This is a genomic window from Citrobacter sp. wls619 (genome assembly GCF_005281345.1).
Taxonomy (GTDB): domain Bacteria; phylum Pseudomonadota; class Gammaproteobacteria; order Enterobacterales; family Enterobacteriaceae; genus Citrobacter.
This window is the reverse complement of record NZ_SZXJ01000026.1, coordinates 57,672-115,342: the sequence shown is the minus strand read 5'-3', so window position 1 is coordinate 115,342 and position 57,671 is coordinate 57,672. Positions and strand designations below refer to the sequence as shown.

Sequence of the window (57,671 nt, the reverse complement as noted above, 5' to 3'; positions counted from 1 at the left end):
TACGGCTCGTACGCTCCAGCAGCATAACGCCCAGCTCATCTTCCAGTTTGCGGATTTGCCCGCTAAGCGTTGGCTGGCTGACATGGCAGGAGTCCGCCGCTCGCCGGAAGTGACGATGCTCGGCTAGCGCCACCAGGTATTCAAGATCACGAATATTCATTATTCATCCTCCATCGCCACGATAGTTCATGGCGATAGGTAGCATAGCAACGAACGATTATCCCTATCAAGCTTTCTGTTTAATAATGCACCACAGAAACGGAACGGTACCCTTTAACCCTTGAAGCGCCTGTCCGTTCTCATACTCGAAATAACTAAAGCCAACGTGAACTTTTGCGGACCTCTGGTCCGCATTTTTTTTGCATAAAAAAGCCCGGCGTCGCAAAGCTCGGCCGGGTTATGGTTTGGTAGGCCTGATAAGCGTAGCGCCATCAGGCAGAACGACACACAGTGCCGGATGGCGGCTTCGCCTTATCCGGCCTACAGACGCGCCTTCGCATCGTCGATTGCCTGCGCAACCTGCTGCGGCGATACGCCGCCTTTCGCCGCACGTTTATCCAGACAGGATTGCAGGGAGAGTATCGGATAGACGTCATCGCCAATGACGCTGCTGAACTTTTGCAAGTCGGCCAGCGACAATGCTTCCAGCGGTTTACCCTGACGAATCGCCTCAACCACCGTCTCACCTACAATATGGTGTGCTTCGCGGAACGGAACACCTTTGGCAACCAGATAATCCGCCAATTCAGTGGCGTTGGCATAACCCTGCTGCGCCGCTTCCTGACAACGCGGGCGTTTCACCTGAATGCCGTCCAGCACCAGCGCGGCCATGTGCAAACAGTCCAGCCAGGTATCGAGTGCATCGAACAGGCCTTCTTTGTCTTCCTGCATGTCTTTGTTGTACGCCAGCGGCAGACCTTTCAGTGTCATCATCATACCGGTCAGCGCACCTTGTACGCGGCCACATTTGCCACGGATCAGCTCTAATGCATCCGGGTTTTTCTTCTGTGGCATCAGGGATGAACCTGAGGTTACACGATCGGATAATTCAACAAAGCCTGCTTCGCCGGTGTTAAAGAAAATCAGATCTTCAGCAAAGCGCGACAGATGCACCATGCCGATAGAGGCATCAGAGAGCAACTCCAGGACATGGTCACGATCGGAAACGCTGTCCAGGCTGTTGCGGGTTGCCGAGGCAAAGCCCAACCAGCCAGCCAGCTGCTCGCGATCGATTTCGTAGGCAGTACCCGCCAGTGCGCCACAGCCTAACGGGCTAACGTCCAGACGCTTAAGCGCATCCTGCAGACGGCTCTCATCACGCGCCAGCATTTCGACATAAGCCAGACACCAGTGCGCAAACGTCACCGGCTGTGCACGCTGCAAGTGCGTATAACCCGGCATAACCGCGTCCTGATTATTTTGCGCGGTGTCGACTAACGCGCTTTGCAACTGACGATTGGCTGACAGTAATTCGATAACCGTGTCTTTGCACCACAGTTTAAGGTCAGTTGCGACCTGGTCATTACGGCTACGCCCGGTGTGCAGTTTTTTACCTAACTGCCCGACTTTATCAATCAGCTTGCCTTCCACCCAGCTGTGAATATCTTCGGCATCGCTTTGCAGGATCTGCTGCGGGTCCAGGCGTACCTCTTCCAGCAGATTATTCAGCGCTTCTTCCAGCTGTAGTTGTTCATCAGCAGTCAATACACCGACGGTTACCAGCGCTTTGGACCAGGCCACAGAGCCGACAATATCCTGCTCTGCCAGGCGGTAATCAAAACGCAACGAGTCGTTGAACTGTTTGAACCGCTGATCTGCTGCCTGTGTAAAACGCCCACCCCAAAGTGCCATAACGAATTTCCTTAATATGATATTTTTGCCCGATGGCGCTGCGCTTACCGGGCCTACAAAACCCATGTCGGCCGGATAAGGCGAAGCCGCCATCCGGCACATTAATAGTTAAGCCAGAATACGCGTACCAATCGGCGTGCCGTTAAACAGCGCCGGGAGTTGCTCAGCATGACGCCAGGAAGCGATATCTACCGGGCGGCCCAGCGTACGCGCAGCATCCAGCGCCGCATTGACCTTCACGATCATGCCATCGGTAATAATGCCCTGCTCAATCAACTGTTCCGCTTTCGTCGCGGTCATTTCGGCAATACGCTGGCCTTTACCATCCAGAATACCGCTCACATCGGAGAGCAGGATCAGATCCGCACCCAGCGTTGCCGCCAGCGCCGTCGCCGCCTGATCGGCATTGACGTTCATCAACAGCCCATCTTCAGTAACGCCAATGGAACTCACTACCGGCAGAAATCCCCCTTCCAGCAGCGTGTTAATCAGCTTAGGCGAACCCGGCTGCGCCAGTCCAACGTGACCTAACTCTTTATCGAGCGGCGTCACTTTTACACTGTCGCCATCGCCAAGATACAGACCCACAGAGGCAATTTGATGTTTCTTCGCCCAGGCCAGTAAGGTTTTATTCGCGGTTCCCGCCAGCGCCCCAGTGATGATGTCGATTTGATCGGCTGGCGTAACACGCAGACCATTTTTCTTTTTCACCGGCAGATTAAGTTGTTTCATCAGTTCGTCGACCACGCAGCCACCACCGTGCACAATGACCAGCGGACGCTGATGCGACTCGCGATAATTTACCAGCGCGGTAAACAGACGCTCCAGCGCCTCTTCGCTATCCAGTAAAACGCCGCCCAGCTTGATAATTAATGGATTCATCATTGCACCCTTAAATAAGAGACTGCGTCTCAGCAAAGCCGAAACGGATATTTGCGCACTGCATAGCCTGTGCCGCCGCGCCCTTCAATAAGTTATCTTCCGTCGCTACCACAATCAGATGTTCGCCCTGCACAGCAAATCCGATATCACAGAACGGTAAGCCAACCACGTTTTTCAGTGCCGGAACGCCTTTTTCATACAGACGCACCAGCGGTTTATCGCTGTATGCCTGTTGCAGTGTCTGCGCGACCTGAGTCTGAGTGACACCCGCATTCAGACGGCAGGTAATGGTTTCCAGTATCCCACGCGGGAAATTGCCCAGATGTGGAGTGAAGATCACCTCCGTACCCAGGTGAGTAGCGATTTCCGGCTGATGGCGATGAGTAAACACGCCATACGGTTGCAGGCTCACCTCACAGAAGCTGTTCGAAATAGCGGCTTTACGGCCCGCACCACTCACCCCGCTGGTGGCGTTAATCACCGGCCACTGAGTCAGGTCCAGCAGCCCGGCATCAATCAGTGGTTTCAGCGACAATTGTGCCGCCGTCGGGTAACAACCCGGAACCGCAATCAAATTCGCATCTTTCAGTCTGTCTGCACTCCACTCAGCCAGACCGTATACCGCCTGTTCCAGCAGTTCAGGATGCTGATGGGTAAAGCCATAGTATTGCTCATAGAATGCGCCGTCGTTTACGCGGAACGCGCCCGAGAGGTCAAACACCACACACCCGGCGCGCAGAAACTGCGGAGCCAGATCATGACTGACCTCATGAGCCGTCGCGAGAAACACAACGTCCACCCCTGCGCTAAACTCGCTGATATCGGACATTGGCTGTAACGGCAAATCGACAATGCCTTTTAGCTGCGGATGTAAATCGGAGATTAATTTTCCTGCATCATTGCTTTGCGCTGAGACGGTCAAAGCGGTTATGGTCATATCAGGATGGCGATTTACATAGGTCACAAGCTCTGCGCCAGCGTAGCCACTCGCGCCCACAATCAGCGTATTCAACATCGGAGCTGTTCACCTTCTTAGATTCGGTTGCCAGGTATAAGCCTTTATCACCTCACCTTACACTTGGTGGGTTTTATTACGCTCAATGTTACTGTATTTTTATTCACAAATACTGCATGAATATTGATACTATCATGACCCGAGGTGTGTCAACAATGAAAAACAATTTACCGCCATTTATCGAGATTTACCGCGCTCTGATTGCCACACCGTCGATTAGCGCAACCGAAGAAGCGCTCGATCAAAGCAATGCAGGTTTAATCACTCTGCTGGCGGACTGGTTCAAAGATTTAGGTTTCAATGTTGAGGTTCAGCCTGTTCCTGGTACGCGCAATAAATTCAACATGCTGGCGAGTGTCGGGCACGGTGCCGGCGGTCTGTTGTTGGCAGGCCATACCGATACCGTACCTTTTGACGATGGGCGTTGGACGCGCGATCCCTTCACCCTCACCGAGCACGACAATAAGCTCTACGGCCTGGGCACCGCGGATATGAAAGGCTTTTTCGCCTTTATTCTCGATGCACTGCGCGGTGTGGATGTCACGAAACTGAAAAAGCCACTCTACATTCTGGCCACCGCCGATGAAGAGACCAGCATGGCCGGTGCACGTTACTTTTCTGAAACGACTTCGCTCCGCCCGGACTGCGCAATCATTGGCGAACCAACATCTCTGCAGCCCGTTCGCGCGCACAAAGGCCATATCTCTAACGCCATTCGAATTTTGGGTCAGTCGGGTCACTCAAGCGATCCGGCACGCGGCGTGAATGCGATTGAACTGATGCATGATGCTATCGGCCATATCATGAAGCTGCGCGATGACCTGAAAGAACGCTATCACCATGACGCCTTTACCGTGCCGTACCCCACGTTAAATCTGGGTCATATTCATGGCGGTGATGCTGCTAACCGTATCTGCGCCTGCTGCGAACTGCATATGGATATTCGTCCGCTGCCCGGCATGACGCTTAACGATCTGAATGGGCTACTCAACGATGCGTTGGCCCCGGTTAGTGAACGTTGGCCGGGTCGCCTGACGGTATCGGAACTGCATCCGCCCATTCCTGGCTATGAGTGTCCGCCGGACCATCAGCTGGTCGAGGTGGTTGAGAAACTGCTGGGCGCACAGACTGAAGTGGTGAACTACTGCACCGAAGCGCCTTTTATCCAGACGCTGTGTCCGACGCTGGTATTGGGTCCCGGTTCTATTAATCAGGCACATCAGCCAGATGAATATCTGGAAACACGCTTTATTAAGCCAACCCGCGAATTGATCACCCAGGTTGTGCACCATTTCTGCTGGCATTAGCGGCTTGTCGCCCTGATAACCCTTTAGGGGTGTTCGGGGCGATTTCTTAACATTTCCATAAGCAACGCTTATTTGATTCGATGTGAATTAAATAACGTAAATTCCCGGCATTTATTCGTTTGCTGAACCGATTTCGCAGCAATTGACGTAAGGGTTTTTACGTGGCTTTATAAAAGACGGCGAAAAAATTAAGTCCTAAAGATTTCGTGTCACAGCAAGGCGGCAAGCGAGCCTGTCCCAGGGAACTTACATAGGTAAGTGACCTGGGTACGCCGCTGTGGCGCGAAGGATACAGGACACATAAATTAAAGATGGGGTGTCTGGGTTAATATGAACGAACAATATTCCGCGTTGCGTAGTAATGTCAGTATGCTCGGCAAAGTGCTGGGAGAGACCATCAAGGATGCGCTGGGAGAGAACATTCTTGATCGCGTAGAAACAATCCGTAAGCTGTCTAAATCATCCCGCGCTGGCAATGAAGTTAATCGCCAGGAGCTGCTCACCACACTGCAAAATCTGTCTAACGACGAGCTACTGCCCGTTGCCCGCGCATTTAGCCAGTTCCTGAATCTGGCCAATACCGCCGAGCAGTACCACAGTATTTCGCCAAAAGGCGAAGCTGCCAGCAACCCGGAAGTGATTGCTCGTACTTTGCGTAAACTGAAAGACCAGCCCAACCTCGATGAAGCCACCATCAAGAAAGCCGTGGAATCGCTGTCTCTGGAGCTGGTACTGACCGCGCACCCAACCGAAATCACCCGCCGCACCTTGATTCATAAAATGGGTGAAGTAAACGCATGCCTCAAACAGCTTGATAACAAAGATATCGTTGATTACGAACGCAATCAGCTGATGCGTCGTCTGCGCCAGTTGATTGCTCAGTCCTGGCATACGGATGAAATCCGTAAACTACGACCAAGCCCGGTTGATGAAGCCAAATGGGGCTTCGCAGTGGTTGAAAACAGCCTGTGGGAAGGCGTACCTAACTACCTGCGCGAGCTAAATGAACAGTTGGAAGAACATCTGGGCTATAAGCTACCTGTTGATTTTGTTCCGGTACGTTTTACCTCCTGGATGGGCGGCGACCGTGATGGTAACCCGAATGTAACGGCGGATATCACCCGTCACGTGCTGCTGCTCAGCCGCTGGAAAGCCACCGACCTGTTCCTGAAAGACATCCAGTTTCTGATTTCTGAGCTGTCGATGGTTGAAGCCACACCAGAACTGATGGCGCTGGTCGGGGAAGAAGGTGCGGCAGAACCTTACCGCTATCTGATGAAAATGCTGCGTTCGCGTCTGATGGCAACTCAGGCCTGGCTGGAAGCACGTCTGAAAGGCGAAAAACTGCCAAAACCTGCTGGCCTGCTAACCCAAAACGAACAGCTTTGGGAGCCGCTGTACGCGTGTTACCAGTCTCTGCAGGCCTGTGGTATGGGTATCATCGCCAATGGCGAGTTGCTCGACACCCTTAGGCGCGTGAAATGTTTTGGCGTACCGCTGGTACGTATTGATATTCGTCAGGAAAGCACCCGTCACACTGAAGCCCTTGGCGAACTGACCCGTTATCTGGGCATTGGCGACTACGAAAACTGGTCGGAAGCGGATAAACAGGCTTTCCTGATCCGCGAGCTGAACTCCAAGCGTCCGCTGCTCCCGCGTAACTGGGAACCGAGCAACGACACCCGCGAAGTGCTCGACACCTGTCAGGTCATTGCCGAAGCCCCGTATGGCTCCATTGCCGCCTATGTTATCTCCATGGCGAAAACGCCATCGGATGTGCTGGCCGTGCACCTGCTGCTGAAAGAAGCCGGTATCGGTTTTGCTATGCCGGTTGCCCCGCTGTTTGAAACGCTGGACGACCTCAACAACGCCGATGATGTCATGAGCCAGCTACTGAATATCGACTGGTATCGCGGCTTTATTCAGGGCAAACAGATGGTCATGATTGGCTATTCTGACTCAGCAAAAGACGCCGGCGTGATGGCCGCTTCCTGGGCGCAATATCAGGCACAGGACGCGCTGATCAAAACCTGCGAAAAAGCCGGTATTGAACTGACACTGTTCCACGGTCGCGGCGGCTCTATTGGTCGTGGTGGCGCGCCTGCCCATGCGGCACTGCTCTCTCAACCACCCGGTAGCCTTAAAGGCGGCCTGCGCGTGACAGAACAAGGCGAGATGATCCGCTTCAAATACGGCCTGCCGGAAGTCACCATCAGCAGCCTGTCGCTGTACACTGCCGCAATTCTGGAAGCTAACCTGTTACCGCCGCCGGAGCCAAAAGATGGCTGGCGTCATATCATGGATGAGCTTTCAGATATCTCCTGCGATCTCTATCGCGGGTATGTTCGTGAAAACAAAGACTTTGTACCTTACTTCCGTTCCGCGACACCGGAGCAGGAACTGGGCAAGTTACCGCTCGGCTCACGTCCGGCAAAACGTCGCCCAACCGGTGGCGTAGAGTCTCTGCGTGCTATCCCGTGGATCTTCGCCTGGACGCAGAACCGCCTGATGCTTCCGGCCTGGCTGGGTGCGGGTACGGCACTGCAAAAAGTGGTTGAAGACGGCAAGCAAAGCGAGCTTGAAGCAATGTGCCGTGACTGGCCATTCTTCTCCACGCGTCTTGGCATGCTGGAGATGGTGTTCTCAAAAGCTGACCTGTGGCTGGCGGAGTACTACGATCAGCGTCTGGTCAAAAAAGAGCTTTGGCCATTGGGTGAAGAACTGCGTCAGCGTCTGGAAGCCGATATCAATGTGGTGTTGGCAATCGCCAATGACTCGCATTTGATGGCCGATCTACCGTGGATTGCCGAGTCTATTCAGTTAAGGAATATTTATACTGACCCACTGAACGTCTTACAGGCCGAATTATTATATCGTTCGCGCCTGGCAGAAGAGCAAGGTCATGCACCAGACCCACGCGTCGAACAGGCGCTAATGGTGACTATTGCTGGCGTTGCTGCCGGTATGCGTAACACCGGCTAATTTTTATGCCTGTCACCCTCGTGCTATTGCGCGAGGGTGATATAAAATACTGCTGTCATAACCACCTCATTTTTAATATATTCCTGTCTGCATTTTATACATCCAATGGATATTTGTTAGCAGAACGCGATTTTCGACTCGCATTGCTTCAGATCCTCTTAAGGTTTAGCCGCTAACGTTGGCGCTACGATTAAAGACAGGCTCACACTATGCAATCCTTACAACTCCAGTCTAAACCCAAATTTAGCTGGAAAGCCCTGGGTTGGGCACTCCTCTATTTTTGGTTCTTCTCTACCTTACTCCAGGCCATTATTTATTTTAGTGGCTATAGCGGAACTAACGGATTACGCGACTCAATACTGTTCAGCTCATTGTGGTTGATTCCGGTATTCTTATTCCCGAACCGTATTCGCATTATCGCCGCCGTTATTGGTGTGGCACTCTGGGCGGCTTCATTGGCCGCGCTGAGTTATTACGTTATTTACGGACAAGAATTCTCACAAAGCGTTCTGTTCGTTATGTTTGAAACCAACGCCAACGAAGCCCGCGAATATCTGAGCCAATATTTCAGTCTCAAGATCGTACTTATCGCACTGGCCTATACAGCAACCGCAATCCTGCTGTGGACGCGTTTACGCCCGGTCCATATTCCGTCGCCATGGCGTTATCTGGTGTCATTTGCGCTGTTGTACGGTTTAATTCTGCACCCAATGACCGTCAATACGTTTATCAAGCATAAGCCGTTTGAGAAAACGCTGGGCGGCCTTGCATCGCGCATGGAGCCTGCCGCGCCATGGCAGTTCATCTCTGGTTATTATCAATACCGTCAACAATTGACCGCATTAAATAGCCTGCTGAATGAGAACAACGCATTGCCACCGCTGGCTAACTTTAAAGACACTTCTGGTGATGCGCCGCGTACGCTGGTGCTGGTGATTGGCGAGTCAACTCAACGTGGCCGCATGAGCCTGTACGGCTACCCACGTGAAACCACGCCGGAACTGGATGCGCTGCATAAATCCGATCCAAACTTCACCGTGTTCAATAATGTCGTGACCTCACGTCCGTACACGATTGAAATCCTGCAACAGGCGCTGACCTTCGCAAACGAGAAGAATCCGGATTTATATCTGACACAGCCGTCGTTGATGAATATGATGAAACAGGCGGGTTATAAAACGTTCTGGATAACCAACCAGCAAACAATGACCGCCCGTAACACCATGCTGACCGTATTTTCCCGGCAGACAGACAAGCAGTTCTATATGAACCAGCAGCGTACCCAAAGTGCGCGTGAATACGACAGCAACGTACTGGCACCGTTTAAAGAAGTCATGGCCGACCCGGCACCGAAAAAGTTCATCATCGTTCACTTGCTGGGTACGCACATTAAATACAAATTCCGCTATCCGGAAGGCCAGGGTAAGTTTGACGGTAATACCGAGAACGTACCTGCAGGTCTGAGCAGTGATGAACTGGAGTCATATAACGATTATGACAATGCCAACGTCTATAACGACCATATCATTGCCAGCCTGATCAAAGACTACAAAGCAACTGATCCGAACGGCTTCCTGCTCTACTTCTCTGACCATGGTGAAGAAGTGTATGACACGCCGCCACATAAAACACAGGGCCGTAATGAAGATAGCCCAACGCGCCATATGTATACGGTACCGTTCCTGCTGTGGACGTCTGAAAAATGGCAGGCTGCGCACCCACGCGACTTCTCACAGGACGTCAATCGTAAGTACAGCAGCTCTGAACTTATCCATACCTGGTCAGATTTGGCCGGCTTTACGTACGACGGTTTCGATCCGACCCGTTCTATTACCAGCCCGGAGTTCAAAGAGACGACCCGCTGGATTGGTAATCCGTACAAGAAAAACGCCCTGATCGATTACGACTCCCTGCCTTACGGCGATCAAATCGGGAATCAGTAACGCCCTCTCAGGCCACTCTTTAAGAGTGGCCTTTTTTTATGATGACGGTTACTGTTTCCCTGTCCACGATCGGTTAGGGATTCACATGTATCACAACATCAGCCACCTACTTTCCCGCCTGATTAACGGTCCCTTACCGCTGCACCAGGTTTACTTCGCCAGCAGCAATGCCGCAACGCCAGAACTGGCGTATAAGGTCGATTTTCCACGACTGGAAATCGTGCTGGAGGGGCAACTTTCGGATACGGGTATCGGGAACATGCTTCTTCCCGGAGACGTTCTGTACGTCCCGGCAGGAGGCTGGAATCTTCCGCAATGGCAAACGCCCGTCACTATGCTGACGATTCTGTTCGCTAAGCAGCAGTTAATCTTTAGCGTTATGCAATGGGATGGCCGCCAGTTCCAACATCTCGCCAATCAACATGTGGCACGCCGCGGGCCGCGTATCGGCTCCTTCCTGCTACAGGCACTCAATGAAATACAAATGCAGCCCCAGGAGCAGCAAACCGCGAAATTAATTATTGCCAGCCTGTTCAGCCATTGCCGTGACCTGCTCGGTAGTCAAATCCAGACGGCATCGCGTAGCCAGGCGCTTTTCGGCGCCATTCGCGACTACATTGACGAACGCTACGCTTCTCCGTTGACCCGCGAATCCGTCGCCCAGGCCTTTTACATCTCACCGAATTATCTTTCGCATCTGTTTCAGAAAACCGGAGCCATTGGTTTTAACGAATATCTTAACCACACCCGACTTGAACAAGCGAAAACGCTATTGAAGGGCTACGATCTGAAAATTAAAGAAGTTGCACACGCCTGCGGGTTCGTCGACAGCAACTACTTCTGTCGCCTGTTTCGCAAAAATACCGAACGTTCACCGTCTGAGTATCGTCGGCAATATCACAGCCAGTTAACGGAAAAAGAGACGTCCCCACATTAAGGTGATGTCGCGACAAAACCCACAGAGGACAAAAAACATATTTACTGGATTTTTGTAATATCAAAAAGAAACATGTATCCCCGGTTATCAGCATAGACTGGCCAACCAATAACATGTGAAGTATCTCCCACTTTCACCGACACATTACATTTGTCCAGCTTTTGACAGATTTGTCAGATAGCGCAGTATGCCGAAACACTCTTATCCTGAGCACAGCAAAGTATCCCGGTAACGGGCTGCTAACGAGAAATTAAGAGGGTGTTTTATATGGAACTGTACCTGGATACCGCCAACGTCGCGGAAGTTGAACGTCTGGCTCGCATTTTCCCCATAACCGGGGTCACAACCAACCCCAGTATTGTCGCGGCCAGCAAAGAATCCATCTGGGATGTACTGCCACGTCTGCAAAACGCCATCGGCGAAGAGGGCATTTTGTTTGCCCAAACCATGAGCCGCGACGCGCAGGGCATGGTGGAAGAAGCCAGACGCCTGAGCAACGCCGTGCCCGGTCTGGTAGTGAAAATCCCGGTGACATCCGAAGGTCTGGCTGCCATCAAAATGCTAAAAACAGAGGGGATCACCACGCTAGGCACCGCGGTATACAGTGCCTCTCAGGGTCTGCTGGCCGCACTGGCAGGGGCAAAATATATCGCACCATACGTTAACCGCATTGATGCTCAGGGTGGTGACGGTATCCGCACGGTGCAAGAGCTGCAAACGCTTCTGGAGATGCATGCGCCAAACAGCATGGTGTTGGCAGCCAGTTTTAAGACACCGCGCCAGGCGCTGGATTGCTTACTGGCAGGATGTGCCGCAATCACCCTGCCATTAGACGTAGCGCAACAAATGCTCAATACCCCTGCGGTAGAGTCAGCGATAGAGAAGTTTGAGCAGGACTGGAACAACGCATTTGGTCACATCAACCTGTGAGGGAAATAAAGTATGGATCACATTATTCAATCTCCTGGTAAGTACATCCAGGGCGCTGATGTTATTACCCGTCTTGGCAGCTATCTCAAACCACTGGCAGAACGCTGGCTGGTCGTTGGGGACAAGTTTGTCTTAGGATTTGCCCAGGGCGCACTGGAAAAAAGCTTCCACGACGCCGGTCTGGCACTCGAGATCGTGCCGTTTGGTGGTGAATGTTCACAAAACGAAATCGACCGCCTGCGTGGCGTGGCAGAAAAAGCGCAATGCGGTGCCGTGCTCGGTATCGGCGGAGGTAAAACGCTGGATACCGCCAAAGCGCTGGCGCACTTTATGGGTGTACCGGTTGCCATTGCGCCAACCATCGCCTCTACCGATGCGCCATGTAGCGCGCTGTCCGTCATTTACACCGATGCCGGTGAATTCGATCGCTATTTGCTGCTGCCAAACAACCCGGACAGGGTCATTGTTGATACCAAAATTGTCGCGGGTGCGCCTGCACGGCTGCTGGCAGCGGGTATCGGCGATGCGCTGGCAACCTGGTTTGAAGCACGAGCCTGCTCACGCAGCGGCGCAACCACCATGGCGGGTGGTCAATGCACTCAGGCCGCACTGGCACTGGCGGAGCTGTGCTTCAATACGCTGATTGAAGAAGGCGAAAAAGCGATGCTGGCCGCCGAGCAACATGTGGTAACGCCGGCGCTGGAGCGCGTCATTGAAGCCAATACCTATCTGAGCGGCGTGGGTTTTGAAAGCGGTGGCCTGGCCGCTGCACACGCGATCCATAACGGTCTGACGGCGATCCCGGATGCACATCACTACTACCACGGTGAGAAGGTGGCTTTCGGTACATTGACGCAACTGGTGCTGGAAAACGCGCCGGTAGACGAAATCGAAACCGTGGCTGCACTGTGCCATTCCGTTGGCCTGCCGATTACGCTGGCGCAACTGGACATCAAACAGGATGTTCCCGCGAAGATGCGCATTGTGGCAGAAGCGGCTTGTGCCGAAGGCGAAACTATCCACAACATGCCGGGCGGCGCCACGCCGGATCAGGTTTACGCTGCCCTGCTGGTGGCTGACCAGTACGGTCAACGTTACCTGCAAGAGTGGGAATAACCTGCAAATAGAAAATCCCCGCAATCACGGGGATTTTTTTTATTCTTACAATGCCGGAGCCGCGCAAGCGACATCCGGCATTTTCGATTACAGCAGATCGAAACGGTCCAGGTTCATCACTTTCACCCATGCTGCGACAAAGTCCTTCACGAACTTCTCGTGGGCATCGCTGCAGGCATAAACTTCTGCCAGCGCACGCAGTACCGAGTTAGAGCCAAACACCAGGTCGGCGCGGGTTGCGGTGTATTTCACTTCACCGTTCAGACGGTCACGACCTTCAAAGACCTCTTTCGATTCGTCAGTCGCTTTCCATTCGTTACGCATATCCAGCAGGTTGACGAAGAAGTCATTGCTGAGCACGCCAGGACGATCGGTAAAGACGCCATGCTGACTACCATCGAAGTTGGCACCCAGGACGCGCATCCCGCCTACCAGCACGGTCATTTCCGGTGCGGTCAGCGTCAGCTGCTGCGCTTTATCGATCAGTAACGACTCGGTGGTCGACACGTCAGGGCGGGCACGATAGTTACGGAAACCATCTGCAATTGGCTCCAGCAGCTCAAACATCTCGATATCGGTTTGGTCCTGACGCGCATCTACGCGGCCCGGAACAAAAGGTACAGTGATGTTAACACCCGCCGCGCTTGCCGCTTTCTCAACACCTACCACACCGGCCAGCACGATAATGTCGGCCAACGAGGCGGTATGAGCAGATTTATAAATGCCCTCCAGCACTGGCAGAACACGTGCCGCAGTCGCATTAACATCCCAGCCGCGTTGTGGTGCCAACGCCAGGCGAGCACCGTTAGCGCCACCACGTTTGTCACCGCCACGGAAAGTCGATGCGGAAGCCCACGCCACCGATACCAGCTCACTGACAGAAAGCCCGGAAGCTGCAATGGTCGCCTTCAGGTTAAGAATGTCTTCTTCGCTTGGGTTGAAGAACGCATGCGGCAGTGGATCCTGCCAAATCAGATCTTCTTGCGGTACTTCCGGTCCGATGTAACGCGATTTCGGCCCCATATCACGGTGCGTCAGTTTAAACCACGCACGGGCAAAGGCTTCGTTGAACGCCTGCGGATCGTTAAGGAAACGACGAGAGATCTTCTCGAACTCAGGATCAAAGCGCAGGGTCAGGTCGGTGACCAGCATTGTTGGCTTGCGCTTTTTCGACGGATCGAACGGATCGGGGATAATCTCCGGTGCGTCAACCGCTTCAAACTGAATAGCGCCTGCCGGGCTGCGCGTTTGCACCCACTCATATTTGAACAGGTTCTCGAAGAAATAGTTGCTCCACTGGGTCGGCGTCTGCGTCCAGACGACTTCCAGACCAGAGGTGATAGCATCTGCACCCGAGCCGCTGCCGTAGCTGCTGGCCCAGCCCAGGCCCTGCGCTTCAATTGGTGCGGATTCCGGATCAGGACCAACATGGGATGCTGGTGCTGCACCGTGGGTTTTGCCCAACGTATGACCACCACCAATCAACGCGACGGTTTCTTCGTCATTCATCCCCATATTACCGAAGGTCGCACGAATTGCCGCTGCCGCAGAAAGCGGTTCACCGCTATGGTCCGGCCCTTCCGGGTTCACATAGATAAGACCCATCTCGGTTGCGCCAAGCGGGGCTTTTGCCAGCTCTTCCGGGTGGCGGTGAGTCAGCCAGGCTTTCTCATCACCCCAGTTCACGTCGAGATCCGGTTCCCAGACATCTTCACGCCCTGCGCCAAAACCGAAGGTACGGAAGCCTGAGTTTTCCAACGCCACGTTACCCGCGAGGATAAACAGGTCGGCCCAGGAAATTTTCTGCCCATATTTTTGCTTGATTGGCCACAACAGACGACGCGCCTTATCAAGGCTAACGTTGTCCGGCCAGGAATTCAGTGGTGCAAAACGCTGCTGTCCGCGACCCGCGCCACCGCGTCCATCGATGGAGCGATAAGTCCCTGCACCGTGCCATGCCATACGAATGAATAAACCGGCATAAGATCCCCAGTCGGCAGGCCACCACGGTTGAGATTCGGACAGAAGGGCTCTGAGATCCCCTTTCAGGGCAGAATAGTCGAGTTTGCTAAATTCTTTGCGGTAGTTGAAGTCCTCGCCCAGCGGGTTCGAACGGTTGGAATGTTGGTTCAGCAAATCTACACGGAGTTGATTAGGCCACCAGTCGCGGTTGTTCGTTCCTGCTCCCGCGCTCTGATCATGACCGCCCTGATGAAAAGGACACTTACCGGTAGTTGATGCGTTATGGCTATCGTCGGACATGCTCATCTATATGCTCCCTTTACAGTGTTCTGACTACGATATACACCACCAGAGATAAGATATAGTCGAAATAACCCACAGATTCGATAGCTAATTCCTTTTATATTTTAAGTTACAGAGATGTAGATCAAAATGATCAATAAAAAGCCCTCCGTAGAGGGCTGGGGCATCTGTTTAATTCGGTCTTACACCCAGTGTGTGACAAATAGCGTAGCTCATCTCAGCGCGGTTGAGCGTATAGAAGTGAAAATCTTTCACCCCTTCGCGACTGAGGATCTTCACCATGTCCATGGCGATATTCGCCCCTACCAGCTTGCGGGTTTCGGCATCCTCATCCAGGCCATCAAACATTGTCGACATCCAGGAAGGGATACGAACATTGGTCATATCGGCGAATTTCTTCGCCTGCTTAAAGTTAGAGACCGGCAGGATACCCGGAATAATTTCCACATCGATGCCTGCTGATACGCAACGGTCGCGAAAACGCAGGTAGCTTTCCACATCAAAGAAGAACTGGGTGATCGCCCGGTTTGCGCCGGCATCAACCTTACGTTTCAGGTTAAGCAGGTCTGCCTGGGCACTCTTCGCTTCCGGATGAACTTCCGGATAAGCGGCAACAGAGATATCAAAATCTGCGACGTCTTTTAGCAGGCTCACCAGATCGGCAGCATACATATCTGGTTTACCGCCACCCGGAGGCAGGTCGCCACGCAGGGCAACAATATGACGAATACCGTTATTCCAGTAATCCTGAGCAATGGTGCGCAGTTCATCGCGAGTGGCATCAATACAGGTCAGGTGCGGAGCCGCTTCGAGGCCCGTGCGATCCTTAATCCCTTTAATAATGCTGTGCGTACGGTCGCGCTCGCCCGAATTTGCCCCGTAAGTCACGGATACAAACTTCGGCTTCAGGCTGCTCAGGCGATCGATGGAGTTCCACAGGGTTTGCTCCATTTCACTGGTGCGCGGCGGGAAAAACTCAAACGAAACGTTAATCTGACCCTGCACTTCCGCCAGGCTCTGATTCAGGGCTTCCCGCTGGTTGGCGTGAAAAAAGCTCATACCTTACCTCATCAATCTTTTGTCGTTATATGTTGTGTTGTGAACTGCTATACGTTTAGACGTCTAGATGTAAAAATGACGGAAAAGCACGCTGGCGTCAACACAAAAATCATCGATAAAGGTGAGGAATACTCAGTCAACGTGAAATAAATTCACATCAGTTTGAAATGGTGAGGGATTGCATCATGAGTTCTTGCACCCACTGCAACCGGCTCTCATTTTCAGGCAACATCACTAATCCGGCACGGATAGACAGCTCAGCATCGCTCAGTGGATGGAATACCACGCCATGGCGCTGGATAGCGGCAAACGAAGCCGGGAGCAAACTTAAACCATCGCCCTGGGCAATCCGCGCAAGCAGAACATCATGCTCCAGCGGTTCTTCAAGACAGGAAGGAGAGTAACCAGCACGGTGGAAAATCTGCCGGGTGTAGTCAAAGAAAGCCGGGTTACGTTCCCGCTGGAACCAGAACAACGGTCGGTGGTTGAGTGCCGATAAGGAAAGAGAGGCCGTACAAGCCTCTGACCAAAAGGAGGGTAATGCAGCAATTATCGGCTCTTGCCAGGCTAAAGGGGTGACAGTAAGCCCAGATGCCTCAATAGGCAAAGCCACCAGCGCCGCATCCAGTTTGCCTCGCCTTACCTGACGAACAAGTTCAGGTGAGCCGTGACGCATGACACGCAGCATTTTTACACGAGCATTTAGCGTTGATTCAAGCGCCACAAAAACACCCTGTTCAAACGCCGTGCTTAATCCTAAACGCAGAGGTTGCACCTCCATCTGCGCTAGCTGGCTCAATGCAAGATAGGTCTTGTCCTGTAGTGCCAACAGTGGGCGCACCATTTCTAATACGTGCTGACCCTCCTCCGTCAACGTCAACCCACGGGTATGACGGACAAAAAGCGTCACTCCCAGGCGTTCTTCAAGCTGGCGAATATGACGGCTTAGCGGCGGCTGCGACATAAAAAGACGTTGCGCCGCCCGGCTCATATTGTTCTCTTCCGCTACTACGGAAAAGTAACGCAGCAGACGGATATCCAGAGAGTGCAAAGACGATGTTGTCATACCGAAAAGGTATCACGGAAACGGTATTATCCCAATCATTCTGCGCGCTCTATCCTCACGCCACAGACCACACGAAAGAGGAAGAAATGATGCCTTCAGAACGCTTTATTACCGGTCAGGAGATGTTGCAAAAAGTGGATGGTAAAGGGGGCGATGCGGTCATCGAAAGTCTGCAGGATATTGCGCCAGACTTCGCCCGATACCTGATTGAATTTCCTTTTGGCGACATCTATTCAAGGCCGGGGCTGGATTTACGCAGTCGGGAAATCGCTACCGTCGCGGCATTAACGGCGCTGGGTAACGCCACACCGCAACTGAAAGTGCATATTGGCGCGGCATTACACGTGGGTTTAACGCAGGATGAGATCGTTGAAGTGATAATGCAGATGGCCGTGTATGCTGGCTTCCCCGCGGCACTCAACGGTTTGTTCGCCGCAAAAGAGGTGTTTGCCTCCCACAGAGGTTAAAACAACAGGCCAGCGGAATATCTGCTGGCCTGAGCTCACTATGGTTTCACATCTTCCACACGCATACCTTTGAGTTGCTCATCCGTCAGCGGATTTCCCGCTTTGAAATAATCAACAACCGCATTAGAGATGTAGTAGCCTCCGGATGTGTTACGCGCTTTACCTTCGGTAAATGCGGCAAAACCATCACCACCGTCCGCCAGGAAGCTATTGGTGGCAATGTGATAGGTGGTGGCGTCCTCAATGGGTTTGCCGTTTAACGTCAATACGGTGACCCGCTGACCAACCGGTTTACTGCTGTCATACTTCATCTCCAGGCCTTTGGATACCTGCAAAACACCGTTACTTAAACTCGCGCCGTGCTCCATCAAACTACGCAACTGCTTACCGGTGAGATCCATGGTTGCCAGCTCATTCGGGAACGGGAAGGTGCTAATGACCGCCCCCATGGTGATGGCACCTGCCGGGACTTCATTACGGATGCCGCCTGAGTTAGTGAGCGCTAACTGGGTATCTTTCCCCGCCGCCGCCAGCAACGCATCCGCCGCCAGGTTCCCCAGCGAAGAAGATTCACCGTAAGCACGCGTCAGCTCAACCGGCGAGTTGGCAACCGTCTGCTGCACCACCTTATCGAGCTTCTTATTCCAGCCATCAATAACCTGTTTCGTCTGCGGATCGGGTTTCCACTCATCGGCGTAGATGGTCTTCAGCTCGAAATTCTTCACGGTAAATTGATGCGGTTTCTGCTGGTAATCCAGCACCAGTTTACCCACATCAATCCCCCCGCTGTCGGTGGAAAGGATCAGGGTATTACCGACTTTAATCGGCTCTGGCGTGCCCACATGCGCATGACCGGTGATCAGGATATCCAGCCCCTTCACCTGGCCTGCGGTCTGGATGTCTTTATCCAACGCACGGCGCACATCGGTGCCTCCCAGGCTGGACTGACGCGCTGGCGTGCCTTCATGGATCAGCGCCACGGTGAGATCGACTTTGCCTTTAAGCTCATCGATATAGCGTTGCAACCACTTCACTTCATCACGTGCTTCGATACCAACACGTGTCGCCGCAGAAACCGTATCATCAAAAGCAAACACACCGTGCAGACCAATTACGCCAATTTTCACGCCATCTTTCTCAATGATGGTGTACGGCTTATCCCAGAACATTTTATTGCTGTTCTGATAAAAGATATTTCCCTGCACAATCGGGAATTTCGCCTGGCTCAGCTGTAGCAGCGTGTTATCCCAGCCATGATCGAACTCATGATTGCCCATGGTGACAGCGTCAAAATTCATGGTGTTCATGATATCGATAATCGCCTTGCCCTTGGTCAGGCTGCTGATATACGGCCCGGTAAAATAGTCCCCGGCATCAAAGAACCAGGTGGCGCTATTTTTCGTTTTTTCCTGCTTCACCATCGTCGCGATATTAGCCCAGCCGCCAATATCACGCGTGCCATCCGCAATCCACGGCACTTTATAAGGTTCAACGTGGGCATGGAGATCGTTGGTATAAATAATGGTGACATCTTTAGCGGATGCCCAAAGCGGCAGTGACACCAGAATACCAACAGCCAACATTTTTAACTTCATAATCAATCCCTTTCAGTCATATAAAGAATCGCTACGTTACGTTCTGAAAGGTTTTTTTATGTGAGAAAAATCACATCTATCGGTGATAGTCACAGGGCAAAATCAACGACCATTAAAAATCGTTGGTAATACGATGGCGTCTCCGTTCACTATCAATTGCTGTAAGTCCTTTGGCTGCCAAAATCTGGGATTGGCGAGTTCAGCAGATTACAGCTGGCCAGAGTATCGGCTGGGTTATGCCGCGCTGCACTGCCGGGCATGCGGGAGTTATCCGCCGCTGTTTAACGAGGAACAGTTCCGACTCTGGCTGTCGGCTTATTTAGCGGATTCTGCAGCTAATAGCGGTCATTTTTGCCCAAGTTGTTACCAACGGGACCCAATCCGCTATGGCCGAAATCCCCAGGGCAGTCAGCGCGTTCAGTGTCGGGCGTGTAAAAAGGTCTGGACGCCCAAACGACAGCCGCTCACACTTTTTGAACCGCCAGAACAAATCGCGACGGTTCCGTTGATCGTGCCTTTTCAAGGCGCCAGCGCAGACCAGAAACTTTATGTGTTGCTCAGCTTTGATGCTATTCGTGGCAATATTCTGCATATTTCCAGCAATTTCACACCTCATCCTGCCGGGGCTTCATTGCGTTACCGCTGGCGCGGCAACACTGAGCCAGTAGTGAGTCATGATGATATTGTGGAACGAGTCAGTCAGCGCGAAACACAGTTTTTACGCCGCAGCCAGTTTGACGAAATTCAGTACGGCAGCGCGATGCTTAAACGTAACGCCAGCGGCGCAATTTTACGCCCGGTCATTACCGCGCATGGGCATTTCCGCGTCCTGAGCCATCTCTGGCCTGCAGTTAAAACGCACATCATCGCTCATGAGTGCTTTCTGCGCGGCGCAGTGATTACCGCATGGGCGGAACAGTTTCGCGAACATCACGCCTCGCTGTGGTTTGTGGATGAAGAAATCAGTGACGATCAACACACCAGGCCCTGGCAGTTACTGGGCAAAAGTTATCAGGGATGGTGGCAAAACCAGTGGCAAATTTGGCAACAAGGTGACACGCGTAAAATGGTGTGTTTGTTAACGGAGGGTCAGGTTGAAAAAGGCGCATCAATAACCCTGGCGGCAAGTCATCATTTTCTCGCCTGGTTGCAGCAACAGACGGAATTTCGGAATAGCGCCCGTTACTCGGCCCATTCGGTGTTGCAGACGATAAGGACGCTGGCGGAGAAATACAACATCCTGGATTTGCCCGGTGGCGCTGCCGCTTACCGGGCCTACGGTTCGCCGGATAAGCGTAAGCGCCATCCGGCAACGCAAACTACAGCAGCTGCGCCAGACGATTAATATCCGACTGAATCGCACCGGCGGTCACATCACGACCTGCGCCCGGCCCGCGGATCACCAACGGATTATCGCGATACCAACGGCTTTCAATGGCGAATACGTTATCGCACGGCAACAGCGCGGCCAGCGGGTGTTCAGCACGGACCGCTTCAACACCCACACGCGCTTTACCATTGGCGTCAAAACGCGCCACGTAGCGCAATACCAGCCCCATTTCACGCGCAGCTTCCAGACGTTGCACCATCTGTTCGTTCAACTCATCGCCATTTTCAAAGAAATGGTCAATAGAGCCTTCTTCACAGTGCGCAGGCACCAGCGACTCAACGCGAACCTGGTCCGGCTCAATATCGTAGCCCGCTTCACGCGCCAGGATCACCAGCTTACGCATCACATCTTTGCCAGAAAGATCGACGCGCGGGTCCGGTTCAGTTAACCCTTGCTGCCAGGCCTGATCAACCAGATCGGTGAACGGGACCGTGCCATCAAATTGCAGAAACAGCCAGGATAACGTGCCGGAGAAGATCCCGCTGATCGACAAAATCGTATCACCGCTATCAATCAGATCGCGCACAGTATGGTTGATCGGCAAACCTGCGCCCACGGTGGCGTTATACAGCCAGTGGCGGCCGGTTTTTTCGAACGCATCATGAATTTGGCGATACTTATCACTGGTACTCGCCCCCGCCAGTTTATTGGCGCTAATGACATGGAAACCATGGCTGGCGAAGTCCAGATACTGATCGGCCAATTGTTCACTGGCCGTCACATCCAGCACCACTAAATCATCATACGGGTGGGCGCGCATCCACAGGAATAGCGCCTCTTCATCCTGCTCTACCGCTTCGTCGTCGAAGAAGGCCAGAGCACGGCTGGCATCCAACCCTTCATAGTTCAGCAGGCTGCGGCGGCTATCCACCACGCCGGCCAGCACGAATTCAAATCCGGTACGCGCGGAAAGCGTTGTTTGTTCGCGGGCAAACAGTTCCAGCCAGCGCGAGCCAATGTTGCCTTTGCCGAACAGCACCAGACCGATACGTTTTTCTGCACGGAAAATAGACTGATGCAAACCCTGAATCAGGCTTTCGGTCGGGCCGGTACGCAGTACCGCAACCAGACTGATCCCCTCTTCCGACTGCCAGGTAAACTCGACTGGCTGGCCTTTTAACTGCTGCCAGAAACGGTGGCAATGCAGCGGATTGCGCGTTACGCCTGCCCCAACCATCGCCACCAGCGCCAACCCCTGGCGCAGACGCAGCTCGCCCGGCAGGCCAGCTTCATCCAGAATTTTCAGTGCGCCGTCAGCGACTTCTGAGGTATAGCAAAATTGCAGCAACTGACGGTCCGGATGCACGCCAACCGCCAGCGGACGCACCTGCGTGCGTTTTAAAATCTGATCGATATCTTTGTAAGCCAGCTTAAAGTCCTGGCCAGTGGGAACCTGAAACTCAATCAGACAGACGTCGTCATGGCTGGTCACAATGCGCGCCCCAGTACCAGAAGCCAGTACACGCTCAATCCGCGTTGACCCCTGATCCGGCGTGTAGCTGCAGCGCAGCTGGAGGTCGATATCACTACCCGAAACCGGCTGTAGGGTGCGGGCATGCAGAACCGGCGCCGCCAGACGCGCCAGCTCGCTGGCTTCATCCAGACGCAGCAGCGGCAGCAGACAGGCATCTTTGACTTTACGCGGGTCCGCACTATAAACCCCAGCGACATCGCTCCAGATAGTCACACGGGAAACGCCCGCCAGCGCCCCCACCTGCGTAGCTGAATAGTCAGAGCCGTTACGCCCCAGCAGCACCGTTTCACCGGCATTGCTACGGCTGATAAACCCGGTAACCACCAGGCGCTTGCCAGGATGTTGAGCCAGCAGTTGTTGCAGCAACGGATATGACAGACCTTCATCCACCTGCGGCTGGGCACCGCGTTCAGCACGTAAAAACTCACGCGCATCCAGCCAGGCAGACTCCAGTCCCTGCTGGTTAAGGACAGCAGACATCAAACGCGCCGACCACACTTCACCATGCCCCACCACTTCGGCGTAGACGGCTTCATTCACACCGCTGTCAAGCAATCCGGCCAGACGCTCCAGATCGTGAATAAACGCACCGATCAGCCCATCAGCCACGTCTGGTGGTAACAGGCCGCTAATCAGCTCACTTTGATAACGGCGTAACGCCTGCTGAACCTGATGCGCAGAAAGACGATCGGTCTGGCTTAGCTTAAGCCAGCTAATCAACTGGTTAGTGGTACTGCCCGCGGCGGAAACAACCATCATATCGTCAGGCTGCGAGTACTCCGCCATAATACCTGCGACACGCAAATAACATTTCACGTCTGCCAGACTACTACCACCAAATTTGTGCAGTTGACGACCCTTCGCCCCTGCCTGCGCAATCACACTCATGTTTACCCCTTGTTTGCAGCCCGGAAGCCATTTTCCAGGTCGGCAATTAAATCTTCGCCATCTTCAATACCGGTGGAGATACGCAGCAGCGTTTCAGAAATTCCGGCAGCAGCACGCGCTTCTGGTGCCATACCCGCGTGTGTCATGGTCGCGGCGTGGGAGATCAGACTTTCAACGCCCCCTAATGATTCCGCCAGCGTAAACAATGACAACCCGCTCAGGAAGCGACGCAATGTTTGCTCGTCGCCATCCAGTTCAAAACTCAACATCGCGCCGAACCCTTTTTGCTGACGCGCGGCAATCTCATGCCCCTGATTATCCGGCAGTGACGGATGATACAGTTTTTTCACCAACGGCTGGGTTTGCAGGTAGTCCACAATAGCCTGAGCGTTACGTTGTGCCACTTCCATACGCGGCGACAGAGTACGCAGGCCACGCAACAGCAGATAGCTATCAAATGCGCCGCCGGTTACACCAATATTATTCGCCCACCATGCCAGCTCAGTGACCGTCTCCGGATCTTTCGCTATCACCACGCCAGCCACCACATCCGAGTGACCGTTTAAATATTTCGTGCATGAATGCAACACCAGATCGGCGCCCAATGCCAGTGGATTTTGCAGTGCAGGGCTTAAAAAAGTGTTGTCGACAACGCTCACCGCACCAGCCTCACGCGCCAGTTGGCAGATTTTTGCAATATCCACCACACGCAGCAGCGGATTGCTTGGACTTTCGATCAGTACCAGCTTTGGTTTTTCCGCCAACGCCGCTTTCAGCGCCTGCTCATCACCCTGATCGACAAACAGCACGCGATAGCAGCCACGTTTTGCCAGACTGTCAAACAGGCGGTAGCTACCACCGTAACAGTCGTGCGGTGCGACCAGCAGATCGCCAGGCTTCAGGAACACCGTCGTCACCAGATGAATCGCCGACATGCCGGTATTGGTCAGCACTGCGCCAGCGCCACCTTCCAGCTCCGCCAGCGCCCGCTGAACCACATCACGCGTCGGGTTGCCACGGCGTGAATAGTCATGAGCGCGCGGCTCATTAAAACCAGTGAAATTATAGGTACTGGAGAGGTGAATCGGTGGGACAACGCAACCGTACTGCTCGTCGTCATTTAATCCGCTACGCACTGCAATGGTGGCCTGTTTACGCGTCATATTGAGGAGATCCTGGCTGTGTCGGTGAAAAGTCAGACACCAGAGTAATCATTGTTACAATAGCCGTCAATACATCTGGACATCTAAACTTCTTTGCGTATAGATTGAGCAAACAGGAAATAGCCGTTAAAATTATATGCATTAGCGTACATTTGCGTCGGCTAACTTCGTGTCAGGGCCGCGCCACTACGATAAACTACGCGCAATTATGGTCCGGGCTCAGGTTCTGGCCTCAATATTAATGACGAAGAGGATTAAGTATCTCATGGCTGAATGGAGCGGCGAATATATCAGCCCATACGCTGAGCACGGTAAGAAGAGTGAGCAAGTCAAAAAAATTACGGTTTCCATTCCTCTGAAGGTGTTAAAAATCCTTACCGATGAACGCACGCGTCGTCAGGTGAATAACCTGCGCCACGCCACCAACAGCGAACTGCTGTGTGAAGCGTTTCTGCACGCCTTTACCGGGCAACCGTTGCCAAACGACGAGGATCTGCGCAAAGAACGCAGTGATGAGATCCCGGAAGAGGCGAAGATCATCATGCGTGAACTGGGGATCGACCCGGATACGTGGGAGTACTGATCGGCTAACGGTTAGAAAAATGAGAAAAGGCGGGATAACCCCGCCGTTTCTCACAACGTTACTTGCTAATACCATTGATTTTATTCAATGTTTCTTCCATTTTAAGCGTTTCTTTGCGGTTCAATGGATAGAGATAAATCAGTATGACCGCCGCCAAAAACAGACATAAGGCCGGCAAGAGATTTGCCATCGTATAAATATTTTCCTGCACGATGCTGGTTTGCACAGCGCCGCCCGTTGACGAAGATTGATAACCAATGATGGCCAGCATAAAGCCACCAATCGCCCCTGCACACGCCTGACCTACCTTGCGGGCAAAGAAGTTTACGCCGTAAACCGTACCATCCTCACGATCGCCGGTGACATACTGATGATAATCACACACATCGGTCATAAACGCCCAAATCATCAGGTTGAATAACCCTGCCCCCAATGTCGCCAGGAACAGGAAAACCAAATAGACTTTCGCGTCCGTAATATGGATGAAGTACATCAGCAGATACATCGCCACCGCAAAGAGCAATGCGCCGACGCTGGCCTCTTTTTTACCAAACCGCTTCGTCAGCCAGGATGCCGAGGGTGCCAGCAAAACCAGCGAGCCAAAGGTAAACAGCAACGCAACGGACATGGCCTCTTTGTTGTGGAAGTAGTCATTAAACAGGTAAGTCATATTGGTACCGGACAACCCTTGGTTAATCACAATCAGCAGATCCACCACAACTAAAACGATCAGTGCTTTATTGCGTAACAATCCCTTCAACAGCACCGACACGGGCATGCTCTCTTTTCGCTCCACGCGCACGCGTTCTGTTGTTAACTGACAGGTCAACGTTAAAAAGATAAAGCCCAGTACGGCACAACCAATAGCAATCCAGAAGAAGTGCTGCCCGGAAATCACCTGGCTGCCGTCCACCAGGGTGGTGTACATCAGAATCGGGATGAAAAAGCCGGTTGCCCCGCCGCCGATGGCGGAACCCACGCTGCGCCAGGTTGACAGTGACACCCGGTGTTCCGGATTCGAGCTAATCGCCGCAGACATGGCACCATACGGAATGCTGACTGTCGATAACAGTGAACCGTAAACAAAATAGGAGCAGCAGATATAGATAATTTTCGCCGTATAAGAAAAATCATTCACCAACGGCAGAAACAGGACCACCGCGATGATACAGAACGGATACTTCATGCGGCGCACCCAGGGGTTAAATCGCCCATGTATCGTCAGTTTAGAGGTATCACATAAGCGCCCTACACCAACATCGACAAACGCATCAAAGAGTTTAGTCACAAAATAGAGCGAGCCGACAATAACGCCTGAAATGCCGAGGACGTTAGTGTAATAAATCATTAAAAAACTATTTACTAACCCAAGAATAAAACAGGTTCCCAGGTCACCACACAAATAACCAATTTTATCTCTGAATCCGAAAGGTCTGACGACAATATCTTGATTGCTTCCACTCACTGTTCCATCATTAGACATGATGTCAACTCCTTAGACATGTTATTCACGCAAGCTATGCGTATATCCTGGTGTTCAACGTAATAAACCAATACGCTGAGTATTAACAATCAGAAGTTATAACCGAGGCCGACACGATAGCGCGTCTGGCGATCGTCAGTCGTGGTGGTGTCATAACCCGAAGAAACATTACCAATCTCAATAAATGGAACCCAGGAATCTATTTTATAAGCAACACGGAAGTTATATTCATAATCATCTTTTCTGTTGTTATATAAATCTTCGCTGTCAGCAATTTTATAAATGCCGTTTAGCTCAAACATCCAGTTATTGAGGTTATAGCCAAGCCATGCTTCCGGACGGTAAACCATACGGTCATCTTTACCATCGGCGTTTCTGCGCATATACTCCTGGCGATAGCGGAATGCCGTCCACCAGCTGTCATTGAGATTATATTGCACACGAATATAAGGCTTATAGATCGTGATGTTGTCACCCGTTTCAACCGCGATACCCGGCTGCCAGATGAGATCCCGCCAGGTAAACTGGTAACTTGCCGTATACTCGTTACCGTTACTTTCCATATTATTCCACGCATCATTCGATTGCGTATCTTCAGAACGTGAAATGGCCTCTACCGCTACACCAAAACCTGTAGCAAAACGATGCGACATATAAACACGATCGTAATTTCGCCCGTCATCATAATATTCATGACGGTAATCAACATAACCCGCCTGCGCGGCTGCAGATAATAATTGGATAAGTAATAAGGTAGATTTAAATTTCATGACAATCCCTTTTCATACTAAATAAATAAAATTCACCATCACATCCCGTGACTATAAACAGGAAGGTAATAGTGTCGTAAGAATAATTTTATATTTCCGCGAAAGTGTATTTTAGAAAGAGGGGATAAACCTTTGAGATTTTGCCAGGAATTGGCATGAGTGGCAAAGAACAGAAGATAAAAATGACGAAGATCACTAGTGCGAATATTTTATCTTAAAAAATAAAAACGCCGTTTCATTTATTAAAAATGAAACATCATTCAACACATCAATGTATATTTTATTATCAAGTACAGATACAAAAAAAGCGCCATAAGGCGCTTTTTTCTGACAGCAGGAACTTATTTGCTGCCCGGGATGTTGAAACGCTTGTTGAAGCGATCAACACGGCCACCGGTAGCAACATCACGCTGCTTGCCAGTATAGAACGGGTGGCACTGACCGCACACGTCCAGGTTCAGATCGTGACCGACGGTAGAGCGGATTTTCATGACGTTACCGCAAGAGCAGTTTGCAGTAATTTCTTCGTATTTCGGGTGAATATCTTTTTTCATGGGAAAACCTCGGTTTAAGGCCGCGTCGCTCTTCCAGCCCTAACGCCAGACACCACGCGATGTTAATAGTATAGGTCAGTGATACAAATTCGTATCAAAGGCGGCGAATCATACAGAAATTAACCTGCTCATGCAAACTGATCCGCATTCTACCCTTCACTAATGTGTATACTAACCCGCCAGATTTCAAGTCAGGATGATTCAATGCCCGTTGCGCATGTTGCCTTACCCGTTCCGCTACCTCGTACCTTTGACTATCTCCTGCCGGAAGGTATGAGCGCCAAAGCCGGGTGTCGCGTACGCGTGCCCTTTGGTAAGCAACAGGAGCGCGTCGGTATAGTCCTGTCAGTCAGCGAGCAAAGCGAGCTGCCGCTCCACGAATTGAAAGCCGTTCGCGAGGTGTTGGACAACGAACCCGTCTATTCGACCTCCGTCTGGCGTTTACTGCTGTGGGCCGCTGATTACTACCATCATCCCATTGGCGACGTGCTGTTTCACGCCCTGCCGATCCTGTTGCGCCAGGGCAGGCCCGCCACCAACACGCCCATGTGGTACTGGTTCGCCACTGAAGAAGGCCAGGTCATTGACCTCAACAGTCTGAAGCGCTCTCCCAAGCAGCAACAGGCGCTGGCTGCGCTACGCCAGGGAAAAATCTGGCGCGATCGGGTGGCTGAACTGGAATTTAACGATGCTGCATTACAGGCGCTACGGAAAAAAGGCCTGTGCTCCCTGGCGAGTGAAACGCCAGGCTTTAGCGACTGGCGTACCCACTACGCCGTCTCAGGTGAACGACTGCGACTGAACACGGAACAGGCTACCGCCGTTGGGGCCATTCATAGCGCGTCGGACAGTTTTAGCGCCTGGTTGCTCGCCGGTGTAACGGGTTCCGGCAAAACAGAAGTCTATTTAAGCGTGCTGGAAAATGTTCTCGCCCAGGGCAAACAGGCACTGGTAATGGTGCCGGAGATTGGCCTGACGCCACAAACCATTGCCCGCTTTCGCGAACGCTTCAATGCCCCGGTCGAAGTCCTGCACTCGGGTTTAAATGACAGCGAACGTCTTTCGGCCTGGCTGAAAGCAAAAAATGGCGAAGCGGCAATAGTCATCGGCACACGCTCATCGCTGTTTACCCCATTTAAAAATCTCGGCGTCATTGTCATCGATGAAGAGCATGACAGTTCCTACAAGCAGCAGGAAGGCTGGCGCTACCATGCCCGCGATCTGGCGGTTTACCGCGCCCACAGCGAACAGATCCCGATTATTCTCGGTTCAGCCACCCCCGCGCTGGAAACGTTGTGCAACGTGCGGCAGAACAAATACCGCATGCTGCGCCTGACGCGTCGCGCCGGAAACGCACGCCCTGCCACTCAGCACGTGCTGGATTTAAAGGGTCAGCAGGTGCAGGCCGGACTGGCTCCGGCGCTGATCACCCGCATGCGTCAGCACCTGCAAGCCGATAATCAGGTAATTTTGTTTCTTAATCGTCGGGGTTTTGCGCCTGCGCTGCTGTGTCACGACTGTGGCTGGATTGCCGAATGCCCACGCTGCGATCACTACTACACGCTGCATCAGGCGCAGCATCACCTGCGCTGCCACCACTGCGACAGCCAGCGCCCGATACCGCGCCAGTGCCCCTCCTGCGGCTCAACGCATATGGTCCCGGTAGGACTCGGCACCGAGCAACTGGAACAAGCTCTGGCGCCCTTTTTCCCTGGCGTGCCAATCTCACGCATCGATCGCGACACCACCAGCCGTAAGGGATCGCTGGAGCAGCACCTGGCAGAAGTGCATCGCGGCGGCGCTCGCATTCTGATCGGCACGCAAATGCTGGCGAAAGGCCACCACTTTCCGGACGTCACGCTGGTTGCACTGCTGGATGTTGACGGGGCGCTGTTCTCTGCCGATTTCCGTTCGGCTGAACGTTTCGCCCAACTTTATACCCAGGTTTCCGGACGAGCTGGCCGCGCCGGGAAACAAGGCGAAGTGGTGCTGCAAACGCACCATCCTGAACATCCGCTACTGCAAACCTTGCTGTATAAAGGTTATGACGCATTTGCCGAACAGGCGCTGGCCGAACGGCAAACGTTACAGTTACCGCCGTGGACCAGCCACGTGATCGTGCGGGCAGAAGATCATAACAATCAGCATGCGCCGATGTTCTTACAACAGTTGCGAAACCTGATTCAGGCCAGCCCGTTAGCTGATGACAAACTCTGGGTATTAGGCCCGGTTCCGGCGCTGGCCCCCAAACGTGGCGGTCGCTATCGCTGGCAAATTTTGTTGCAACATCCGTCACGCATTCGCCTGCAGCATATCGTCAGCGGAACGTTGGCGTTGATAAATACGCTACCCGATGCACGTAAGGTGAAATGGGTGCTGGATGTCGATCCCATCGAGGGATAACCCCTCATGATGCGAGGCGGATCGTAAAATTAAAGATCCATCACACTTTTTATGAAAATTCTGTAACTGCTTCTATTCACTATCTGATAAAAATGTTTCAGATGAAGGTTATCCAGGGACGAGTCTGTGCCAGCCGCCCTGGCGAGGAGAAAGAGTGAAACCGAATAAGCAGGTTGCCGCCGCTACGATGAAAGATGTTGCTCTGAAGGCGAAAGTCTCAACGGCAACCGTATCCCGCGCATTAATGAACCCGGACAAAGTCTCTCAGTCCACCCGCAACCGGGTCGAACAGGCGGCACTGGAAGTGGGATATTTACCCCAATCAATGGGACGCAACGTTAAACGTAATGAATCACGTACCATTCTGGTGATTGTGCCGGATATCTGCGATCCCTTTTTTAGCGAAGTGATTCGTGGCATAGAAGTCACTGCCGCAGAACAAGGTTATCTGGTACTTATCGGCGATTGCGCGCACCAGAATCAGCAGGAAAAGACTTTTCTTAACCTCATTATTACCAAGCAGATCGATGGCATGGTCCTGCTCAGCTCACGCCTGCCGTTTGATGCCAGCGTGGAAGAACAGCGCAATTTGCCGCCAATGGTCATGTCCAACGAATTTGCGCCAGAGCTGGAACTGCCTACCGTTCACATTGATAACCTCACTGCAGCCTTTAACGCGATGAATTATCTGCTGGAGCTGGGGCATAAGCGCATTGGTTGTATTGCCGGGCCAGAGGATATGCCGCTGTGCCACTACCGCCTGCAAGGCTATGTTCAGGCACTACGCCGCAGTGGAATTACCGTTGATCCACACTTCATCGCGCGCGGTGATTTCACCTATGAAGCGGGCGCTAACGCGTTAAAACAGCTGCTTGAGTTACCGCAACCTCCGACCGCGGTCTTTTGTCACAGCGATGTGATGGCGCTTGGCGCGCTCTCTTACGCCAAACGCCAGGGCTTAAAAGTACCGGATGATTTATCTATCATTGGCTTCGATAATATTTCACTGACGGAATTTTGTGATCCACCCCTGACAACCGTCGCACAGCCGCGTTTCGATATCGGACGTGAAGCTATGCTGTTACTGCTCGATCAGCTTCAAGGACAGAACGTCAGCAGTGGTTCACGTTTACTGGACTGTGAGCTCATAATTCGGGGCACTACCCGGGCACTGACGTAAAGTAAAGTGCTTTCGGACTCCCCTGTCTGGTCAAAGGCCCGTCGCTTAAGTAACATGGCGGGCTGACGAACGAATAAATACAGCGAAACGATAGTGGCACAACGAGATTATGTACGTCGCGGCCAACCGGCACCTTCGCGGCGCAAAAAGAGCACATCACGGAAAAAGCAACGCAGTACGCCAGCGGTATCCCCCGCGATGGTCGCTATTGCTGCAGCCGTACTCGTGACCTTTATCGGTGGTCTGTACTTCATTACGCATCACAAGAAAGAAGAGTCCGAGACGCTGCAAAGCCAGAAAGTCACCGGTAATGGCATCCCGCCTAAACCGGAAGAACGCTGGCGCTATATCAAAGAGCTGGAAAGCCGTCAGCCTGGCGTACGTGCGCCTACCGAACCCTCTGCAGGCGGCGAAGTGCTTAACGCCGATCAGCTGACCAATGAGCAGCGCCAGTTGCTGGCGCAAATGCAGGCGGATATGCGTCAACAGCCGACACAGCTCAACGAAGTACCGTGGAACGAACAAACACCTGAACAGCGCCAGCAAACGCTGCAGCGTCAGCGTCAGGTACAACAGCAACAGTGGAACAACGCGCAGCAGCAGGCGCAGCAACCGCGCCCACGGGCGACGGAACAGCCGTACCAGCAACCGCAAACGCGTACGGCACAAACCGCACCGGTACAACAGCCGAAAGCGCAGCCAAAACCGGCGGCCCAGCAGCCGTACCAGGATCTGTTGCAGACGCCAGCGCACACCACTGCCGCACAGCCTAAAACGCAACCGGCCGCGCCAATAACGAATGAGACTCAGCCGCCAAAACAGACGGCAGAGAAAAAAGATGAACGCCGCTGGATGGTTCAGTGCGGATCATTCAAAGGGGCTGAGCAGGCGGAAACCGTGCGTGCACAATTGGCCTTTGAGGGCTTCAATTCCCGCATTACCACCAACAACGGCTGGAATCGCGTGGTGATTGGCCCGGTGAAAGGCAAGGAAAATGCCGACAACACCATCAGCCGCCTGAAAGTTGCCGGCCACACAAACTGCATTCGACTCGCCACTGGGGGTTGAAACCCCCAAAATCTCCCCCATCTATACTTGCATTACGCCCCGCACACCTGTGCGGGGCCTGTATTCTGCATTTGTAACCAAGGGGTCTGCTCGTGACAACAATAGTAAGCGTACGCCGTAACGGCCATGTGGTAATCGCCGGTGATGGTCAGGCCACACTGGGTAACACCGTAATGAAAGGCAACGTGAAAAAAGTCCGCCGTCTGTACAACGACAAAGTCATTGCGGGCTTTGCGGGCGGTACTGCGGATGCATTCACGCTGTTTGAACTGTTTGAACGTAAACTGGAAATGCACCAGGGTCACCTGGTTAAGGCCGCCGTTGAGCTGGCTAAAGACTGGCGTACCGACCGTATGCTGCGCAAACTCGAAGCGCTGCTGGCCGTCGCAGATGAAACGGCATCACTCATCATCACCGGTAACGGCGACGTCATCCAGCCAGAAAACGATCTGATTGCCATCGGCTCCGGCGGCCCTTACGCCCAGGCTGCGGCACGCGCGCTGCTGGAAAACACTGAGCTTGGCGCACGCGAAATTGCTGAGAAAGCGTTGGATATTGCAGGGGATATCTGCATTTATACCAACCACTTCCATACCATCGAAGAATTGAACTCCAAAGCGTAAGGATCCCCCATGTCTGAAATGACCCCACGCGAAATTGTCAGCGAACTGAACAAGCACATCATCGGCCAGGATAACGCGAAGCGTTCCGTGGCGATTGCACTGCGTAACCGCTGGCGCCGCATGCAGCTCAACGAAGAGCTGCGCCATGAAGTCACACCGAAAAACATTCTGATGATTGGCCCAACCGGTGTCGGTAAAACCGAGATCGCACGCCGTCTGGCAAAACTGGCCAATGCGCCATTCATCAAAGTGGAAGCAACGAAATTCACCGAAGTCGGCTATGTGGGTAAAGAAGTTGACTCCATCATCCGCGATCTGACCGATGCCGCCATCAAAATGGTTCGCGTTCAGGCAATTGAGAAAAACCGCTTCCGCGCAGAAGAAATGGCCGAAGAGCGTATTCTCGATGTACTGATCCCGCCAGCCAAAAATAACTGGGGACAGTCAGAGCAGCCTCAGGAACCTTCTGCTGCGCGTCAGGCATTTCGTAAAAAACTGCGTGAAGGCCAGCTGGATGATAAAGAGATTGAAATCGATCTCGCTGCCGCACCGATGGGCGTAGAAATTATGGCGCCTCCGGGAATGGAAGAGATGACCAGCCAGCTGCAGTCCATGTTCCAGAACCTGGGCGGTCAGAAACAAAAGCCGCGTAAGCTGAAAATCAAAGATGCGATGAAGCTGCTGATTGAAGAAGAAGCGGCCAAACTGGTCAATCCGGAAGAGCTGAAACAAGAAGCTATCGACGCCGTTGAGCAGCACGGGATCGTGTTTATCGACGAAATCGACAAAATCTGTAAGCGTGGCGAATCCTCCGGCCCGGATGTTTCCCGTGAGGGCGTACAGCGCGACCTGCTGCCGCTGGTTGAAGGCTGCACCGTCTCGACCAAGCACGGTATGGTGAAAACCGATCACATTCTGTTTATCGCTTCTGGCGCATTCCAGGTCGCGAAACCGTCTGACCTGATCCCGGAACTGCAGGGTCGTCTGCCGATTCGCGTCGAGCTGCAGGCACTGACCACCAGCGATTTCGAGCGCATTCTGACCGAACCGAATGCCTCTATCACTGTGCAGTACAAAGCGCTGATGGCAACCGAAGGTGTGGACATCAACTTTACCGAATCGGGCATTAAGCGCATTGCCGAAGCGGCCTGGCAGGTTAACGAAACCACCGAAAACATCGGTGCGCGTCGTCTGCATACCGTGCTCGAGCGTCTGATGGAAGATATTTCCTATGATGCGAGCGATTTGAACGGTCAAAGCATCACAATTGATGCCGAATATGTGAGCAAACATCTGGATGCGCTGGTCGCAGATGAAGATCTGAGCCGTTTTATCCTATAATCGCGTTCAATGCATTTTCATCACTGTTGATGGGGCTGATAAAGCCCCATTTTTATTGGCGCTAAATATGACTGAACAACAACAAATTAGCCGCTCACAAGCCTGGCTGGAAAGTTTACGACCTAAGACCTTACCGCTCGCCTTCGCGGCGATCATCGTCGGTACGGCATTAGCATGGTGGCAAGGATATTTCGATCCGCTAGTAGCTCTGCTGGCATTAATTACGGCAGGGCTACTGCAAATCCTGTCCAATCTCGCTAACGACTATGGCGATGCCGTCAAAGGCAGCGATAAACCCGACCGCATCGGACCGCTGCGTGGCATGCAAAAAGGCGTTATTACCCAGCAGGAGATGAAGCGTGCGCTGATTGTCACCGTGGTCTTAATCTGCCTGTCCGGCCTGGCGCTGGTAGCGGTGGCATGTCACACACTGGCGGATTTTGTCGGCTTCCTGATTCTCGGCGGCCTGTCGATTATCGCCGCTATCACCTATACCGTCGGTAATCGTCCGTACGGGTATATCGGTCTGGGTGATATTTCCGTGCTGGTCTTCTTCGGCTGGCTCAGCGTGATGGGGAGCTGGTACCTGCAGGCGCATACGCTGATTCCGGCGTTAATCCTGCCGGCAACCGCCTGTGGCCTGCTGGCAACTGCCGTACTCAACGTTAACAATCTGCGCGATATCAACAGCGACAGAGAGAATGGCAAAAACACGCTGGTGGTGCGCTTAGGCGCGGTTAATGCCCGCCGCTACCATGCCTGCCTGCTGATGGGCACGCTGGTCTGTCTGGCGCTGTTTAACCTGTTCTCGCTGCAAAGTTTATGGGGATGGTTGTTTATCCTCGCCGCACCGCTGCTGATTAAACAGGCACGCTACGTGATGCGCGAGATGGACCCGGCAGCAATGCGCCCAATGCTGGAACGCACCGTAAAAGCGGCACTATTGACTAACCTACTGTTTGTTGTTGGAATTTTCTTAAGCCAGTGGTCTCTTTAACTGACAAATATCAATTAATAATTTCAATTTTTAGAACCGCATAACGCCTCGCAACCCTTACAATAGAGGGTCGCGAGGTTTTTTCATGTTTTTATATTTTTCGGGGATACCTCGGGGATACCAACGAACGGTAAACACCGTGGCCTATAAGTACTAAAATCAGCGTTTCCCAGCTTACTTAACCGATCACGGGGTCTGAAGCCCAACCGTACGATCTCGTACGGTTGCTCCCTAAACCAGGGGGCTTAACGGTAGAAGCGGCGTAGTCGCAGTTTGTGACAATGTCGGATATTTCCCGCATTTTTTAACAGGAAAAAATTTACTTTAAGGCGTATTAAGGTATTTTTACCAATGGATGATGTCTCCAATGATAAGGGAAATGAACGATATTGACCGGGGCGGGTTACGGCTGTTAACGCTTGGTGAGATTAACTTAGCCCGTACCCTCTACGCTTTCACCATCCGCTATAACGAAGTCTGGATCCACCGCAGCAGCTATCTACCTTTCAACCTCCAAAAGAACAACTACGCCATGACGCCCAACGGCGAATTGTACTTTCAGGAAGGTACTTATGAGCCTGACTTTTCACAGCCGCATGTTAATAACGATCGCGTTGGTGGGCAGCATCTTTTTTTACATGAAATGATGCACGTCTGGCAGCATCTGCACGGGATGATGGTAAGGATGCGGGGCTTGTTCTCTTGGGCAGTTGATTACTATTACACCTTGGATAAGGCCATACTCTTGGATTACGGCTTAGAGCAGCAGGCTGCAATGGTGGCTGATTATTGGCTGCTTAAAACGTATGGATTCGGCAGCCGCTCTGATTTGTATCGCCTCAAGGATTACGATCCATCTGAACCCGTCCTTAGCCTCATATCCCGCTATGAGAAAGTGTTAGGGAGGTTCCCGCATTGAAACGTTACTTTCTCATTCCTGCCTTTTTTGCGCTGGCTGGGTGTGGCGCTGGCGATAGCGTTCCCCCATGGCGTAGTTTCCCTATTATAAATAATTCGCTTTGCTTCTCTGTTAATAAATCGGACGTTCTGAGCCGATACGGCGTTTATTCTGAGCAGGGAAATGAATACAAGACATTGGCGGAAAATTCGCATGTAGCTCTCTCTTACCCTGAAACGTGCTTAAAAATACCGATAACGCCGGGCTATATCTATGCGGCTTCATACACATTGAACGGAAAGAATTACCGTTACAACTTTTTCATCGATAGAAATGGGAAAATATTAAGCACAAAATAAGGAGATCTATAAATGTCATTACCAGCTTATATGTATATTTATGATGAAAATGGACAACTGATCAAAGGCAGTTGCATGGCGCTGGGCCGTGAGGGTGCAATTGAAATCATGAACAGCAGTTACGGTGTGTACCAAAACACATGCCGCAACACTGGTAAGCTGATGGGTTCGCGCGAACACAACGCTTTTACCCTGCACAAAGAGATTGATAAGACCTCGCCATATTTTGCAGTTGCAGTCTGCCAAAGTAAGCGACTGCAAAAGGCAGTAATCCACTATTACGACATCAACGAGGCGGGTGTCGAATACGAGATTTACCGAATTACGCTTAACAACATCGTAATCATGTCCGTCAATGCTGCTCATGCTTATATGCCGGGTTCCCACACTCCGGGCATGATGGAAAATATCGCCATCACCTACTCAGGCATTGAGTGGTTTTATATCGAAGGGAATATCAAATACGACGATGACTGGAGCCGCCCGGTTGGTTACAACCAGCAGCAGAGGTAAATCGAATTGGCAGGCAGATCTGTTGAAAATAAAGACCACTTAGCAGACTGCCTGCAATACTCGTCGCTATTCCCAAACACGCTTACTTGCAATACGAGCGTACCAGGTCATCAAATCAACGTAAATCAAACCAATAATTCAACAATTTTATAGAGTTAAATCATAAGTTTACTTTCTTAGCGTACATTTCCGTACGGTTGGGCTTCCCCCCATCAACACATCAGTTTTATAGCCTGCTATAGCCCATTGTCTTACGGTATCAAGGACCTTGAGCCAGTTGCCTAAATCATTATTTCTGATTTTAGTTGTTCTCCGTGTATTTCCATTCCAAAGCATTTTTGTACTTAAAATGGTTGTGGGCGGATCCAGTAACAATCTCCCACCATCTTTATCACGGTAGCTATCATATGCATAGCGATAGACAGCACGCAGAACACGTGCCCATAAATCTGGGCTTTACTGCCTTTTTCTTCACGCCTGAACGGGCCACCAAACCATATGCCCGCTCTCTGGCCTGCTCAATAGTCATATCCGGGAACTTGCCCAACGTCACACGGTAAAATTTTCCGTCACGCTTTGGGACACACAAAAACTTTTGCTGCCACTAGACGTAACGCGCAGCCGCAACCCATTAACGACACTATCAGCATATTCAAGGCGTTTGCCGGCATCAGGAACGGGGAGTTCCATCTGCACGGCTTGGTGAATCTGATCGTTCTCATAGGGCTTTCTTTTATGCTCCAGCAATCTTCCGGGGATACCTTACAGAGGGAAATACGGGTAATCACAGGTCATTATCGGCTGTTTTAAAAATCAGTAATTATCTGTTTTTCGATGAAAAATATGAATGGTTGTTGATCTGGACACTAATTAACAATTGATGATTTTGCCAACAGTACACATAGCGCGATATACTAAAAATTCTCGCAGCAACTGAACGTTAAGCCTATGAAATACGATACATCCGAGCTTTGTGACATCTATCAGGAAGATGTCAACGTCGTGGAACCGCTGTTCTCTAACTTTGGGGGACGGGCGTCGTTTGGCGGACAAATCATCACGGTAAAATGTTTCGAGGACAACGGGTTGCTGTACGATCTGCTCGAACAAAACGGCCGTGGTCGTGTTCTGCTGGTCGATGGCGGCGGTTCTGTCCGTCGTGCGCTGGTCGATGCCGAACTGGCAAGACTGGCCGTACAGAATGAATGGGAAGGTCTGGTCATCTACGGCTCAGTACGCCAGGTAGACGATCTGGAAGAACTGGATATTGGCATTCAGGCGATTGCCGCAATTCCGGTAGGCGCTTCAGGTGAAGGCATTGGGGAAAGCGATGTGCGCGTCAACTTTGGCGGCGTGACGTTCTTCTCCGGCGACCACCTGTACGCCGACAACACCGGGATAATCCTCTCCGAAGACCCGCTCGATATCGAGTGATCAAAAAGGCACCGCAAGGTGCCTTTTTTATACGTTGTCGCTGATTGCCGGATGTCGGCTTACGCCTTATCCGGCCTACAAAGAGGAGCGATTACGCGAAAGATTTCGTGTTGTAGCAAGGCGGCAAACGAAGGTATCCCCAGGAGCGTAGTAAACTACGTGACCGGGGTAACTGAGCGCAGCCAACACAGCTACGGCGCGAAAGATGAAGCGTAATTAGACTTCTTCCATACGACCCAGCAGGGCATGCAGACGATCCTGCCAGCCGCTCTGCTGTTCTTTCAGGCTGTTGTTCTCACGCTCCAGTTCTTCACGCTGCTGCTGTGCAGACTGAACTTCCTGCGACAGTGAGTTATTCTTTTCTTTCAGCTCTTCGATTTCCATCTGCAACAGCGTGATGGTATCAATCGCCTGCTGTACTTTTGCTTCCAGTTTCTCAAACACTTCTAATGACATCGTCATACCTCTCCTGAATTGCAAGGCGTTGATGGATAAAAATCCTCGTCCCGATAACCGGCGACGCCTTAATAAAAACGAGCGCACACTACTTAACACCGATTGTATGAAGCCGCGCCATCCCTGTCCAGCGGCATCCCGCGCAGATTGCGGTTTGCAACACTTTTAATCTTTGTCCTGGTGACATAACTGTCATAACTCTTAAGTGTTAACAGGATGTTCGGTGAAATGATTCAGCTCACACTATTTTTGTATAACAAATACCGCGCAATGGCGCGAAAACGCTCATTTTGTTGATGGAGTACACACATTTTAATTTCGATATTTCTCGTTTTTGAGCGTTAACGATAAATTAACAGTGTGCCTACCGGCTCCGGGGATGTCAGTGACCTTCTCGCATACAATAAACATTAAACTCTTCAGGATCCGATTATGAGTCAAACATCAACCTTGAAAGGCCAGTGCATTGCTGAATTCCTCGGTACCGGGTTGTTGATTTTCTTCGGTGTGGGTTGTGTCGCTGCACTCAAAGTGGCTGGTGCTACTTTTGGTCAGTGGGAAATCAGTATCATCTGGGGTCTGGGGGTAGCCATGGCTATCTATCTGACAGCAGGCGTTTCTGGCGCACACCTGAATCCAGCAGTCACAATCGCACTATGGCTGTTTGCGTGTTTTGACAAACGCAAAGTCGTTCCTTTTATTATTTCGCAAATTGCTGGCGCCTTTTGCGCAGCGGCATTGGTTTACGGGCTTTATTACAATCTTTTCATCGATTTCGAACAAACGAACCATATCGTGCGCGGTAGTGTAGAAAGCCTCAATCTGGCAGGTACGTTCTCCACCTATCCAAACCCGCATATCAATTTTGTGCAGGCCTTCGCGGTTGAAATGGTCATTACCGCTATTCTAATGGGGCTGATTCTGGCACTGACCGACGATGGTAACGGTGTACCGCGTGGTCCGCTGGCACCGCTGCTGATCGGCTTACTGATTGCCGTTATTGGTGCTTCCATGGGTCCGCTGACCGGTTTTGCGATGAACCCGGCACGTGACTTCGGACCGAAACTCTTCGCCTGGATGGCCGGATGGGGTGAGATTGCATTCACGGGTGGTCGTGATATCCCTTACTTCCTGGTTCCGGTGTTTGGCCCGATTACCGGCGCGATTTTAGGCGCATGGGCATATCGCAAACTGATTGGTCGCCATTTACCGTGCGATGTCTGCGCGATTGAAGAAAAAGACGTTGCGACCAACACTCAACAAAAAGCTTCGCAGTAATGTGACTACGGGACAAAAATGATGACTGAAAAAAAATATATCGTTGCGCTCGACCAGGGCACCACCAGCTCCCGCGCGGTCGTAATGGACCACGATGCGAATATCGTTAGCGTTTCGCAACGCGAATTCGAGCAAATCTATCCGAAAGCAGGCTGGGTAGAACATGACCCAATGGAAATTTGGGCAACCCAAAGCTCCACGCTGGTAGAAGTGCTGGCGAAAGCCGATATCAGTTCCGATGAAATTGCCGCGATCGGTATTACCAACCAGCGTGAAACCACCATTGTCTGGGAACGTGAAACCGGTAAGCCAATCTATAACGCCATTGTGTGGCAGTGTCGTCGTACTGCAGATATCTGCGAGAAGCTCAAGCGCGACGGCATGGAAGAGTACATCCGTAACAACACCGGTCTGGTCATTGACCCGTATTTCTCCGGCACCAAAGTGAAGTGGATCCTCGACCACGTAGAAGGCTCGCGTGAGCGCGCTCGTCGCGGCGAGCTGCTGTTCGGTACCGTAGACACCTGGCTTATCTGGAAAATGACGCAGGGACGCGTACACGTCACGGATTACACCAACGCCTCACGTACCATGCTGTTCAACATCCATTCTCTGGATTGGGACGACAAGATGTTGGATGCGCTGGACATTCCGCGTGCCATGCTGCCGGAAGTGCGCCGTTCTTCTGAAGTCTATGGCCAGACCAACATTGGCGGTAAAGGCGGCACACGTATTCCTATCTCCGGTATCGCCGGTGACCAGCAGGCTGCACTATTCGGCCAGCTGTGCGTGAAGGAAGGGATGGCGAAGAACACCTACGGTACTGGCTGCTTCATGCTGATGAATACCGGCGAGAAAGCCGTTAAGTCAGAAAATGGACTGCTGACCACTATCGCTTGTGGCCCGACCGGGGAAGTGAACTACGCGCTGGAAGGTGCCGTGTTCATGGCGGGTGCGTCCATCCAGTGGCTGCGTGATGAGATGAAACTCATCAGCGATGCATTCGACTCAGAGTATTTCGCCACCAAAGTGAAAGACACCAACGGCGTATACGTTGTTCCGGCGTTCACCGGTTTGGGCGCACCGTACTGGGACCCGTATGCACGCGGCGCCATCTTCGGTCTGACCCGTGGCGTAAACTCCAACCACATCATCCGTGCAACACTTGAGTCTATCGCTTATCAGACGCGTGACGTGCTGGAAGCAATGCAGGCGGACTCCGGTATTCGTCTGCACGCGCTGCGCGTGGATGGCGGTGCAGTTGCCAACAACTTCCTGATGCAGTTCCAGTCAGACATTCTCGGCACACGCGTTGAGCGCCCGGAAGTTCGCGAAGTGACCGCGCTGGGTGCGGCATATCTGGCCGGTCTGGCTGTCGGCTTCTGGCAGAATCTGGATGAGCTGCAGGAAAAAGCGGTCATTGAGCGTGAATTCCGTCCTGGCATCGAAACCACCGAACGTAACTTCCGTTACAGCGGCTGGAAAAAAGCGGTCAAACGCGCTCTGGCGTGGGAAGATCACGACGAGTAATACGTCATTGCCGGATGGCGACTGTGCCTTATCCGGCAATATCTTCGTGCGGGGGCAACCCCGCACACACATCAATAATCGCTCCCCCTCCCCTGTGCTACACTTCGCGCCATTCCTTTCTGCTACGAGTTTGCAATGAGACGAGAACTTGCCATTGAATTTTCACGCGTGACCGAAGCGGCTGCACTGGCTGGCTATAAATGGTTGGGTCGCGGCGATAAAAACACCGCTGACGGCGCGGCGGTGAACGCCATGCGTATTATGCTCAACCAGGTCAACATCGACGGCACCATCGTGATTGGCGAAGGTGAGATCGACGAGGCCCCCATGTTGTTTATCGGTGAGAAAGTCGGAACTGGTCTGGGCGATGCTGTTGATATTGCCGTCGATCCCATCGAAGGTACACGCATGACGGCAATGGGCCAGGCGAATGCGCTGGCGGTACTGGCTGTCGGCGACAAGGGTTGCTTCCTGAACGCGCCGGACATGTACATGGAAAAGCTGATTGTCGGCCCTGGCGCCAAAGGTTCAATCGACCTGAACCTGTCGCTGGAAGCGAACCTGCGTAATGTCGCCAGCGCGCTCAACAAACCGCTGAGCGAACTGACCGTCACCATTCTGGCGAAACCACGCCACGATGAAACCATCGCCGAAATGCAGGCGCTGGGCGTTCGCGTATTCGCGATTCCCGACGGCGACGTGGCCGCGTCTATTCTGACCTGCATGCCAGACAGTGAAGTTGACGTGCTGTATGGCATTGGTGGCGCACCGGAAGGTGTCGTCTCTGCCGCCGTTATCCGCGCACTGGATGGCGACATGCAGGGCCGTCTGCTGGCTCGCCATGACGTCAAAGGCGACAGCGAAGAGAACCGTCGTATCGGCGAACAGGAGCTGGCTCGCTGCGCCGCGATGGGTATTGAGGCAGGTAAAGCGCTGCGTCTGGATGAAATGGCCCGCAGCGACAACGTTATTTTCTCAGCAACCGGGATCACCAAAGGCGATCTGCTGGAAGGAATTAGCCGCAAAGGTAATATTGCCACTACCGAAACACTGCTGATCCGTGGGAAATCACGTACGATCCGTCGTATTCAGTCCATCCACTACCTCGATCGCAAAGATCCGGATGTACAGACGCATATCCTGTAATTGATTTGATCAATAGAGCCTTCCAGCCCATCTGGGCTGGAAATCTTTCGTGCAACGAACGAAGATAAGGCAATCACAGCAGACAGGAGAAAACCATGGCAGATTGGGTAACAGGCAAAGTCACTAAGGTACAGAACTGGACCGATGCCTTATTTAGTTTGACCGTGCGAGCTCCGGTTCTTCCCTTCACGGCAGGCCAGTTTACCAAGCTCGGCCTCGAAATCGACGGCGAGCGTGTCCAGCGTGCCTATTCCTACGTGAATGCGCCTGATAACCCCGATTTAGAGTTCTATCTGGTGACGGTTCCTGACGGAAAACTCAGCCCCCGACTGGCGGCGCTAAAACCTGGCGACGAAATCCAGGTAGTGAGCGAAGCAGCCGGTTTCTTCGTGCTGGATGAAGTCCCCGATTGCGACACGCTGTGGATGCTGGCAACCGGTACGGCTATCGGCCCATATTTATCGATTCTGCAGTTGGGCAAAGATCTGGACCGTTTTAAAAATCTGGTGCTGGTCCATGCCGCCCGCTATGCCGCCGATTTAAGCTATCTGCCGTTAATGCAGGACCTGGAAAAACGCTACGAAGGTAAATTACGTATCCAGACGGTGGTCAGCCGTGAAACCGCCGCAGGTTCATTAACCGGGCGAGTTCCGGCGTTGATTGAAAGCGGCGCGCTGGAAGCTGCAGTTGGGCTACCCATGGATACAGCAACCAGTCATGTGATGCTCTGCGGTAACCCGCAAATGGTACGCGACACGCAGCAACTGCTGAAAGAAACCCGGCAGATGACCAAACATCTGCGCCGTCGACCGGGCCATATGACCGCTGAACATTACTGGTAAGGGCTTGCCGGATGGCGCTCACGCTTATCCGGCCTACGAGTCAGCTCTGTATTTTACGTCCTGCGTGTCCTTACCGTATTTATTTGCGTCCTGGGTGCCAACGAACGCGCCCAGATCGATAAGCATACCCACCAGAATCAGCGTCGGTACAAAGCGGCCTACCGCCCATTGCCAGACACCGGGCAATACTGCCCAGTTTCCGGCCAGCAGCATCCATGCAAGAATCATCAGGAACGCCCACGCGCCGGAGCGACCCCGATCATGCAGACGTTTTACTGTGACTGCAGCCGTCGGCCACAGCAGACAGACCAGACAAAATGCCGCCGTCTGGATATCGAGCAATTGTTTACTCGCCAGCGAAAACAAAACCAGCATTCCGACAATCCACAGACCGATCCAAATCCAGAAATCACGGCGTCCAAGACGCCCTTTAAATGAGAATAACCACTGCTGTATGGTCATGTAGATTCCTTTATTATTACCTTCCAGAACAGTTTACCCTTTTGACAAGCCCGACGGTTACCGTTTTAATCGTGAGCAGTGAGAATGAAAGGTACGATTGATGAAGCAAGGATTGACACTGTTTTTATTATTGTTTTCAGCCTTAACCGCGAGCACAGCGGTACTGGCGGAAGCGCCATCGACGGCAACTACGGCCCCCTATTTACTGGCGGGTGCGCCGACCTTTGACCTGTCGATTAGCCAGTTTCGCGAAAACTTTAATACGCAGAATCCGAAGCTTATTCTGAATGAATTCCGTGCCATCGACAGCAGCCGCGATCGGGCAAATCTCACCCGTGCCGCCAGTAAAATCAATGAAAACCTGTACGCGTCCTCCGCCCTTGAACGCGGCACCTTAAAAATCAAAAGCATGCAGATAACCTGGCTGCCGATTCAGGGGCCAGAACAAAAGGCGGCCAAAGCGAAAGCGCTGGAATACATGACCGCCGTCATTCGCACCGTCGCGCCGCTACTGACAAAAGAGCAAAGCCAGAAAAAGCTGCAAAAACTGCTCGCTGCCGGCAAAGGTAAGCGCTATTACGCCGAAACGGAAGGCGCAATTCGCTATGTTGTTGCAGATAACGGCGAAAAGGGGCTGACCTTCGCTGTTGAACCGATTAAGCTGGCACTATCAGAAAGTCTTGAGAAAGCGAATTGATGACAAAAAGCAAAGCCTTTCCGCAGACGAATCTCTATACTGTTTCACAGACCATGCTGCCCTGATGGGCGGCCATCTTCCTTAATTCGCTGACAAGCGTGGAGAAATGAAATGCGACATCCTTTAGTGATGGGTAACTGGAAACTGAACGGCAGCCGCCACATGGTAAACGAACTGGTTGCTAACCTGCGTAAAGAACTGGCTGGCGTTGCTGGCTGTGCAGTAGCAATCGCTCCACCGGAAATGTATATCGACCTGGCGAAACACGCCGCTGCCGGTAGCCACATCATTCTGGGCGCGCAGAACGTTGACCTGAACCTGTCTGGCGCATTCACCGGTGAAACAAGCGCTGAAATGCTGAAAGATATCGGCGCGCAGTACATCATTATCGGTCACTCTGAGCGTCGTACTTACCACAAAGAGTCTGACGAGCTGATCGCGAAGAAATTCGCTGTGCTGAAAGAGCAGGGTCTGACGCCGGTTCTGTGCATCGGTGAAACCGAAGCAGAAAACGAAGCAGGTAAAACTGAAGAGGTTTGCGCACGCCAGATTGACGCGGTACTGAAAACTCAGGGCGCAGCAGCATTCGAAGGCGTGGTTATCGCTTACGAACCTGTATGGGCTATCGGTACCGGTAAATCTGCAACGCCTGCTCAGGCTCAGGCAGTCCACAAATTCATCCGTGACCACATTGCTAAAGCTGATGCGAAAATCGCTGAACAAGTGATCATCCAGTACGGCGGTTCCGTAAACGCCGCTAACGCTGCTGAACTGTTCGCTCAGCCGGACATCGACGGCGCGCTGGTTGGCGGTGCATCTCTGAAAGCAGACGCTTTCGCCGTGATCGTTAAAGCCGCTGAAGCCGCTAAACAGGCCTAAGTTGTTAAAAGGGGAGCATCGCTCCCCTTCTTATACCTACCCGCTTTACCAGTATCCCAGCCAGTGCCACCAGAAGGCCCCCGTGACACCCCAGATGGTCAGGTTGACCACGCTCATCACCAGCCCCGTTTTCCACCACTCAGCCAGTGTAACGTAACCCGAACCAAAGATGATTGGCGCAGTCCCTGTACCATAGTGCGTGAGCGACATCATCAACGAGGAGGAGAAGCCCAGCATCAGACCGAGCAGCGCCGGTGGAGCACCGAGGCCTAATCCGGCAGCGAAGAAAGCCGCGAACATGGCCGTGATATGTGCAGTGGTACTGGCGAAAAAGTAGTGTGAATAGACATAAAGCAGGATCAGCAACAGCGTGGCGATACTCCAGTGCACGCCGAGATGGTCAATTGCACTACCAACGCTCGTCGCCAGCCACCCCACCAGACCCAGTTTGCTGAGAAAATCCGCCATCATAACCAGTGCGGCAAACCAGACTATCGTATCCCATGCACCGCGACATTTAAGGATATCGTCCCAACTCAATACCCCTGTCACTAACAGAACAGACAAGCCAATGAGCGCCGCACTGGTGGGGTTAACGGCCCAGGTACTGCCCATCAGCATGGCAGGTACCCCCGCCCACAGGCAGAGCAGCAAAGCGAAAACCGCGAGGGTGATTTTTTCAGCCAGCGACAACGGACCGAGTGCCCCCAGTTTTTCCCGGGCAAACTCTGGCGCATTCGGTGTGCGTGTAATAGCGGGCGGATAGAGCCACCAGATGACAATAGGCATCACGACCAGGGAGACAACGGCAGGAAGAAGCGCCGCAATCGCCCACATTCCCCAGGTCATATTCAGCACCCCATCCGTCCCTTTGGTCAAAAAACTCACAATAAGCGGGTTTGGCGCGGTAGCGGTAATAAACATCGCCGAACTGATCGGGTTAATGTTGTAGTTCACCAGCGCCAGGTAACGACCTGTAGCGCCGTTTTCTTTGTCACCGGGTTGAGAGCCCAGACTTTCCGCAATCGCCCGCATCACCGGGTGAATAATACCGCCACCGCGCGCGGTATTGCTTGGGGTTACGGGGGCTATCAGCGTTTCTGCCAGCGTTAGCGCCCAGGCGATACCCAACGTTCGTTTGCCAAACAAAGCAATAAACCCATAGCCGATACGCGCGCCCAGCCCCGTTTTCAACAAGCTTTGCGACAACATAATCGAGATGCCGATCAGCCAGATAAGCTGGTTGGAGAAGCCACTTAACGCATCGCTCAGCGCCGCGGTGGGTTTACCGGGGTGCGTCACGCCGGTCATGGCTACCAGCATAATTGCCACAATCGCAATCGCGCCGATAGGCATGGCTTTACCAATAATTGCCGCGATAGTACCGATAAATAACGCCAGCAGATGCCACGCCTCGGGGGTGACATCTGCTGGACATGGGATAACAAACCAGATGGTCAGCGTAATAACAATCGAGATGATGGCAGGCCAACAGCGAATGGGGGTCAATCTGTCCATGAATCAATCCTTGAGTTTCCAGCACGCAATTATGCGCTCAGGTATTAACCAATATCGGTGCGCATAATACAATTCACCCACTCACAAAACAAAAAATTAACATTCCGATACAACTATAATTTCCCCAACACGCTAAACCACAGATAATCCAGCGGCAGCAGTATCAGATACGTTGCCGCCGCCAGCGTGATACACAGCAGCATTCCAGCTCTTGCCGGTACTTTTCCTAACGCCATTGCCACCACAATCGGTGATGCCTGATACGGCAATAGCGGTGTGGAATAGCCCAGTACCTGAATCATAATTACCGAGAGTAGCGGGAAGCCGGTCGCATCTGAAAAGCTTTGTGCCAGTGTGGTATACAGTGCCGGAACGCCGTTCGCCGTCATGATGAAATTGAGCGCGGTGGTAATGCCGGTCAATGCAAGGAAGCTGGTAAACGGTTTGTCCGCATCCAGCGGCATCACCTGTAACAGCGCCTCGCCTACCGCGCTACCGATACCGGTCTGCGTCACGGTGATGGCCAGCCCCAGAATACCCGCCACGTAAATGCAGGTACGGATATTCACCCCACTGGAAAATTCTTCGCCATTAATAAATCCTACGCGCGGCAACAGCGTAATCACCGCCGCCACCAGCCCGGTCCATGCTGGTCCCACACCATGCCAGCTTTCGCTGACCCACAGAAACAGCACCACCGCTAACATCCAGGCCAGACGTTTTTCATCACGACTCATTGGTTCAGGCGGCGTCAGATCGCGCGGCGCATGAGGTTGGCCGGGAAACAGCCAGCAGATAAGAGCAATGAGCACCGCACCTTTTAGCCAACCCAGCACGGGTGTATGCAGCAGCAAATAGGGAAGATAATTCAAGTGGATACCCCAGGAACCTTCCGCTGCGCCACTCATCACCAGGTTTGGTACGTTAGCAGGTAAGATCGTGGCGGAAAGCTGGAAGGTACCAAAACCGACGGCAAGCGCCAGACCATACCAGGCACGCGTGCCGTCGTTAATTCCAGCCCGTTTCGCCATCGCCGCCACAATCGGCATCAGCAGCGCAATACGTCCCATGTTAGACGGCATGACGAACGCCAGCGCGTAACTCAATAGCACTACGCTCGCGACCATTAATGGCCAGGAGTCTGTCAGTCTTGACGACAATGCCCTCGCCGCCCGGTCCGCCAGCCCCGTTTTACGAATCGCGATGCCCAGCACAAAACCACTGAAGACCAGCCAGAACGCCGATGAGGCAAAGCCACCAAAGATGACATCCGGTGGCGCAATTTTGGCCACCATCGCCACGGCAAAGAAAAGCAGCGCCGTGATAAATTCCGGCAACAGCGATGTTGCCCAAAGTAAAATGGTGACGCCGACCACCAGAGAGGGAATAAACAGAGGGTGTGAAAGCCAGAGCGACATGCCTGTCTCCTGTTGTTTTTTTCAACAAGAATACGGGGACAGGCAAAGAGAGTAAACGCCAGATTAAGGGGGGCTAACGCAGAATATCACATTGATGATCCTGGATTTCCTCAGAGGAGGCGAGATTCAGCGACAGCAGGTCACGCTGAGTCGCCAGCAGGACAAAGGATTCGTCGCTTTGACGCACCATCGCCAGCGCATAGCTTCCCATTCGCTCACGCGCACCCGGCACCTCTTCAGCCAGCATCATAAACGGGCTGCGCTGCGCCAGTTCGTTTTCCGTCACACGACGCGCCAGATATTCATGCCCGCGCAGCCCACCAGGTAAAGGCAGCCAGCGAGTGCTGATTTTCGCCATATTGTCATCCAGTTGCGTTCTGACGTCGGGCCGCAGGCAGGAGATATGAATGTGAAAGTGATTTTGCGTACGCCCGGTACGTGAGTTTATTGTCAGCGATACCGCCTTATCAGGGATCTCCTGGCCGTATTTTTGACTCATAAAACTACGTGCCTGCCAGGCTAGCCAGAAGAAGTTCGGCGTGCCTGATTCCAACAGCAGCGGGCTTTCCGTACCATTGATACGGTAAGTCGGCATCAACAGATATTGCAGCGGACCGTTACGGTCTTTGAACACCACATATCCGGCATCGGGTTTAACTTCAGTACACGGCGCGGGATCGTGCTGCTGCAGCTGATGTGGCAGGCATTGCTCAAGGACTATCTGGCGTAACGCGTCCGGGTTACCGCTAAATTTCCAGTACCCTATGCCCGCAGCGGCGGCGACCACAATAACCGCCAGTAAAAGATAGCCTGCTTTTTTCATTACGCGTTCCCTGTATCCCATTGAGGCGCAAGAGTAACGCAAAACGATGACAAATAAAAAACCCGGTCGCGCTATGCCACCGGGTTCTGTCGTGACCTCAACCTTTAGCGTTTGCTGATCTGGTCAAAGGTACCGCCGTTAGAAAAATGCGTTTTCTGCGCTTTCGTCCAGCCGCCAAACTCGTCATCAATAGTGAACAGTTTCAGTTTCGGGAATGCGCTTTCGTATTTCTTCGCGACGTCAGCATCACGCGGGCGATAGTAGTTTTTCGCCGCAATCTCCTGGCCTTCCGGGGAATAGAGATACTTCAGATAAGCTTCTGCCACCGCTTTGGTATCTTTCTTTTCCACCACTTTGTCGACAACAGAAACGGTCGGCTCAGCGAGAATAGACTCACTTGGGGTGACTATCTCGAATTTATCTTTGCCCAACTCATTCGTTGCCAGCAGCGCTTCGTTTTCCCACGCGATCAGCACATCACCGATACCGCGTTCAACGAAGGTATTGGTTGAGCCCCGCGCGCCGGAATCCAGCACTTCCACGTTTTTAAACAGAGCTTTGACGAAGTCCTGCGCTTTGGCCTGATCGTTGTTGTTGTGGTGCAGAGCGTAGCCCCATGCCGCCAGATAGTTCCAGCGTGCGCCGCCTGAGCTTTTCGGGTTTGGTGTAATCACTGACACACCCGGTTTGACCAGATCGTTCCAGTCATGAATTTGCTTTGGGTTGCCTTTGCGTACCAGGAAGACAATGGTAGAGGTGTAAGGCGCAGAGTTGTCCGGCAAGCGTGTAATCCAGTTTTTATCGATACGACCACGCTCAGCAATGGCATCCACATCGTAAGCCAGCGCCAGCGTCACGACATCGGCTTCAATACCGTTGATGACAGAGGTCGCCTGTTTACCAGAGCCGCCGTGTGACTGGCGGATAACGACGTTATCGCCGGTTTCCTGCTTCCAGTGTGCGCTGAATGCTTTGTTGTACTGCTCGTACAGTTCACGTGTTGGATCGTACGATACGTTAAGTAACTGAATATCCTTTGCCAGAACGCTGGTCGATGCCAGCAATAATGTTAACCCTACGCCCCATTTGTTCATCGCCCAGCTCTCTTATGTGATGTTGTGATGAGCAAAGCGTGCCAGAAAGAGATCCAAACATTAAAGAATAAAAAAAGATTTGCTATAACTTCGAGGAATAAATCTGAGGGGTTGCCGGATGGCGGCTAACGCCTTATCCGGCCTACAAGTCTCTGCAACCTGTAGGCCTGATTAGCGTAGCGCCATCAGGCGCGCAAAAAATACAATCAGTACAGTTTTTTCGCGCAGTCCAGCCAGTCACCTTTGAACGGACGCTTCATGTTTTCGATAGCGTCGATAATGTCATGGTGAACCAGTTGCTCATTCTGAATACCGACGCAGCGACCGCCATGACCTGCCAGCAGCAGTTCAATAGCATATGCGCCCATTCGGGACGCCAGAATACGGTCGTAAGGAACCGGAGAACCACCACGCTGGATGTGACCCAGTACGGTAGAACGCGTTTCACGGCCCGTTTCTTTCTCGATGTAGTGCGCCAGTTCATCAACGTCACACATGTGCTCGGTGATCGCTACAATGGCGTGTTTTTTACCTTTTGCGATACCCGCTTTGATTTCAGCAACCAGATCGTCACGGCTAAATTCAACTTCCGGAACAACAACAAATTCACAGCCACCGGCAATTGCTGCAGCCAGGGTCAGGTCGCCGCAGTAACGACCCATCACTTCAACGATGGAGATACGCTGGTGAGAAGAAGAAGTATCACGCAGACGGTCAATCGCTTCGACGACGGTACCCAATGCGGTGAAGTAACCGATGGTGTAGTCGGTGCCTTTAATATCGTTGTCGATAGTGCCCGGCAAGCCGATGCACGGGAAGCCCATTTCAGTCAGGCGTTTTGCACCCATGTAAGAACCGTCACCACCGATAACAACCAATGCGTCGATGCCACGTTTCTTCAGATTTTCGATAGCCACTGCACGCACATTTTCGTCGCGGAATTCCGGGAAGCGAGCAGAACCGAGGAAAGTACCACCACGGTTGATCATGTCGGACACGCTGTAGCGGTCAAGCTGGACCATACGGTCTTCATACAAACCCAGGTAGCCATCATGGATCCCCATGACTTCCAGTCCTTCCGTTAACGCTGCACGTACAACACCACGGATTGCTGCGTTCATGCCCGGCGCATCACCGCCGCTTGTCAACACACCGATTTTCTTAATCATGACTACCTCTGAACTTTGGAATGCAAAATGAAATCTGCTGCCGGAAGTCGATTCCGCATATCGAAACGATCCAACGAATATGCAGATAGTATAACAATCACTTCCTGCTGAATTGATTCAGGTCAGGCCAAATGGTGGTAATTTATACACAAAATGCTGGCCCTGCTCACTTTTTACAACGAATTATGAAAGCTCAAACATCTTGCCTTCCTTGGGTACGACTGAACAGGGATCCTGGTGAATAATCACATCCGATCCCGGGAAACGCCGTAAAATTGCCTGCTCCACCTGCTCAGCCACTAAATGCGCCTGAACGAGCGGCAGATTATCTTCCATTTCCAAATGAATCTGAATAAAGCGGGTCGGCCCTGACTGCCGCGTGCGAAGATCGTGAGCGCCGCTGACCCCTGGCCATGACGTCACTATATCAATAATTTCCTGACGTTCCTCATCGGGTAAGGCGCGATCCAGCAAGGATTGCACTGCCTCATACCCCATGCGTAATGCACTATATAAAATATAGATGCCAATCCCGAGCGCAAACAAGGCATCCGCACGATGCCAACCATACCAGGCCAGTCCAAGCGCCACGAGAATCGCACCGTTCATCATAACATCAGACTGATAATGAAGCATATCTGCCCGTACAGCCTGACTTTGCGTACGTTTCACCACCCAGCGCTGAAACGTGACCAGAATGATAGTACAAATTAACGCAATAACGGTGACAACAACCCCGACACCCGGATCTTTCATCGGCGTCGGTTGGATGAGATGCTGAATCCCGGTCAGGAATAAAAACAGCGCCGAACCGGAAATAAACATACTTTGCGCCAGCGCCGCCAGAGATTCAGCTTTCCCGTGCCCAAACGTGTGCTCATCATCAGCTGGCTGCAACGAATAGCGCACCACCAGCAGATTGGTGAGCGACGCCGCAATGTCGACAAGAGAATCCACCAATGCCGCCAGAATACTGACCGATCCGGTGTACCACCACGCAAAAATTTTGATCAAAAGTAACAGCGATGCCATCACGGTCGCCGCGATTGCCGCCCGGCTCACCAGCCGCCCATAGGTTTGATTCATAAACACTCCTGCCAGGATATGCCGCTAGTATAACGGATGAAGCAAAACAGTCAGGCAATTACCGAGAGACAAATTTTGGGCAAAAAAAACCCCCACATCATGTGGGGGAAGACAGGGATGGTGTCTATGGCAAGGAAAACAGGGTTACTACTGGGAACGTGAGTTGCTACTACTCAATAAATTCAACGATGAGCTTTTTTGCCATTGCGTAACATCACGCAGTTGCTCCATTCGTTGTTCATGTTTCTCATTTAAAACCGCTTGCTGCTCGGGCGTTAACAGGCGATACATCTGGTTGCGGACCCTGGCGATTTCAACCTGGCGGGCAACCTGTTCTTGTGCCATTTTTTCGGCCTGAGCGCGCACAGCGCTTTCATCAAATTTCTCTGCGGTGACAAGACGATGCATTGTCTCCATTTCGCTAACATTAACAGGAGGCTGTTCGTGTCTTGCCTGCTGCATTAAATCTCGCATCTGTTGACGTTGATGTTCGGTTAAACTGATACCGTCAAACATGTGGCTCTGTACGCTGCGCTGCGATGAGCCTTCACCCAGGTGCCAGTGATCGCCTGTGACGACTTCAGCTGCATGGCTTAAAGTACTGAGTGCCAGCGTTGAGGCCATGACGGCAGCGGTAACTTTGCCCATCACTTGCTCCCAAAATCTTTTCTGTCGCGATTCAACGAGAGACAGTTTACGATTCGGGCTGCAAACATGCGTCAGGGGGTGTAAAACAACGTAAAGTCATAGATTAGCGACGCCTGATGACGTAATTTCTGCCTCGGAGGTACGTAAACAATGAATAAAATCCTGTTAGTTGATGATGACCGAGAGCTGACTTCCCTGTTAAAGGAGTTGCTCGAAATGGAAGGTTTCGATGTGCTGGTTGCCCATGATGGGGAGCAGGCACTTGAACTTCTGGATGACAGCATCGATTTACTTTTGCTCGACGTCATGATGCCGAAGAAAAACGGTATCGATACACTGAAAGCGCTTCGCCAGACACACCAGACGCCCGTAATCATGCTGACCGCTCGCGGTAGCGAATTGGATCGCGTACTCGGCCTTGAGCTGGGCGCGGACGACTATTTACCCAAACCCTTTAACGACCGCGAACTGGTCGCGCGTATCCGCGCTATTCTGCGCCGCTCTCACTGGAGCGAACAACAGCAGACCAGCGATAATGGCTCACCGACGCTGGAAGTGGATGCGTTAAGCCTGAATCCGGGTCGCCAGGAAGCCAGTTTTGATGGGCAAACCCTGGAGTTAACCGGCACCGAATTCACCCTGCTTTATTTACTGGCACAGCATCTCGGCCAGGTCGTATCTCGTGAACACCTGAGTCAGGAAGTGCTGGGTAAACGCCTGACGCCGTTTGACCGCGCTATCGACATGCACATCTCGAACTTACGTCGTAAGCTGCCAGAGCGGAAAGACGGGCACCCGTGGTTTAAAACCCTGCGTGGTCGCGGCTACCTGATGGTCTCCGCTTCATGATAGGAAGCTTAACCGCACGCATCTTTGCCATCTTCTGGTTAACGCTGGCGCTGGTGTTGATGTTGGTACTGATGCTGCCCAAGCTCGACTCACGTCAGATGACCGAGCTACTGGACAGCGAGCAGCGCCAGGGGTTGATGATCGAGCAACACGTGGAAGCTGAGCTGGCGAACGACCCACCCAACGATCTGATGTGGTGGCGTCGCTTGTTCCGTGCCATCGACAAGTGGGCGCCGCCAGGACAGCGGTTATTGCTTGTCACTACAGAAGGACGTGTGATCGGCGCAGAACGCAACGAAATGCAGATCATTCGTAACTTTATTGGTCAGGCTGATAACGCTGATCATCCGCAGAAGAAAAAATATGGTCGCGTTGAGATGGTCGGGCCCTTCTCCGTCAGAGATGGTGAAGATAACTACCAGTTGTATCTCATTCGACCTGCCAGCAGTTCACAGTCTGATTTCATCAACCTGTTGTTTGACCGGCCCCTGTTGCTGCTGATCGTCACCATGCTTGTCAGCTCGCCGCTGCTGCTTTGGCTGGCATGGAGCCTGGCAAAACCCGCGCGTAAACTGAAAAATGCGGCGGATGAAGTGGCACAGGGTAACCTGCGTCAGCATCCGGAACTGGAAGCCGGCCCGCAGGAATTTCTGGCGGCAGGTGCCAGTTTTAACCAGATGGTGACCGCGCTGGAACGCATGATGACCACGCAGCAACGCCTGCTGTCGGACATCTCTCATGAGTTGAGAACGCCACTAACACGTTTGCAACTGGGGACTGCGCTGCTGCGCCGTCGTAGCGGTGAGAGCAAAGAGCTGGAGCGTATTGAAACAGAAGCGCATCGGCTGGACAGCATGATCAACGACCTGCTGGTGATGTCGCGTAATCAGCAGAAGAACGCGCTGGTCAGTGAAACCGTGAAGGCTAATCAGCTATGGGGCGACGTGTTGGATAACGCCGCCTTTGAAGCCGAGCAGATGGGCAAATCGCTTACCGTGAATTTCCCGCCGGGACCGTGGCCGCTGTATGGCAACCCGAACGCACTGGAAAGCGCATTGGAAAACATTGTGCGTAATGCCCTGCGCTATTCACATACGAAGATTGAAGTTGGCTTCGCGGTGGATATTGACGGGATTACCATCACCGTAGACGACGATGGTCCAGGCGTGAGTCCTGAAGACAGAGAGCAGATTTTCCGTCCATTCTATCGCACCGATGAAGCGCGCGATCGTGAGTCCGGTGGGACAGGTCTGGGTCTGGCGATTGTTGAAACCGCTATTCAGCAGCATCGAGGCTGGGTGAAGGCCGAGGACAGTCCGCTGGGAGGTCTACGTCTGGTGCTTTGGCTGCCGCTGTACAAACGTACCTAATCAATTTCGGCCTACATCGTGTAGGCCGATTTTTTATACACCGTCACAGGTTTACGCCTGGCGGGAAATTTCCGGCGCGAGGATCCACTCTGCGCTGTCATTCCACACATCCATATGGGTAATTTTTCCCTCACGGACTTCGAAGCGATCGATATAACGGTTGCCCGCAAACGCACGTCCATCAGGCCATTCGCCATACAGCGCACCGTTCGAATAAACCACCACGCAGTCATCGTGCGCCACGGCATCAAACTCGCCCAGCGATTTTTTTACCCACTTATAGCGTTCGCCATTAAAGCGGGCAATATCCGCGGCACCGGCCATTTCTCGCCGTCCGGTAAAGGTAATCTTCACCTCAGGGTGCGTAAACGTCGCTGCACGTTCAGCGTCGGGGATCATCGAGGCAATCAGAAACGCTTTAACAATTGCCACCGCATTTTCAGATTCAGTCATTACACTTCCGTCCTTTCCTGAGGGGGATTACTGCCCCATAACCGTCTGGCATTGTCTTCAATTTTGCCACTCAGGCGACGTTTCTGCATTGTCCTGGTCCAGCTTTTCGATAATCCTGCCGCTGACAGCAGGCGGTGATACTGGTCATCGTCAAACGGCATATGCCACGCAATGGCAATGGCCTCCCGCAGACTGACATCGCTCACGCGCGACACCAGTTCCAGCGGCGCATCCGCCGACACGCGCCCCGGCGCGATAACACTGTACAGCCAGCCTATCTTCCCCGAAGCCTGCATCTGACTTGCCATATCGCTAATGCCAAAATGGAAATTCAGCTTAAAACACGGTGAACGCGGCTGTGTGACCTGAATCAGCGCCTCGCCCCACTGGAAAATATCGCCGATATAGACATTCTCTTCTGTCAGCCCAAGCGTTGAGAGGTTCTCCCCAAAGGCGGGGGCGACAAATAACTCCGCCTGTTCGGGGAATTCTTGTATCCAGTGCTGATAATGTTCACGCGGATAGTGGCACAGCGCGCGATCCGGCCCGCCATGAATTTTAGTCTCCGCCTGTTCATCGCCCGTGAGCCCCAGATCGGTCAGCATCAACTCGCCATCAACCTGAACTTTAGCAATCGCGCTGGGACGGCTTCCCGTGTAGTCCCGAATCTTGCCTGTAAAAACATCGACCGGATATCGCATCTGTTCCCTCTCCCGATAAATTTCTCCCATTACACCATATTTATTTTACCCCAGTCGCTCAAAATGAGAGCACGGTTCACATGAAACTTAGGGACACATGCTATCAATGTAATCTTGTTTTGAAACATCATTTCAATTAAGGAGTCGACAACGTGACTGGTCAATCGCAATTTGCTGGCGTCTGGTGTCCTTCCATTACGCCAATGGACAATGATGGCAAGATCGATCTCAATGGTCTGAGCCAGCATCTCAAACGCCTTACTGAGGCAAAAATCGACGTTATTTTGTTGATGGGCAGCATTGGGGAATTTGCTTCCTTTACGCTCGAAGAAAGGTTGTTGCTGATCCGTGAAGCCCGTGCCATGAGCTCGCTGAAGATGGTCGCGAACGTCTCATCCACCTGCCAGAATGATGTTTTGCTGATGGCCCAGGAGGCGCATCGCGCCGGATACGATGCCGTCATGATCCTGCCGCCATACTACTACGGTCAAACGTCGAAGCAGCTACTAAGCTACTTTCGCCAGTTGGGACAGAAACTCAGCGGCAAATGGTTTGCCTATAACTTCCCGGCGCGAACCGGTTGCGATTTAACCCCTGAACTGGTTGCCACGCTGGCAGCGGAATTCCCGAACTTTGCTGGCATTAAAGACACCGTGGACTGCCAGTCCCACACCCGCAGCATGATCCAGACAACCCGTGCCGTGCGGGAAGATTTT

The 57,671-nt window shown here is 52.5% G+C and carries 52 protein-coding genes (2 of these 52 cut by a window edge); 28 read left to right on the top strand and 24 right to left on the bottom strand.

Annotated features, from left to right (window positions below):
* The 4 genes from oxyR to argC form a co-directional block, all read right to left on the bottom strand.
* On the bottom strand, window positions 1-160 hold the 5' end (the start) of the coding sequence (gene oxyR, locus FDX19_RS02520) for a DNA-binding transcriptional regulator OxyR (RefSeq protein WP_137381485.1). 758 nt of this gene lie to the left of the window's left edge; the window shows 160 of its 918 coding nt (coding positions 1-160); the start codon lies at window positions 158-160; its stop codon lies off the left edge, out of view.
* A 320-nt stretch (window positions 161-480) separates the two neighbouring features.
* Window positions 481-1,851, bottom strand: coding sequence for an argininosuccinate lyase (argH, locus tag FDX19_RS02515; RefSeq protein ID WP_137381484.1), 1,371 nt, complete (start codon window positions 1,849-1,851; stop codon window positions 481-483).
* Between the two features lie 108 nt (window positions 1,852-1,959).
* The gene (argB, locus tag FDX19_RS02510; protein WP_137378532.1) at window positions 1,960-2,736 is read right to left on the bottom strand and encodes an acetylglutamate kinase; all 777 of its coding nucleotides are present in this window, start codon (window positions 2,734-2,736) and stop codon (window positions 1,960-1,962) included.
* Between the two features lie 7 nt (window positions 2,737-2,743).
* Entirely contained in the window at window positions 2,744-3,748 is a 1,005-nt protein-coding gene (argC, locus tag FDX19_RS02505; RefSeq protein ID WP_137381483.1) for an N-acetyl-gamma-glutamyl-phosphate reductase, read from the bottom strand.
* A 155-nt stretch (window positions 3,749-3,903) separates the two neighbouring features.
* On the opposite strand from argC, the gene argE reads away from it, so the two are divergent.
* From argE to FDX19_RS02475, 6 genes are all read left to right on the top strand, one after another.
* Window positions 3,904-5,055, top strand: a complete 1,152-nt coding sequence (gene argE, locus FDX19_RS02500) for an acetylornithine deacetylase (protein ID WP_137381482.1) — start codon at window positions 3,904-3,906, stop codon at window positions 5,053-5,055.
* 330 nt (window positions 5,056-5,385) lie between these two features.
* On the top strand, window positions 5,386-8,037 hold the full coding sequence (gene ppc, locus FDX19_RS02495; protein WP_137381481.1) for a phosphoenolpyruvate carboxylase: 2,652 nt from the start codon (window positions 5,386-5,388) through the stop codon (window positions 8,035-8,037).
* A 209-nt stretch (window positions 8,038-8,246) separates the two neighbouring features.
* Window positions 8,247-9,980, top strand: a complete 1,734-nt coding sequence (locus FDX19_RS02490; RefSeq protein WP_137381480.1) for a phosphoethanolamine transferase CptA — start codon at window positions 8,247-8,249, stop codon at window positions 9,978-9,980.
* Window positions 9,981-10,065: 85 nt separating this feature from the next.
* Window positions 10,066-10,917, top strand: coding sequence for an AraC family transcriptional regulator (locus tag FDX19_RS02485; protein ID WP_137381479.1), 852 nt, complete (start codon window positions 10,066-10,068; stop codon window positions 10,915-10,917).
* A gap of 267 nt (window positions 10,918-11,184) precedes the next feature.
* Window positions 11,185-11,847, top strand: a complete 663-nt coding sequence (gene fsa, locus FDX19_RS02480) for a fructose-6-phosphate aldolase (protein WP_137381478.1) — start codon at window positions 11,185-11,187, stop codon at window positions 11,845-11,847.
* Between the two features lie 12 nt (window positions 11,848-11,859).
* A complete protein-coding gene (locus FDX19_RS02475) occupies window positions 11,860-12,963 on the top strand; it encodes a glycerol dehydrogenase (RefSeq protein ID WP_137381477.1) in 1,104 nt (367 codons plus the stop codon).
* An 87-nt stretch (window positions 12,964-13,050) separates the two neighbouring features.
* Here FDX19_RS02475 and katG read toward each other — a convergent pair whose 3' ends face one another.
* The 3 genes from katG to FDX19_RS02460 form a co-directional block, all read right to left on the bottom strand.
* Window positions 13,051-15,231 (bottom strand): catalase/peroxidase HPI, encoded by a 2,181-nt coding sequence (gene katG, locus FDX19_RS02470; protein ID WP_137381476.1) that lies wholly within the window; start codon window positions 15,229-15,231, stop codon window positions 13,051-13,053.
* 168 nt (window positions 15,232-15,399) lie between these two features.
* The gene (metF, locus tag FDX19_RS02465; RefSeq protein ID WP_137381475.1) at window positions 15,400-16,287 is read right to left on the bottom strand and encodes a methylenetetrahydrofolate reductase; all 888 of its coding nucleotides are present in this window, start codon (window positions 16,285-16,287) and stop codon (window positions 15,400-15,402) included.
* 157 nt (window positions 16,288-16,444) lie between these two features.
* Window positions 16,445-17,353 carry a LysR family transcriptional regulator gene (locus FDX19_RS02460; protein WP_137381474.1) on the bottom strand — a complete coding sequence of 303 codons (909 nt, stop codon included), beginning with the start codon at window positions 17,351-17,353 and terminating at the stop codon, window positions 16,445-16,447.
* Window positions 17,354-17,442: 89 nt separating this feature from the next.
* Between FDX19_RS02460 and FDX19_RS02455 the strand changes: the two genes are divergently transcribed.
* Window positions 17,443-17,820, top strand: coding sequence for a carboxymuconolactone decarboxylase family protein (locus FDX19_RS02455; RefSeq protein ID WP_137381512.1), 378 nt, complete (start codon window positions 17,443-17,445; stop codon window positions 17,818-17,820).
* Window positions 17,821-17,858: 38 nt separating this feature from the next.
* Here FDX19_RS02455 and FDX19_RS02450 read toward each other — a convergent pair whose 3' ends face one another.
* Window positions 17,859-19,415, bottom strand: a complete 1,557-nt coding sequence (locus FDX19_RS02450) for a bifunctional UDP-sugar hydrolase/5'-nucleotidase (RefSeq protein WP_137381473.1) — start codon at window positions 19,413-19,415, stop codon at window positions 17,859-17,861.
* 133 nt (window positions 19,416-19,548) lie between these two features.
* On the opposite strand from FDX19_RS02450, the gene FDX19_RS02445 reads away from it, so the two are divergent.
* Window positions 19,549-20,760 (top strand): cytoplasmic protein, encoded by a 1,212-nt coding sequence (locus tag FDX19_RS02445; protein WP_137381472.1) that lies wholly within the window; start codon window positions 19,549-19,551, stop codon window positions 20,758-20,760.
* Here the strand turns inward: FDX19_RS02445 and metL are convergent.
* On the bottom strand, window positions 20,735-23,167 hold the full coding sequence (gene metL, locus FDX19_RS02440) for a bifunctional aspartate kinase/homoserine dehydrogenase II (protein WP_137381471.1): 2,433 nt from the start codon (window positions 23,165-23,167) through the stop codon (window positions 20,735-20,737). The two genes, FDX19_RS02445 and metL, sit on opposite strands and share 26 nt — an antisense overlap.
* A gap of 2 nt (window positions 23,168-23,169) precedes the next feature.
* Window positions 23,170-24,330 carry a cystathionine gamma-synthase gene (gene metB / locus FDX19_RS02435; RefSeq protein WP_137381470.1) on the bottom strand — a complete coding sequence of 387 codons (1,161 nt, stop codon included), beginning with the start codon at window positions 24,328-24,330 and terminating at the stop codon, window positions 23,170-23,172.
* A 265-nt stretch (window positions 24,331-24,595) separates the two neighbouring features.
* On the opposite strand from metB, the gene metJ reads away from it, so the two are divergent.
* Window positions 24,596-24,913: a met regulon transcriptional regulator MetJ gene (metJ, locus tag FDX19_RS02430; protein ID WP_012133855.1), complete on the top strand. Its 318-nt coding sequence runs from the start codon at window positions 24,596-24,598 to the stop codon at window positions 24,911-24,913.
* 58 nt (window positions 24,914-24,971) lie between these two features.
* On the opposite strand, the gene FDX19_RS02425 is transcribed toward metJ, so the two are convergent.
* The 3 genes from FDX19_RS02425 to rpmE form a co-directional block, all read right to left on the bottom strand.
* Entirely contained in the window at window positions 24,972-26,396 is a 1,425-nt protein-coding gene (locus FDX19_RS02425) for an MFS transporter (RefSeq protein WP_137381469.1), read from the bottom strand.
* Between the two features lie 89 nt (window positions 26,397-26,485).
* A complete protein-coding gene (locus FDX19_RS02420) occupies window positions 26,486-27,166 on the bottom strand; it encodes an oligogalacturonate-specific porin KdgM family protein (RefSeq protein ID WP_137381468.1) in 681 nt (226 codons plus the stop codon).
* Window positions 27,167-27,507: 341 nt separating this feature from the next.
* A complete protein-coding gene (rpmE, locus tag FDX19_RS02415) occupies window positions 27,508-27,720 on the bottom strand; it encodes a 50S ribosomal protein L31 (protein ID WP_094761941.1) in 213 nt (70 codons plus the stop codon).
* A 204-nt stretch (window positions 27,721-27,924) separates the two neighbouring features.
* On the opposite strand from rpmE, the gene priA reads away from it, so the two are divergent.
* The 10 genes from priA (at window position 27,925) to rraA (ending at window position 38,536) form a co-directional block, all read left to right on the top strand.
* Entirely contained in the window at window positions 27,925-30,123 is a 2,199-nt protein-coding gene (gene priA, locus FDX19_RS02410; RefSeq protein ID WP_137381467.1) for a primosomal protein N', read from the top strand.
* Between the two features lie 154 nt (window positions 30,124-30,277).
* Window positions 30,278-31,303, top strand: coding sequence for a DNA-binding transcriptional regulator CytR (gene cytR, locus FDX19_RS02405; protein ID WP_137381466.1), 1,026 nt, complete (start codon window positions 30,278-30,280; stop codon window positions 31,301-31,303).
* Between the two features lie 93 nt (window positions 31,304-31,396).
* A complete protein-coding gene (gene ftsN / locus FDX19_RS02400) occupies window positions 31,397-32,371 on the top strand; it encodes a cell division protein FtsN (RefSeq protein WP_137381465.1) in 975 nt (324 codons plus the stop codon).
* A gap of 92 nt (window positions 32,372-32,463) precedes the next feature.
* Window positions 32,464-32,994 carry an ATP-dependent protease subunit HslV gene (gene hslV, locus FDX19_RS02395; protein WP_003028805.1) on the top strand — a complete coding sequence of 177 codons (531 nt, stop codon included), beginning with the start codon at window positions 32,464-32,466 and terminating at the stop codon, window positions 32,992-32,994.
* Between the two features lie 9 nt (window positions 32,995-33,003).
* Window positions 33,004-34,335 (top strand): HslU--HslV peptidase ATPase subunit, encoded by a 1,332-nt coding sequence (hslU, locus tag FDX19_RS02390; protein WP_003028803.1) that lies wholly within the window; start codon window positions 33,004-33,006, stop codon window positions 34,333-34,335.
* A gap of 67 nt (window positions 34,336-34,402) precedes the next feature.
* The gene (gene menA, locus FDX19_RS02385; protein ID WP_137381464.1) at window positions 34,403-35,332 is read left to right on the top strand and encodes a 1,4-dihydroxy-2-naphthoate polyprenyltransferase; all 930 of its coding nucleotides are present in this window, start codon (window positions 34,403-34,405) and stop codon (window positions 35,330-35,332) included.
* 367 nt (window positions 35,333-35,699) lie between these two features.
* Entirely contained in the window at window positions 35,700-36,251 is a 552-nt protein-coding gene (locus FDX19_RS02380) for a type IV secretion protein Rhs (protein ID WP_137381463.1), read from the top strand.
* Window positions 36,248-36,589, top strand: a complete 342-nt coding sequence (locus FDX19_RS25655; protein WP_368666065.1) for a putative T6SS immunity periplasmic lipoprotein — start codon at window positions 36,248-36,250, stop codon at window positions 36,587-36,589. Before FDX19_RS02380 ends, FDX19_RS25655 begins: the two co-directional genes overlap by 4 nt.
* Before the next feature lie 12 nt (window positions 36,590-36,601).
* Window positions 36,602-37,102: a type VI secretion system tube protein TssD gene (locus FDX19_RS02370; RefSeq protein WP_016155257.1), complete on the top strand. Its 501-nt coding sequence runs from the start codon at window positions 36,602-36,604 to the stop codon at window positions 37,100-37,102.
* Between the two features lie 948 nt (window positions 37,103-38,050).
* Entirely contained in the window at window positions 38,051-38,536 is a 486-nt protein-coding gene (gene rraA / locus FDX19_RS02360) for a ribonuclease E activity regulator RraA (RefSeq protein ID WP_137381461.1), read from the top strand.
* Between the two features lie 216 nt (window positions 38,537-38,752).
* Here rraA and zapB read toward each other — a convergent pair whose 3' ends face one another.
* Window positions 38,753-38,998 carry a septal ring assembly protein ZapB gene (gene zapB, locus FDX19_RS02355; protein WP_115259761.1) on the bottom strand — a complete coding sequence of 82 codons (246 nt, stop codon included), beginning with the start codon at window positions 38,996-38,998 and terminating at the stop codon, window positions 38,753-38,755.
* A gap of 426 nt (window positions 38,999-39,424) precedes the next feature.
* On the opposite strand from zapB, the gene FDX19_RS02350 reads away from it, so the two are divergent.
* The 4 genes from FDX19_RS02350 to fpr all read left to right on the top strand — a co-directional run bounded on the left by FDX19_RS02350 (window position 39,425) and on the right by fpr (window position 43,788).
* On the top strand, window positions 39,425-40,270 hold the full coding sequence (locus tag FDX19_RS02350; RefSeq protein ID WP_137381460.1) for an MIP/aquaporin family protein: 846 nt from the start codon (window positions 39,425-39,427) through the stop codon (window positions 40,268-40,270).
* 21 nt (window positions 40,271-40,291) lie between these two features.
* Entirely contained in the window at window positions 40,292-41,800 is a 1,509-nt protein-coding gene (glpK, locus tag FDX19_RS02345) for a glycerol kinase GlpK (RefSeq protein ID WP_137381511.1), read from the top strand.
* A 135-nt stretch (window positions 41,801-41,935) separates the two neighbouring features.
* Window positions 41,936-42,946, top strand: a complete 1,011-nt coding sequence (gene glpX, locus FDX19_RS02340) for a class II fructose-bisphosphatase (protein WP_137381459.1) — start codon at window positions 41,936-41,938, stop codon at window positions 42,944-42,946.
* Between the two features lie 95 nt (window positions 42,947-43,041).
* Window positions 43,042-43,788, top strand: coding sequence for a ferredoxin--NADP(+) reductase (fpr, locus tag FDX19_RS02335; protein ID WP_137381458.1), 747 nt, complete (start codon window positions 43,042-43,044; stop codon window positions 43,786-43,788).
* Between the two features lie 33 nt (window positions 43,789-43,821).
* Here fpr and FDX19_RS02330 read toward each other — a convergent pair whose 3' ends face one another.
* Window positions 43,822-44,250: a DUF805 domain-containing protein gene (locus FDX19_RS02330; protein WP_005121733.1), complete on the bottom strand. Its 429-nt coding sequence runs from the start codon at window positions 44,248-44,250 to the stop codon at window positions 43,822-43,824.
* Between the two features lie 100 nt (window positions 44,251-44,350).
* On the opposite strand from FDX19_RS02330, the gene FDX19_RS02325 reads away from it, so the two are divergent.
* Window positions 44,351-44,947 carry a DUF1454 family protein gene (locus FDX19_RS02325; protein WP_137381457.1) on the top strand — a complete coding sequence of 199 codons (597 nt, stop codon included), beginning with the start codon at window positions 44,351-44,353 and terminating at the stop codon, window positions 44,945-44,947.
* Between the two features lie 111 nt (window positions 44,948-45,058).
* Entirely contained in the window at window positions 45,059-45,826 is a 768-nt protein-coding gene (gene tpiA / locus FDX19_RS02320; protein WP_003028783.1) for a triose-phosphate isomerase, read from the top strand.
* 45 nt (window positions 45,827-45,871) lie between these two features.
* On the opposite strand, the gene FDX19_RS02315 is transcribed toward tpiA, so the two are convergent.
* The 7 genes from FDX19_RS02315 to cpxP form a co-directional block, all read right to left on the bottom strand.
* Window positions 45,872-47,344, bottom strand: a complete 1,473-nt coding sequence (locus FDX19_RS02315) for a DASS family sodium-coupled anion symporter (RefSeq protein ID WP_061066967.1) — start codon at window positions 47,342-47,344, stop codon at window positions 45,872-45,874.
* A gap of 113 nt (window positions 47,345-47,457) precedes the next feature.
* Window positions 47,458-48,762 (bottom strand): SLC13 family permease, encoded by a 1,305-nt coding sequence (locus tag FDX19_RS02310; protein WP_137381456.1) that lies wholly within the window; start codon window positions 48,760-48,762, stop codon window positions 47,458-47,460.
* A 73-nt stretch (window positions 48,763-48,835) separates the two neighbouring features.
* On the bottom strand, window positions 48,836-49,585 hold the full coding sequence (locus FDX19_RS02305; RefSeq protein WP_137381455.1) for a CDP-diacylglycerol diphosphatase: 750 nt from the start codon (window positions 49,583-49,585) through the stop codon (window positions 48,836-48,838).
* Between the two features lie 104 nt (window positions 49,586-49,689).
* Window positions 49,690-50,679: a sulfate/thiosulfate ABC transporter substrate-binding protein Sbp gene (gene sbp / locus FDX19_RS02300; protein WP_137381454.1), complete on the bottom strand. Its 990-nt coding sequence runs from the start codon at window positions 50,677-50,679 to the stop codon at window positions 49,690-49,692.
* 206 nt (window positions 50,680-50,885) lie between these two features.
* Window positions 50,886-51,848, bottom strand: coding sequence for a 6-phosphofructokinase (pfkA, locus tag FDX19_RS02295; RefSeq protein WP_003028778.1), 963 nt, complete (start codon window positions 51,846-51,848; stop codon window positions 50,886-50,888).
* Between the two features lie 183 nt (window positions 51,849-52,031).
* Entirely contained in the window at window positions 52,032-52,934 is a 903-nt protein-coding gene (gene fieF, locus FDX19_RS02290) for a CDF family cation-efflux transporter FieF (RefSeq protein WP_137381453.1), read from the bottom strand.
* A gap of 147 nt (window positions 52,935-53,081) precedes the next feature.
* Window positions 53,082-53,582: a cell-envelope stress modulator CpxP gene (gene cpxP, locus FDX19_RS02285; RefSeq protein ID WP_137381452.1), complete on the bottom strand. Its 501-nt coding sequence runs from the start codon at window positions 53,580-53,582 to the stop codon at window positions 53,082-53,084.
* Between the two features lie 150 nt (window positions 53,583-53,732).
* Between cpxP and cpxR the strand changes: the two genes are divergently transcribed.
* Together cpxR and cpxA are read left to right on the top strand one after the other, a co-directional pair.
* The gene (cpxR, locus tag FDX19_RS02280; RefSeq protein ID WP_048214010.1) at window positions 53,733-54,431 is read left to right on the top strand and encodes an envelope stress response regulator transcription factor CpxR; all 699 of its coding nucleotides are present in this window, start codon (window positions 53,733-53,735) and stop codon (window positions 54,429-54,431) included.
* Entirely contained in the window at window positions 54,428-55,801 is a 1,374-nt protein-coding gene (gene cpxA, locus FDX19_RS02275; protein WP_137381451.1) for an envelope stress sensor histidine kinase CpxA, read from the top strand. Before cpxR ends, cpxA begins: the two co-directional genes overlap by 4 nt.
* 51 nt (window positions 55,802-55,852) lie before the next feature.
* On the opposite strand, the gene FDX19_RS02270 is transcribed toward cpxA, so the two are convergent.
* Window positions 55,853-56,254, bottom strand: a complete 402-nt coding sequence (locus FDX19_RS02270; protein WP_137381450.1) for a nuclear transport factor 2 family protein — start codon at window positions 56,252-56,254, stop codon at window positions 55,853-55,855.
* Window positions 56,254-56,955, bottom strand: a complete 702-nt coding sequence (gene yiiM / locus FDX19_RS02265; RefSeq protein ID WP_137381449.1) for a 6-hydroxyaminopurine reductase — start codon at window positions 56,953-56,955, stop codon at window positions 56,254-56,256. Before yiiM ends, FDX19_RS02270 begins: the two co-directional genes overlap by 1 nt.
* Window positions 56,956-57,107: 152 nt before the next feature.
* On the opposite strand from yiiM, the gene FDX19_RS02260 reads away from it, so the two are divergent.
* A protein-coding gene (locus FDX19_RS02260) for a dihydrodipicolinate synthase family protein (RefSeq protein ID WP_137381448.1) crosses the window boundary here: on the top strand, window positions 57,108-57,671 show its 5' portion. It continues 333 nt past the right edge of the window; the window shows 564 of its 897 coding nt (coding positions 1-564); it begins with the start codon at window positions 57,108-57,110; its stop codon lies beyond the right edge, outside the window.

Excerpts from the sequence above, each read along its gene's own strand:
- cpxP (WP_137381452.1), bottom strand. The coding sequence starts at position 53,582 with ATGGGCAAAGTTACCGCTGCCGTCATGGCCTCAACGCTGGCACTCAGT.
- FDX19_RS02490 (WP_137381480.1), top strand. The coding sequence starts at position 8,247 with ATGCAATCCTTACAACTCCAGTCTAAACCCAAATTTAGCTGGAAAGCC.
- FDX19_RS02455 (WP_137381512.1), top strand. The coding sequence starts at position 17,443 with ATGCCTTCAGAACGCTTTATTACCGGTCAGGAGATGTTGCAAAAAGTG.
- argH (WP_137381484.1), bottom strand. The coding sequence starts at position 1,851 with ATGGCACTTTGGGGTGGGCGTTTTACACAGGCAGCAGATCAGCGGTTC.
- priA (WP_137381467.1), top strand. The coding sequence starts at position 27,925 with ATGCCCGTTGCGCATGTTGCCTTACCCGTTCCGCTACCTCGTACCTTT.
- FDX19_RS02425 (WP_137381469.1), bottom strand. The coding sequence starts at position 26,396 with ATGTCTAATGATGGAACAGTGAGTGGAAGCAATCAAGATATTGTCGTC.
- FDX19_RS02325 (WP_137381457.1), top strand. The coding sequence starts at position 44,351 with ATGAAGCAAGGATTGACACTGTTTTTATTATTGTTTTCAGCCTTAACC.
- rpmE (WP_094761941.1), bottom strand. The coding sequence starts at position 27,720 with ATGAAAAAAGATATTCACCCGAAATACGAAGAAATTACTGCAAACTGC.
- FDX19_RS02315 (WP_061066967.1), bottom strand. The coding sequence starts at position 47,344 with ATGGACAGATTGACCCCCATTCGCTGTTGGCCTGCCATCATCTCGATT.
- FDX19_RS02475 (WP_137381477.1), top strand. The coding sequence starts at position 11,860 with ATGGATCACATTATTCAATCTCCTGGTAAGTACATCCAGGGCGCTGAT.
- FDX19_RS02420 (WP_137381468.1), bottom strand. The coding sequence starts at position 27,166 with ATGAAATTTAAATCTACCTTATTACTTATCCAATTATTATCTGCAGCC.
- cpxR (WP_048214010.1), top strand. The coding sequence starts at position 53,733 with ATGAATAAAATCCTGTTAGTTGATGATGACCGAGAGCTGACTTCCCTG.
- FDX19_RS02485 (WP_137381479.1), top strand. The coding sequence starts at position 10,066 with ATGTATCACAACATCAGCCACCTACTTTCCCGCCTGATTAACGGTCCC.
- FDX19_RS02450 (WP_137381473.1), bottom strand. The coding sequence starts at position 19,415 with ATGAAGTTAAAAATGTTGGCTGTTGGTATTCTGGTGTCACTGCCGCTT.
- argB (WP_137378532.1), bottom strand. The coding sequence starts at position 2,736 with ATGATGAATCCATTAATTATCAAGCTGGGCGGCGTTTTACTGGATAGC.
- FDX19_RS02370 (WP_016155257.1), top strand. The coding sequence starts at position 36,602 with ATGTCATTACCAGCTTATATGTATATTTATGATGAAAATGGACAACTG.
- glpK (WP_137381511.1), top strand. The coding sequence starts at position 40,292 with ATGACTGAAAAAAAATATATCGTTGCGCTCGACCAGGGCACCACCAGC.
- katG (WP_137381476.1), bottom strand. The coding sequence starts at position 15,231 with ATGAGCATGTCCGACGATAGCCATAACGCATCAACTACCGGTAAGTGT.
- metJ (WP_012133855.1), top strand. The coding sequence starts at position 24,596 with ATGGCTGAATGGAGCGGCGAATATATCAGCCCATACGCTGAGCACGGT.
- glpX (WP_137381459.1), top strand. The coding sequence starts at position 41,936 with ATGAGACGAGAACTTGCCATTGAATTTTCACGCGTGACCGAAGCGGCT.
- FDX19_RS02445 (WP_137381472.1), top strand. The coding sequence starts at position 19,549 with ATGGCGTCTCCGTTCACTATCAATTGCTGTAAGTCCTTTGGCTGCCAA.
- FDX19_RS02460 (WP_137381474.1), bottom strand. The coding sequence starts at position 17,353 with ATGACAACATCGTCTTTGCACTCTCTGGATATCCGTCTGCTGCGTTAC.
- zapB (WP_115259761.1), bottom strand. The coding sequence starts at position 38,998 with ATGACGATGTCATTAGAAGTGTTTGAGAAACTGGAAGCAAAAGTACAG.
- fpr (WP_137381458.1), top strand. The coding sequence starts at position 43,042 with ATGGCAGATTGGGTAACAGGCAAAGTCACTAAGGTACAGAACTGGACC.
- FDX19_RS02330 (WP_005121733.1), bottom strand. The coding sequence starts at position 44,250 with ATGACCATACAGCAGTGGTTATTCTCATTTAAAGGGCGTCTTGGACGC.
- FDX19_RS02305 (WP_137381455.1), bottom strand. The coding sequence starts at position 49,585 with ATGAAAAAAGCAGGCTATCTTTTACTGGCGGTTATTGTGGTCGCCGCC.
- metB (WP_137381470.1), bottom strand. The coding sequence starts at position 24,330 with ATGACGCGTAAACAGGCCACCATTGCAGTGCGTAGCGGATTAAATGAC.
- FDX19_RS02310 (WP_137381456.1), bottom strand. The coding sequence starts at position 48,762 with ATGTCGCTCTGGCTTTCACACCCTCTGTTTATTCCCTCTCTGGTGGTC.
- cpxA (WP_137381451.1), top strand. The coding sequence starts at position 54,428 with ATGATAGGAAGCTTAACCGCACGCATCTTTGCCATCTTCTGGTTAACG.
- argC (WP_137381483.1), bottom strand. The coding sequence starts at position 3,748 with ATGTTGAATACGCTGATTGTGGGCGCGAGTGGCTACGCTGGCGCAGAG.
- metL (WP_137381471.1), bottom strand. The coding sequence starts at position 23,167 with ATGAGTGTGATTGCGCAGGCAGGGGCGAAGGGTCGTCAACTGCACAAA.
- fsa (WP_137381478.1), top strand. The coding sequence starts at position 11,185 with ATGGAACTGTACCTGGATACCGCCAACGTCGCGGAAGTTGAACGTCTG.
- FDX19_RS02350 (WP_137381460.1), top strand. The coding sequence starts at position 39,425 with ATGAGTCAAACATCAACCTTGAAAGGCCAGTGCATTGCTGAATTCCTC.
- tpiA (WP_003028783.1), top strand. The coding sequence starts at position 45,059 with ATGCGACATCCTTTAGTGATGGGTAACTGGAAACTGAACGGCAGCCGC.
- yiiM (WP_137381449.1), bottom strand. The coding sequence starts at position 56,955 with ATGCGATATCCGGTCGATGTTTTTACAGGCAAGATTCGGGACTACACG.
- metF (WP_137381475.1), bottom strand. The coding sequence starts at position 16,287 with ATGAGCTTTTTTCACGCCAACCAGCGGGAAGCCCTGAATCAGAGCCTG.
- FDX19_RS02270 (WP_137381450.1), bottom strand. The coding sequence starts at position 56,254 with ATGACTGAATCTGAAAATGCGGTGGCAATTGTTAAAGCGTTTCTGATT.
- ppc (WP_137381481.1), top strand. The coding sequence starts at position 5,386 with ATGAACGAACAATATTCCGCGTTGCGTAGTAATGTCAGTATGCTCGGC.
- FDX19_RS02380 (WP_137381463.1), top strand. The coding sequence starts at position 35,700 with ATGATAAGGGAAATGAACGATATTGACCGGGGCGGGTTACGGCTGTTA.
- fieF (WP_137381453.1), bottom strand. The coding sequence starts at position 52,934 with ATGAATCAAACCTATGGGCGGCTGGTGAGCCGGGCGGCAATCGCGGCG.
- hslU (WP_003028803.1), top strand. The coding sequence starts at position 33,004 with ATGTCTGAAATGACCCCACGCGAAATTGTCAGCGAACTGAACAAGCAC.
- pfkA (WP_003028778.1), bottom strand. The coding sequence starts at position 51,848 with ATGATTAAGAAAATCGGTGTGTTGACAAGCGGCGGTGATGCGCCGGGC.
- menA (WP_137381464.1), top strand. The coding sequence starts at position 34,403 with ATGACTGAACAACAACAAATTAGCCGCTCACAAGCCTGGCTGGAAAGT.
- rraA (WP_137381461.1), top strand. The coding sequence starts at position 38,051 with ATGAAATACGATACATCCGAGCTTTGTGACATCTATCAGGAAGATGTC.
- sbp (WP_137381454.1), bottom strand. The coding sequence starts at position 50,679 with ATGAACAAATGGGGCGTAGGGTTAACATTATTGCTGGCATCGACCAGC.
- argE (WP_137381482.1), top strand. The coding sequence starts at position 3,904 with ATGAAAAACAATTTACCGCCATTTATCGAGATTTACCGCGCTCTGATT.